Annotated in this window: 54 protein-coding genes, 6 tRNA genes and 1 riboswitch (2 of these 61 cut by a window edge); of the genes, 31 read left to right on the top strand and 29 right to left on the bottom strand. The window is 42.5% G+C overall.

Annotation, left to right across the window (positions count from 1 at the left end; translation table 11 throughout):
* From nusG to ACYIB7_RS02885, 13 genes are all read right to left on the bottom strand, one after another.
* Positions 1-449 carry the 5' portion of a transcription termination/antitermination protein NusG gene (gene nusG, locus ACYIB7_RS02945; protein WP_103984086.1) on the bottom strand. Its footprint begins 94 nt before the window's first position, so 449 of the gene's 543 nt are visible here — the first part of the coding sequence; it begins with the start codon at positions 447-449; the stop codon falls past the left edge of the window.
* 12 nt (positions 450-461) lie between these two features.
* On the bottom strand, positions 462-656 hold the full coding sequence (gene secE / locus ACYIB7_RS02940) for a preprotein translocase subunit SecE (RefSeq protein WP_007654183.1): 195 nt from the start codon (positions 654-656) through the stop codon (positions 462-464).
* 18 nt (positions 657-674) lie between these two features.
* Positions 675-747: transfer RNA gene (locus ACYIB7_RS02935), tRNA-Trp, on the bottom strand.
* Between the two features lie 50 nt (positions 748-797).
* Positions 798-1,985 carry an elongation factor Tu gene (gene tuf / locus ACYIB7_RS02930; RefSeq protein ID WP_099463486.1) on the bottom strand — a complete coding sequence of 396 codons (1,188 nt, stop codon included), beginning with the start codon at positions 1,983-1,985 and terminating at the stop codon, positions 798-800.
* Between the two features lie 52 nt (positions 1,986-2,037).
* Positions 2,038-2,109: transfer RNA gene (locus ACYIB7_RS02925), tRNA-Thr, on the bottom strand.
* Between the two features lie 6 nt (positions 2,110-2,115).
* Positions 2,116-2,188 (bottom strand) — tRNA-Gly (locus ACYIB7_RS02920).
* A gap of 56 nt (positions 2,189-2,244) precedes the next feature.
* Positions 2,245-2,327 (bottom strand) — tRNA-Tyr (locus ACYIB7_RS02915).
* An 81-nt stretch (positions 2,328-2,408) separates the two neighbouring features.
* Positions 2,409-2,482 (bottom strand) — tRNA-Thr (locus ACYIB7_RS02910).
* A gap of 97 nt (positions 2,483-2,579) precedes the next feature.
* Positions 2,580-2,879: a ribosome hibernation-promoting factor, HPF/YfiA family gene (gene hpf, locus ACYIB7_RS02905; protein WP_099464058.1), complete on the bottom strand. Its 300-nt coding sequence runs from the start codon at positions 2,877-2,879 to the stop codon at positions 2,580-2,582.
* Positions 2,869-3,783 (bottom strand): tyrosine-type recombinase/integrase, encoded by a 915-nt coding sequence (locus ACYIB7_RS02900; protein WP_103984087.1) that lies wholly within the window; start codon positions 3,781-3,783, stop codon positions 2,869-2,871. The genes hpf and ACYIB7_RS02900 overlap by 11 nt, the downstream gene beginning before the upstream one ends.
* 66 nt (positions 3,784-3,849) lie before the next feature.
* Positions 3,850-4,041, bottom strand: a complete 192-nt coding sequence (gene rpsU, locus ACYIB7_RS02895) for a 30S ribosomal protein S21 (RefSeq protein ID WP_103984088.1) — start codon at positions 4,039-4,041, stop codon at positions 3,850-3,852.
* 99 nt (positions 4,042-4,140) lie between these two features.
* Positions 4,141-5,163: an S-methyl-5-thioribose-1-phosphate isomerase gene (mtnA, locus tag ACYIB7_RS02890; RefSeq protein WP_103984089.1), complete on the bottom strand. Its 1,023-nt coding sequence runs from the start codon at positions 5,161-5,163 to the stop codon at positions 4,141-4,143.
* Positions 5,164-5,174: 11 nt separating this feature from the next.
* Positions 5,175-6,050, bottom strand: a complete 876-nt coding sequence (locus ACYIB7_RS02885) for a hypothetical protein (RefSeq protein ID WP_103984090.1) — start codon at positions 6,048-6,050, stop codon at positions 5,175-5,177.
* Positions 6,051-6,349: 299 nt separating this feature from the next.
* Between ACYIB7_RS02885 and ACYIB7_RS02880 the strand changes: the two genes are divergently transcribed.
* The 7 genes from ACYIB7_RS02880 (at position 6,350) to ACYIB7_RS02850 (ending at position 14,714) form a co-directional block, all read left to right on the top strand.
* On the top strand, positions 6,350-8,068 hold the full coding sequence (locus ACYIB7_RS02880) for an FAD-dependent oxidoreductase (RefSeq protein ID WP_103984091.1): 1,719 nt from the start codon (positions 6,350-6,352) through the stop codon (positions 8,066-8,068).
* A 126-nt stretch (positions 8,069-8,194) separates the two neighbouring features.
* Positions 8,195-8,935 carry a GDSL-type esterase/lipase family protein gene (locus ACYIB7_RS02875; protein WP_103984092.1) on the top strand — a complete coding sequence of 247 codons (741 nt, stop codon included), beginning with the start codon at positions 8,195-8,197 and terminating at the stop codon, positions 8,933-8,935.
* A 70-nt stretch (positions 8,936-9,005) separates the two neighbouring features.
* Positions 9,006-10,793 (top strand): aminopeptidase P family protein, encoded by a 1,788-nt coding sequence (locus ACYIB7_RS02870; RefSeq protein WP_103984093.1) that lies wholly within the window; start codon positions 9,006-9,008, stop codon positions 10,791-10,793.
* On the top strand, positions 10,794-11,321 hold the full coding sequence (locus ACYIB7_RS02865; protein ID WP_099463494.1) for a gamma carbonic anhydrase family protein: 528 nt from the start codon (positions 10,794-10,796) through the stop codon (positions 11,319-11,321).
* A complete protein-coding gene (locus ACYIB7_RS02860; protein ID WP_480338043.1) occupies positions 11,322-12,497 on the top strand; it encodes a serine hydrolase domain-containing protein in 1,176 nt (391 codons plus the stop codon). It abuts the gene before it with no gap.
* A complete protein-coding gene (locus ACYIB7_RS02855) occupies positions 12,494-13,600 on the top strand; it encodes a carbohydrate-binding family 9-like protein (protein WP_103984095.1) in 1,107 nt (368 codons plus the stop codon). The genes ACYIB7_RS02860 and ACYIB7_RS02855 overlap by 4 nt, the downstream gene beginning before the upstream one ends.
* 34 nt (positions 13,601-13,634) lie before the next feature.
* Positions 13,635-14,714, top strand: a complete 1,080-nt coding sequence (locus ACYIB7_RS02850; RefSeq protein ID WP_480338041.1) for a carbohydrate-binding family 9-like protein — start codon at positions 13,635-13,637, stop codon at positions 14,712-14,714.
* A gap of 172 nt (positions 14,715-14,886) precedes the next feature.
* On the opposite strand, the gene ACYIB7_RS02845 is transcribed toward ACYIB7_RS02850, so the two are convergent.
* Entirely contained in the window at positions 14,887-15,192 is a 306-nt protein-coding gene (locus ACYIB7_RS02845; protein ID WP_480338039.1) for a DUF3784 domain-containing protein, read from the bottom strand.
* A 230-nt stretch (positions 15,193-15,422) separates the two neighbouring features.
* On the opposite strand from ACYIB7_RS02845, the gene ACYIB7_RS02840 reads away from it, so the two are divergent.
* The gene (locus ACYIB7_RS02840) at positions 15,423-16,826 is read left to right on the top strand and encodes a C1 family peptidase (RefSeq protein WP_103984097.1); all 1,404 of its coding nucleotides are present in this window, start codon (positions 15,423-15,425) and stop codon (positions 16,824-16,826) included.
* Positions 16,827-16,973: 147 nt separating this feature from the next.
* On the opposite strand, the gene ACYIB7_RS02835 is transcribed toward ACYIB7_RS02840, so the two are convergent.
* Positions 16,974-18,221 carry a 3-deoxy-D-manno-octulosonic acid transferase gene (locus ACYIB7_RS02835; RefSeq protein WP_103984098.1) on the bottom strand — a complete coding sequence of 416 codons (1,248 nt, stop codon included), beginning with the start codon at positions 18,219-18,221 and terminating at the stop codon, positions 16,974-16,976.
* 25 nt (positions 18,222-18,246) lie between these two features.
* Positions 18,247-19,764: a glutamate--tRNA ligase gene (gltX, locus tag ACYIB7_RS02830; RefSeq protein WP_480338439.1), complete on the bottom strand. Its 1,518-nt coding sequence runs from the start codon at positions 19,762-19,764 to the stop codon at positions 18,247-18,249.
* Positions 19,765-19,859: 95 nt separating this feature from the next.
* Here gltX and ACYIB7_RS02825 point away from each other — a divergent pair, with 95 nt between their 5' ends.
* Positions 19,860-21,890, top strand: coding sequence for an HD family phosphohydrolase (locus ACYIB7_RS02825; RefSeq protein ID WP_103984099.1), 2,031 nt, complete (start codon positions 19,860-19,862; stop codon positions 21,888-21,890).
* Here the strand turns inward: ACYIB7_RS02825 and ACYIB7_RS02820 are convergent.
* From ACYIB7_RS02820 to mutA, 6 genes are all read right to left on the bottom strand, one after another.
* Positions 21,865-22,356: a low molecular weight protein-tyrosine-phosphatase gene (locus ACYIB7_RS02820; RefSeq protein WP_480338036.1), complete on the bottom strand. Its 492-nt coding sequence runs from the start codon at positions 22,354-22,356 to the stop codon at positions 21,865-21,867. The two genes, ACYIB7_RS02825 and ACYIB7_RS02820, sit on opposite strands and share 26 nt — an antisense overlap.
* Positions 22,357-22,381: 25 nt before the next feature.
* Positions 22,382-24,844, bottom strand: coding sequence for a replication restart helicase PriA (priA, locus tag ACYIB7_RS02815; RefSeq protein WP_480338034.1), 2,463 nt, complete (start codon positions 24,842-24,844; stop codon positions 22,382-22,384).
* Between the two features lie 200 nt (positions 24,845-25,044).
* Positions 25,045-25,641 (bottom strand): porin family protein, encoded by a 597-nt coding sequence (locus ACYIB7_RS02810; protein ID WP_099463505.1) that lies wholly within the window; start codon positions 25,639-25,641, stop codon positions 25,045-25,047.
* 284 nt (positions 25,642-25,925) lie between these two features.
* Positions 25,926-26,125: riboswitch (cobalamin riboswitch) on the bottom strand.
* A 14-nt stretch (positions 26,126-26,139) separates the two neighbouring features.
* Positions 26,140-26,982, bottom strand: coding sequence for a type II pantothenate kinase (gene coaW, locus ACYIB7_RS02805; protein WP_099463506.1), 843 nt, complete (start codon positions 26,980-26,982; stop codon positions 26,140-26,142).
* Between the two features lie 461 nt (positions 26,983-27,443).
* Entirely contained in the window at positions 27,444-29,591 is a 2,148-nt protein-coding gene (scpA, locus tag ACYIB7_RS02800; protein WP_103984102.1) for a methylmalonyl-CoA mutase, read from the bottom strand.
* Positions 29,592-29,603: 12 nt separating this feature from the next.
* On the bottom strand, positions 29,604-31,508 hold the full coding sequence (gene mutA / locus ACYIB7_RS02795; protein ID WP_103984103.1) for a methylmalonyl-CoA mutase small subunit: 1,905 nt from the start codon (positions 31,506-31,508) through the stop codon (positions 29,604-29,606).
* 275 nt (positions 31,509-31,783) lie between these two features.
* On the opposite strand from mutA, the gene ACYIB7_RS02790 reads away from it, so the two are divergent.
* A tRNA-Glu gene (locus tag ACYIB7_RS02790) sits at positions 31,784-31,856 on the top strand.
* 110 nt (positions 31,857-31,966) lie between these two features.
* On the opposite strand, the gene ACYIB7_RS02785 is transcribed toward ACYIB7_RS02790, so the two are convergent.
* The 3 genes from ACYIB7_RS02785 to ACYIB7_RS02775 form a co-directional block, all read right to left on the bottom strand.
* Positions 31,967-32,077 carry a GlsB/YeaQ/YmgE family stress response membrane protein gene (locus ACYIB7_RS02785; RefSeq protein WP_103984104.1) on the bottom strand — a complete coding sequence of 37 codons (111 nt, stop codon included), beginning with the start codon at positions 32,075-32,077 and terminating at the stop codon, positions 31,967-31,969.
* A 70-nt stretch (positions 32,078-32,147) separates the two neighbouring features.
* A complete protein-coding gene (locus ACYIB7_RS02780; protein ID WP_103984105.1) occupies positions 32,148-32,762 on the bottom strand; it encodes a response regulator in 615 nt (204 codons plus the stop codon).
* A 12-nt stretch (positions 32,763-32,774) separates the two neighbouring features.
* Positions 32,775-34,493 (bottom strand): tetratricopeptide repeat-containing sensor histidine kinase, encoded by a 1,719-nt coding sequence (locus ACYIB7_RS02775; RefSeq protein WP_103984106.1) that lies wholly within the window; start codon positions 34,491-34,493, stop codon positions 32,775-32,777.
* Between the two features lie 273 nt (positions 34,494-34,766).
* Here ACYIB7_RS02775 and ACYIB7_RS02770 point away from each other — a divergent pair, with 273 nt between their 5' ends.
* The 14 genes from ACYIB7_RS02770 to ACYIB7_RS02705 all read left to right on the top strand — a co-directional run bounded on the left by ACYIB7_RS02770 (position 34,767) and on the right by ACYIB7_RS02705 (position 44,250).
* Positions 34,767-35,183, top strand: coding sequence for a helix-turn-helix domain-containing protein (locus ACYIB7_RS02770; RefSeq protein WP_103984107.1), 417 nt, complete (start codon positions 34,767-34,769; stop codon positions 35,181-35,183).
* Positions 35,184-35,218: 35 nt separating this feature from the next.
* Positions 35,219-35,893, top strand: a complete 675-nt coding sequence (locus ACYIB7_RS02765; RefSeq protein ID WP_103984108.1) for a TapB family protein — start codon at positions 35,219-35,221, stop codon at positions 35,891-35,893.
* A gap of 1 nt (position 35,894) precedes the next feature.
* Positions 35,895-37,193: a hypothetical protein gene (locus tag ACYIB7_RS02760; RefSeq protein ID WP_480338029.1), complete on the top strand. Its 1,299-nt coding sequence runs from the start codon at positions 35,895-35,897 to the stop codon at positions 37,191-37,193.
* Positions 37,194-37,212: 19 nt separating this feature from the next.
* Positions 37,213-37,710 carry a hypothetical protein gene (locus ACYIB7_RS02755; protein WP_480338028.1) on the top strand — a complete coding sequence of 166 codons (498 nt, stop codon included), beginning with the start codon at positions 37,213-37,215 and terminating at the stop codon, positions 37,708-37,710.
* Between the two features lie 52 nt (positions 37,711-37,762).
* Complete coding sequence (locus ACYIB7_RS02750; RefSeq protein ID WP_480338026.1) at positions 37,763-39,079, top strand: OmpA family protein; 1,317 nt, start codon at positions 37,763-37,765, stop codon at positions 39,077-39,079.
* Positions 39,080-39,278: 199 nt separating this feature from the next.
* Entirely contained in the window at positions 39,279-39,506 is a 228-nt protein-coding gene (locus ACYIB7_RS02745) for a hypothetical protein (RefSeq protein WP_103984112.1), read from the top strand.
* Positions 39,490-39,798 carry a type II toxin-antitoxin system RelE/ParE family toxin gene (locus tag ACYIB7_RS02740; RefSeq protein WP_480338024.1) on the top strand — a complete coding sequence of 103 codons (309 nt, stop codon included), beginning with the start codon at positions 39,490-39,492 and terminating at the stop codon, positions 39,796-39,798. The genes ACYIB7_RS02745 and ACYIB7_RS02740 overlap by 17 nt, the downstream gene beginning before the upstream one ends.
* Positions 39,799-39,916: 118 nt before the next feature.
* The gene (locus ACYIB7_RS02735) at positions 39,917-40,303 is read left to right on the top strand and encodes a hypothetical protein (RefSeq protein WP_103984114.1); all 387 of its coding nucleotides are present in this window, start codon (positions 39,917-39,919) and stop codon (positions 40,301-40,303) included.
* A 116-nt stretch (positions 40,304-40,419) separates the two neighbouring features.
* The gene (locus ACYIB7_RS02730; RefSeq protein ID WP_103984115.1) at positions 40,420-40,860 is read left to right on the top strand and encodes a zinc-ribbon domain-containing protein; all 441 of its coding nucleotides are present in this window, start codon (positions 40,420-40,422) and stop codon (positions 40,858-40,860) included.
* A 28-nt stretch (positions 40,861-40,888) separates the two neighbouring features.
* On the top strand, positions 40,889-41,449 hold the full coding sequence (locus ACYIB7_RS02725) for a zinc-ribbon domain-containing protein (RefSeq protein WP_103984116.1): 561 nt from the start codon (positions 40,889-40,891) through the stop codon (positions 41,447-41,449).
* A gap of 2 nt (positions 41,450-41,451) precedes the next feature.
* Positions 41,452-41,799, top strand: coding sequence for a hypothetical protein (locus tag ACYIB7_RS02720; protein WP_480338021.1), 348 nt, complete (start codon positions 41,452-41,454; stop codon positions 41,797-41,799).
* 83 nt (positions 41,800-41,882) lie between these two features.
* Positions 41,883-42,275 carry a hypothetical protein gene (locus ACYIB7_RS02715; protein ID WP_480338020.1) on the top strand — a complete coding sequence of 131 codons (393 nt, stop codon included), beginning with the start codon at positions 41,883-41,885 and terminating at the stop codon, positions 42,273-42,275.
* Between the two features lie 60 nt (positions 42,276-42,335).
* Positions 42,336-43,826 carry an NAD-dependent epimerase/dehydratase family protein gene (locus ACYIB7_RS02710; RefSeq protein ID WP_103984117.1) on the top strand — a complete coding sequence of 497 codons (1,491 nt, stop codon included), beginning with the start codon at positions 42,336-42,338 and terminating at the stop codon, positions 43,824-43,826.
* A 208-nt stretch (positions 43,827-44,034) separates the two neighbouring features.
* Positions 44,035-44,250 (top strand): winged helix-turn-helix domain-containing protein, encoded by a 216-nt coding sequence (locus ACYIB7_RS02705; RefSeq protein WP_099463510.1) that lies wholly within the window; start codon positions 44,035-44,037, stop codon positions 44,248-44,250.
* Between the two features lie 59 nt (positions 44,251-44,309).
* Here the strand turns inward: ACYIB7_RS02705 and ACYIB7_RS02700 are convergent, their stop codons facing one another.
* Positions 44,310-45,512 carry an alkaline phosphatase family protein gene (locus ACYIB7_RS02700; RefSeq protein ID WP_480338018.1) on the bottom strand — a complete coding sequence of 401 codons (1,203 nt, stop codon included), beginning with the start codon at positions 45,510-45,512 and terminating at the stop codon, positions 44,310-44,312.
* Positions 45,513-45,744: 232 nt separating this feature from the next.
* Between ACYIB7_RS02700 and ACYIB7_RS02695 the strand changes: the two genes are divergently transcribed.
* Positions 45,745-49,080: a TonB-dependent receptor gene (locus ACYIB7_RS02695; RefSeq protein WP_103984120.1), complete on the top strand. Its 3,336-nt coding sequence runs from the start codon at positions 45,745-45,747 to the stop codon at positions 49,078-49,080.
* Between the two features lie 111 nt (positions 49,081-49,191).
* On the opposite strand, the gene ACYIB7_RS02690 is transcribed toward ACYIB7_RS02695, so the two are convergent.
* Positions 49,192-51,189, bottom strand: a complete 1,998-nt coding sequence (locus ACYIB7_RS02690; protein WP_480338017.1) for an AAA family ATPase — start codon at positions 51,187-51,189, stop codon at positions 49,192-49,194.
* Positions 51,190-51,322: 133 nt separating this feature from the next.
* On the opposite strand from ACYIB7_RS02690, the gene ACYIB7_RS02685 reads away from it, so the two are divergent.
* Both ACYIB7_RS02685 and ACYIB7_RS02680 read left to right on the top strand, forming a co-directional pair.
* On the top strand, positions 51,323-52,198 hold the full coding sequence (locus ACYIB7_RS02685) for an SPFH domain-containing protein (protein ID WP_480338015.1): 876 nt from the start codon (positions 51,323-51,325) through the stop codon (positions 52,196-52,198).
* A gap of 28 nt (positions 52,199-52,226) precedes the next feature.
* Positions 52,227-52,415, top strand: coding sequence for a type II toxin-antitoxin system antitoxin (locus ACYIB7_RS02680; protein ID WP_099463515.1), 189 nt, complete (start codon positions 52,227-52,229; stop codon positions 52,413-52,415).
* A gap of 288 nt (positions 52,416-52,703) precedes the next feature.
* Here the strand turns inward: ACYIB7_RS02680 and ACYIB7_RS02675 are convergent, their stop codons facing one another.
* Together ACYIB7_RS02675 and ACYIB7_RS02670 are read right to left on the bottom strand one after the other, a co-directional pair.
* Positions 52,704-53,741: an HU domain-containing protein gene (locus ACYIB7_RS02675; protein WP_480338014.1), complete on the bottom strand. Its 1,038-nt coding sequence runs from the start codon at positions 53,739-53,741 to the stop codon at positions 52,704-52,706.
* A 16-nt stretch (positions 53,742-53,757) separates the two neighbouring features.
* Positions 53,758-54,984: an alkaline phosphatase family protein gene (locus tag ACYIB7_RS02670; RefSeq protein WP_103984124.1), complete on the bottom strand. Its 1,227-nt coding sequence runs from the start codon at positions 54,982-54,984 to the stop codon at positions 53,758-53,760.
* Positions 54,985-55,114: 130 nt separating this feature from the next.
* Here ACYIB7_RS02670 and cbiB point away from each other — a divergent pair, with 130 nt between their 5' ends.
* The 4 genes in view from cbiB to ACYIB7_RS02650 are tightly spaced (at most 12 nt apart) and all read left to right on the top strand, a layout consistent with a single transcriptional unit that may run on beyond the window.
* Entirely contained in the window at positions 55,115-56,062 is a 948-nt protein-coding gene (gene cbiB, locus ACYIB7_RS02665) for an adenosylcobinamide-phosphate synthase CbiB (protein ID WP_480338011.1), read from the top strand.
* A 2-nt stretch (positions 56,063-56,064) separates the two neighbouring features.
* Entirely contained in the window at positions 56,065-56,583 is a 519-nt protein-coding gene (gene cobU, locus ACYIB7_RS02660) for a bifunctional adenosylcobinamide kinase/adenosylcobinamide-phosphate guanylyltransferase (RefSeq protein WP_200817978.1), read from the top strand.
* Between the two features lie 12 nt (positions 56,584-56,595).
* Positions 56,596-57,636: a nicotinate-nucleotide--dimethylbenzimidazole phosphoribosyltransferase gene (cobT, locus tag ACYIB7_RS02655; RefSeq protein WP_103984126.1), complete on the top strand. Its 1,041-nt coding sequence runs from the start codon at positions 56,596-56,598 to the stop codon at positions 57,634-57,636.
* Position 57,637: 1 nt separating this feature from the next.
* A protein-coding gene (locus tag ACYIB7_RS02650) for an adenosylcobinamide-GDP ribazoletransferase (protein ID WP_480338009.1) crosses the window boundary here: on the top strand, positions 57,638-57,671 show its beginning. Its footprint extends 713 nt past the window's final position; only the first 34 of its 747 coding nucleotides appear in the window; it begins with the start codon at positions 57,638-57,640; its stop codon lies off the right edge, out of view.

Genomic DNA, 57,671 nt, shown 5'->3' with positions numbered 1-57,671 from the left:
ACCTCTTCGATCACACCCGTAAAACCATTAAATGGTCCAAAGGTGATTTTCACATTCTCTCCAACAAAAAATTGAATATCCAGTTCTTCCTGCTGTTCCTGCAATTCATCAACCGTACCTAAAATACGATTTACTTCTGCCGGACGCAAAGGCACGGGATTATCCGAACCTCCTAAAAATCCAATCACATTGGGAATGTTTCGCAATCGATGAGCTACTTCACCCACCAAAGCTGCCTCTACAAGTACATAACCCGGCAAATAGGCTCTTTCTTTCATAACCTTTTTACCATTACGCACAGTAAACGTTTTTTCGGTAGGAATCAAAACTTGTGAAACATACTCTCCTAAGTCTGTATTCTTCAACTCAGCTTCTAGATATTCTCTAACCTTATTCTCTTTACCACTTATGGCGCGAAGAACATAAAATTTCTTTTGGATATCAGACATATCAAAAACCGATTAAAAAATTTTCTCGTAGAAGAAACGCATCACGCTTTCAAAACCTAAGTCTACAACAAAGATTACTGCTGCGATTATAAGGGAAGCAAACATAACAACCACAGCACTATTGGAAAGCTCTGTTCTAGTAGGCCAAGAAACTTTATAAACAAGTTCGTTATAAGATTCCTTAATATAAGTAATTATCTTTTTCATCGAATCTATAGATTTTAGCACGGAAGGAGAGGCTCGAACTCCCGACACCTGGTTTTGGAGACCAGTGCTCTACCAACTGAGCTACTTCCGTAAAATAGCCAACCTCTCAACAAGGCTGGCTACATATTTATGTATATTGAATTAGTTTTCTAATTCTGTGATCTGACCTGCACCTACTGTACGTCCACCTTCACGAATAGCGAAACGAAGACCTACATTACAAGCTACCGGGTAAATCAGTTCAACGTCAATTGTTACGTTATCACCAGGCATTACCATTTCTGTTCCTTCAGGAAGAGTGATTTCACCTGTTACGTCCAATGTACGGATATAGAACTGAGGACGGTATTTGTTGTGGAACGGAGTATGACGGCCACCTTCTTCTTTCTTCAAGATATAAACTTCAGCCTTGAATCTAGAATGTTCTTTAACCTTACCCGGATGGCAGATTACCATACCACGTTTGATTTCGTTTTTGTCAATACCACGAAGCAACAGACCTACATTGTCACCGGCTTCACCCTGATCCAACAACTTACGGAACATTTCAACACCTGTAACAACAGATTTCTTTCCGTCAGCACCCAGACCAATGATCTGAACTTCTTCACCAACTTTTACAATACCTGCTTCGATACGACCTGTTGCAACTGTACCACGACCAGTAATAGAGAACACGTCTTCAACCGGCATCAAGAAAGGTTTATCGACATCACGCGGAGGCAGAGGAATCCAAGTATCTACTGCATCCATCAATTCCATAACCTTGTCTTCCCATTTCGGTTCACCATTCAATGCACCAAGAGCAGAACCACGGATAAACGGAGTGTTGTCACCATCAAACTGGTAGAAAGAAAGTAATTCTCTCATTTCCATTTCAACCAATTCCAACATTTCTTCGTCGTCAACCATGTCGCATTTGTTCATAAACACAACCAATCTCGGTACGTTTACCTGACGAGCCAACAAGATGTGTTCACGAGTCTGAGGCATAGGACCATCAGTAGCAGCAACTACAATGATAGCACCGTCCATCTGAGCAGCACCAGTTACCATGTTCTTTACGTAGTCGGCGTGACCCGGACAGTCTACGTGAGCATAGTGACGGTTTGCAGTCTGATACTCTACGTGAGAAGTGTTGATAGTGATACCTCTTTCTTTTTCTTCAGGAGCGTTATCGATAGAATCGAATGAACGCAATTCTGAAAGACCTCTCTTTGCCAATACTGTTGTAATTGCAGCTGTCAAAGTTGTTTTACCGTGGTCAACGTGACCAATCGTACCAATGTTCACATGTGGTTTCGATCTGTCAAATTTCTCTTTTGCCATAACTTAATTGTTCTTTATTTGATTAATGATCATGTTCTAAAAAATACCAATGAGCCGGTGCCGAGACTTGAACTCGGGACCTCTTCCTTACCAAGGAAGTGCTCTACCGCTGAGCTACACAGGCAATAAGAGCGGAAGACGGGACTCAAACCCGCGACCCTCAGCTTGGAAGGCTAATGCTCTATCAACTGAGCTACTTCCGCAATTTACTCTCAACATTAAACCAACCGGCCTGACGGCATGTTCTATATCTCAAGTGTGGGCAGTGATGGATTCGAACCACCGAAGGCGAAAGCCAGCTGAGTTACAGTCAGCCCCATTTGGCCACTCTGGTAACTGCCCAAGCAGTTGACAGTTGACAGATAAAAAACAGGAAAGCGACATAAACTGCCAACTGTCAACTTTCCACCGTCAACCCTTTTGAGCCTCTTGTCGGATTCGAACCAACGACCCCGAGATTACAAATCACGTGCTCTGGCCAACTGAGCTAAAGAGGCGATAGAAACTTCTAAAAGAAGCCGTTCCGTCATGATGGCGAAACGGCTGCAAATTTAGATATTATTTCTTACATACCAAATTTATCTACCGTTTTTTTTATTTGGCTCTGATTTTTTCTTTGAATTTAATCAATTGCTTTTCTAATGCTTCAACACATTCATCAACAGATGCTTCAAAAGTATCTGTTACTTTTTCCGCAAAGCAATCTCCATTTTTGATTTTCAGCAAAATGCCTACCTGTTTATTATTGGCACTTTCAGGTTTCACAACCTTCAGAGTAACTTCAGCTAATATAATGCCGTCAAAATATTGTTCCAACTTAGACACTTTCTTCTGAATAAACGCCTCAAGCTGTACTGTTGCGTCAAAATGGATAGCATGAATTCTAATTTCCATAATTACCTCCTTCTTTTTTTGCTCTGGGATGAGCATGATACACTTTTTTTAATTCCTCAAAGGTTGTATGCGTATAAACACTGGTTGAAGCCAAACTGCTATGTCCGAGTAATTCTTTCACAGCATTCAACTCCGCTCCATTATTTAACATACTGGTTGCAAATGAATGTCTCAATACGTGCGGGCTACATTTTGCCAATGTCGGGATTTCCGACAGCATCTTCTTTACTATATTGTATACAATACCTGTAGAAAGCTGCGTTCCATTCTTTCTTACAAAGAACCATTCACATTGTATGCCAACTTCACGATTTCGAACTTCAGTGTATGCAAGCATTAAGTTTTTTAAACCTTCTGCAAAAGGGATCAACCGCTGTTTATTACGCTTACCGGTAACTTTTAATTGCATCGCATCGAAATCCACATCCGAATTTTTAATTCCGATCAATTCCGAGCGCCGTATTCCGGTATCATAAAATAATTCCAGCATCAAACGATTCCTTATACCTTCAAAATCCTCATCAAACCCATCACCATCCAACAGTATATCCATTTCTCCTTCCTTTACAAAATAGGGTAATGGTTTCTTTGTTTTAGGCCCGGTTACTAACCGAAGCGGATTTACAGAAACAATTCTCTGTTTCATGAGAAACTTAAAAAAAGATTTCAAAGAACTCAATTTGCGATTTACCGACACGGGAGAAATCTTTTCATCCAATAAATAGACTATCCAACTTCTCACTATATCCGAATCAATAAGACCGGGACTAAAAACACCTTCCAGACGATCCTTTACATACTCTTCAAATTGACTTAAATCTTTCGAGTAAGCATCAACCGTATAATCGGAATAATTCCTTTCATACCGCAGATAAGTTAAAAAATCATCTATCAGTTCGTCCACGTTGCATCAACTTTTATGCAACGAAAATAGGAATAAGAATTCAATAAAACAAGCCTGGCTCTATATTTATTCTTCTACTTGCTGCAAATGCTGAACGTATATTGCACGCATAGTTTGTTTTCTTTTTGCAACTGAAGGTTTTTCAAAAGCCTGACGACTTCTCAATTCTTTTACAATACCAGTCTTTTCAAACTTTCTTTTGAACTTTTTCAACGCTTTTTCAATGTTCTCGCCTTCTTTCAATGGAACTACGATCATAATTTTTAATGTATTATATTGTTTATTACTATATCCACAAATTGGGCAGCAAAATTACAGATAGTTTCGTTATTACCAAAACTTTCCGTAAAATATTTTCTACCATACCCCCTTTTCCGTAATAATAGCCGTTATCAGCTCACGAGGTGTGACATCAAATGCAGGATTATAAACTTTCACTTTTTCTGGCGCCATTCGTCTATTATACCACATATCGGTAACCTCTTCCGGATGCCGTTCTTCTATCACAATAGATTTTCCGTCGGGACACTGCATATCAATTGTTGATGTAGGCCCTAATACATAAAAAGGAATTCCATAATAACGAGCTAATACGGCAACACCAGAAGTTCCGATCTTATTTGCAACATCTCCGTTAGCCGCTATACGGTCGCATCCCACAAGCACTGCCTGCACCCACCCTTTTTGCATTACACTTGAAACCATATTATCGCAAATAAGAGTAACATCCACGCCTGCACGCTGCAGTTCATAAGTAGTTAACCGGGCTCCTTGTAACAGCGGACGTGTTTCATCTGCAAATACTTTAAAACCAAATCCTCTCTCCTGTCCTAAATAAACAGGGGCTAAAGCCGTTCCATACTCCGAAACTGCCAAATGCCCGGCATTACAATGCGTCAATACTCCCATACCCGGACGAAGTAAAGCCAAACCATTCTCTCCAATTTGACGACAAGCGGTTGCATCTTCTTCACGAATGGCAAGAGCTTCTTTCAACAACTCTTGTTTAATTTGCGGTACACTTTTCTCTTTATTCAGTAAAATTCGCCGTTCCATCCTATCCAAAGCCGCTACTAAATTTACGGCAGTTGGACGAGCACCTGACAAAAAAACTTTTATCCTGCAAAATTCATTATAAAATTGCTCAAAAGAAGATGTTTTTATTTTACTACTACATATATAAATACCGTACGCAGCAGCAATACCTATTGCGGGAGCCCCCCTTACTTTCAGTTTAAATATTGCATCCCAAATATCCTGTTCTGTAAACAACGAGACATATATTTCTTTTTCAGGCAACAAGGTTTGATCCAAAATTACAACGGCATCTTTTGTTTCATTCAGACATACGGTTTTTAAACCGGCAAGCTCTTTTATCATATATATCTTCCTTAAAATTCAATATTAAAACTTTCATCACCCGGTCCTAATGCTACTCCGACCACTACACTTGCAACTCCCAGAGCCACCGCCCCAACAGCTATTCCAACACCCGCCCCTTTTACTTTCCGGGCATAAGAAAAGTCTCCGGATAACTGCTGTTGCTCGCTAAAATCCGATGGAGGGACATTGCCTGCTTTTATTAATTTTGAAATATAAAAATTACGTTCAAAAAACATATACTTACGTTGTTTGCCATTATGATCATCAGTATATAACGTAAGATAACTTCTAAAACACAACGGAGAATCACTTTCCGTAAACTCTTTTGTACGAACCGAAACCACGCTTAAATCATTAGTCGTAATATTTTCTTTAACATACTCTTCCTTGAGTATTTTATCAAAAGGAATACCTGGCAGATTCAGAGGTATATTTTCAATTTTCGATTTTGGAGGAATAAAGTCTACACCTTTGGGTAAAAACACAGATCCCGCAAAAGAGCCTCGGGAAGTAGCTACATTTTCTGTTATCCTACTATTCCATCTATATGATTCGCCATGGGAGACCGACTCTGTCTCTCCTTCTACCAACACCTTTTTATCTTGATAAACCGTAGCTATATCATCTATAATCAAAGCCGAACGTGTCCAGTCGACAAACAAAGGTTCATCCAGTTTATTATAAATAATGATAGATACCGGTGCATTCTCTCCATTAAAAGAATAAGAAACAACTACCGTATCCGTTTCTTGCACAAAATCTCCCAGATCGCTTCTTATACCAACACGATCATTTGAACTCAATATCGAATAGTAATAAGAAGAACAACCGCTTAAACTCAACAACAATACGACTGCAACAAAAAAGAAAAGCTTATTCTTCATAATACTAAAACTTTATAGTGTACACAAAAATAAGTAATTATAAATAAATGACAAACAGAAAAAGACATTCATTATAATCATCGGGATCTTTTTACAAATTCATCCCGATGATTTTCTAAAAAGATCCCGATGATTTCAAAAACGGTCAAAATATAAAAAAAGCTCTCTGCTAATTTATCCGTTTAGTTATTAAATTATTTTCTCAAATTTTAGTTCATAAATAAAAAACATTATATTTGTCATTTCTGATACTATAAAATATCTCATATTCATAAAAATCATTTCTTAAATTAAACAACATGAAAAGACGTAATTTTTTGGCACTAGCAGCTATCGCCGGAGGCAGTAAATTTCTCTTTCCATATTCGGCTTTTGCCAACACAGGAAAAGGGCAGATTCCAGGCATAAAAGATAGTCTATCCAACCAATTAGAAGCCGATATCATCATTTTAGGTGGTGGTATGGGAGGATGTGCAACCGCTCTTGCAGCTTGCCGTAACGGATTGAATGTAATAATGACCGAAGAAACCGACTGGATCGGGGGGCAAGCTTCACAGCAAGGTGTTCCACCGGATGAACACCCGTGGATAGAAACGCACGGGGCACCTGCCACCTACCGGGAATATAGAACTAGGGTCATGGATTATTACAAGCGCAACTATCCATTGACAGATGAAGCCCGCAACCGGAAATTCTTAAATCCCGGAGACGGTTCCGTTTCCCGCATTTGCCATGAACCTAAAGTTACAGTTGCCGTTTTAACAGAAATGCTAGCTCCATACATGAGTAACGGCAAACTCATTATATTGACAGACTATAAAGTAAAAAAAGCAGATGTCAACGGCGACAATGTAAAAGCAGTACAAGTTTATAATAAAAAAGAAGGCCGTACTCTTACCCTGATTGCCCCTTATTTCGTAGATGCTACCGAATGTGGAGATTTGTTGCCCTTAACAGGAACCGAATATGTAACAGGAACCGAATCGAAAGCGCAGACAAATGAACTTCACGCTTCCGATAAAGCTCGTCCAGGAAATAATCAAGCATTTACAGTTTGTTTCGCAATGGATTATGTTCCGGGAGCAAATCTGGTAATTGATAGGCCAAAAAATTACGACCATTGGAGCAACTATGTCCCCAACTTGACTCCGGCATGGTCAGGGAAATTACTCAGCCTTGCTTATTCGGATCCACGTACCCTGAAACCCAAAACACTGGGATTCCAACCCGAAGGTGAGCCAACCGGCGATGTTTTGAATTTATGGAACTATCGTAAAATAATCAACCGCCATAACTTCACTCCTGGTACTTATCAGGGAGATATAACGATGGTAAACTGGCCTCAGCAAGACTACATGCAGGGCAACCTGATTGATGTATCGGAGGATGAATTTGAAAAACATGTCAACGCCGCAAAGGAAATGAACAGATGTTTCTTCTACTGGCTACAAACAGAAGCACCCCGTCCTGACGGAGGAACAGGATGGGCTGGTCTGCGTTTGAGAGGAGATGTTATGGGAACAGAGGATGGTATGGCCAAATATCCGTACATCCGCGAAGCCAGACGTATCAAATCGGAATTTACAATTCTTGAAGAACATGTAGGTGCAGAAAACCGGGTACTAGTTGCCGGGAAAACAGCAGGCAAGAAAGCGGCCGATTTCTACGATAGCGTAGGTTTAGGATATTATCACATAGACTTGCATCCAAGCAACGAAGGAGACAATTACATAGACTTTGCATCTCTTCCTTACCAGATTCCATTAGGAGCATTGTTGCCTCAACGAATGAACAATCTGTTACCGGCAAACAAAAATATAGGAACAACACATATCACAAACGGTTGTTATCGTGAACATCCAACGGAATGGGGTATCGGCGAAGCTGTAGGTATGCTTATTACATACGCAAAAGCAAAAAAAGTTCCACCTCGCGCAGTCAGAGAACGCAAAGAGTTATTGGAAGATTTCCAGAAATGGATACGTACGCAAGGGCTGGAAACTCATTGGCCTGCTTAAGTATTGCCCGAATAGAAATAAAACAATCATTCATAATTCCATGCTGTTGAAACCGGAATGTTTCACCGGCATGGAATATAATGGAATACTTTATAAATTATATAAATCACAAAACAATCGGAAACCATGCATTGTATTATAAACATACTATTTAGTCTGTTTCTGGTGATGCCATTCAATTATTTATACAGTCAGAGCTTTACCGAAATTATTAACCGGGGAATACCCGGCAATAGTTCCGGCCAATTGTTAGAGCGCATACACAAAGACGTTATTAACGAACAACCGGATATGGTAATTATCCTCGTCGGAACGAACGACCTGTTAAATACGCAAAAACTTGTATCCGTTGAAACATTTAAACAGAATATCAATCTATTAACAGATTCATGTATAGAACATCATATCCCTGTTGTATTAGTAAGTCCGCCTACGGTAGACCCTATTTATTTATACCAACGGCACGACTCGGTAAAGTTCGGTATTTCTCCGATCAAAAAACTGGAACAAGGAAGAGATGCCATGAAACAAGTCTGCAAGGAAAAAAACATTCCTTTTGTCGATCTGCTGAGTTTTCTTCAATATCTGAATATTCCCCGGCATAACTCGGACGACATTATTATAAACTTAAAAAACAGTAACGCCGTAGATGGCGTTCATTTCACAAAGAAAGGAAACGAACTACTGGCAAACTACATCTATTGTCATTTACTAGCCATCTTCGATCTATCCAAAATAAAAAAGATTGTCTGCTTTGGCGATTCCATTACAAACGGCGTTTACATGGAAGGTGCCGGGACAAGCGAAGGCGATACATACCCTGCCGTACTGAAACGTTTAATCAATTACCCGTATAACAGAGAATAAGTACTGTTTTCTTTTGATTATTATTTTGATTAACTTTGCGAATAGTAATGTTGACAAAATACACAATACGATGAAAACAAATATTCCCGAACGTATTGCCGCCCTGCGCGAAGCAATGAAGCAGCATAGGATGGATGCCTACATCATCCCCAGTTCAGACCCGCACCTCAGTGAATATCCGGCAAGCCACTGGAAATCACGCGAATGGATTTCCGGTTTTGATGGTTCGGCCGGTACAGTAGTAATTACCGCTGATAAAGCCGGTTTATGGACAGATTCGCGGTATTTCCTGCAAGCGGCCAAACAACTGGAAGGTTCCGGTATTGAACTTTATAAAATGGCTTTACCTGAAACCCCTTCTATCCCTGACTTTTTATTACATAAACTGCACGAAGGGCAAACTGTCGGATTGGACGGTAAAACCTATAGTGTCACCGATGCGCGCACACTCGAAAGTAAACTCAAACGGAAACAAATCAGATTGGATGTTTCGTCCGACCTGATAAACGAAATATGGAAAGACCGCCCGGCTATACCTGCTAATCCATTATTTGAAATGCCCGAAGAACTTAGTGGCAAATCAGTACACGAGAAACTAGATGAAATATGCGACTGTCTACACGCAAACGGAGCGGACGGTATCATCCTTGCTGCTCTTGACGAAATAGCCTGGACATTTAATATTCGTGGAACAGATGTAGAATACAACCCGGTTGTTGTGAGTTATGCATTCGTATCCGACAAAGAAAACGTACTGTTTATTGACCCACGAAAACTGACAACCGAAACAGTCGAACATCTTAAAAAAGAAGGTGTCATATTAGCTGACTATAACAAAATACAATCATACCTTATTCACCTGGCAAAAAACAGCCGTATATTCGTGGACACGAACAAGACTAATGTTGCCCTGTTCAACGCAATTCCTTCCGAATGTACCATTATAGAAGGCATATCGCCTGCCAATCATCTGAAAAGTGTCAAAAACGAAACGGAGTTAAAAGGATTCCGCAACGCAATGGAGAAAGACGGCGTAGCCTTAACCCGTTTCTTTATCTGGCTGGAGAAAGAAATGGAGGCGGGGCACAAAGTAACAGAGATGAGCGCTGCAAAAAAACTAACATCCCTTCGGTCGGAACAATCGCAATATATCATGGACAGTTTTGCTACCATCTGCGGATATGCCGCTCACGGTGCCATCGTACACTATGAAGCAACTCCGGATACAGATACAGAACTGAAGCCCGAAAACCTCTTGCTTATAGACTCCGGTGCCCAGTACCTGGACGGTACAACCGACATTACCCGTACGATTGCACTCGGAGAACTTTCGGAAGCCATGAAAAAAGATTACACCCGTGTGCTGAAAGGTACAATCAGCTTGGCTAAATCAAAATTTCCTGCTGGGACACGCGGTTCTCAATTGGACATACTTGCACGCAAAGCATTGTGGGACTCCGGTCTGAACTATCTGCATGGTACCGGACATGGCATCGGGCATTGCCTTAATGTACACGAAGGCCCGCAAAGCATCCGTATGGAAGAAAATCCTGTTCCACTCAAACCGGGCATGGTTATAAGTGATGAACCGGGGCTTTATCGTACCGATGAATATGGCATCCGAATCGAAAACCTGATTACCGTACGCGAAGACAGCGAAACAGAATTCGGCACATTCCTCGGCTTCGATACACTCACCCTCTGTCCTATCGATACCCGGCCGATCCTTATTCCAATGCTTTCCGTACGCGAACGCACCTGGTTGAATAAGTATCATCAGATGGTATATGACAAACTAAGCCCTTATCTGAACGAAACAGAAAAAGAATGGTTAAAGAATAAAACAACAGAAATCTAAATGGCATTAATTAAATCCGTACGTGGCTTTACCCCAAAAATCGGTAAAGACACATTTCTTGCAGACAACGCCACAATAGTTGGCGATGTAGAGATTGGCGAAGGTTGCAGTATATGGTTTGGAGCTATACTGCGTGGCGATGTAAATTCCATCCGTATCGGCAATGGAGTGAACATACAAGACGGTTCCGTATTGCATACTTTATACGAAAAATCGACCATCGAGATTGGTGATGATGTATCGGTAGGCCATAACGTAACAATTCATGGAGCAAAGATATGCAACGGCGCTCTTATCGGAATGGGTTCGGTTGTGCTAGACCATGCCGTAATAGGCGAAGGTGCTATAATAGCTGCCGGCTCGGTTGTACTTAGCAAAACGATTGTGGAGCCGGGCAGTATCTATGCCGGTGTTCCTGCCAAGTTCGTAAAAAAGGTCGATCCGGAACAAGCCAAAGAGATCAACCAGAAAATTGCAAAGAATTATCACATGTATTCATCCTGGTATAAAGAAGAGGGGGAAAAGTAAATGAAAAAGGCAGGATGGGCAATACTATTGGTTATCTGTTGTATCGGAGGCTATCTGGCATTGCCCTCCAACTACTACCTGCGGCGCGCAGCCGTTCACCTTTTTCCAAAAATCGACCAATATCCGATTTTCGAGAATCGCATCGTTAAGGCCGGAGCACCCGAACCATGGAAGGTTTCGGAAAATTACAACACACAATCCATACCGGAAAAATACCTCCAGGTCTTCAATGAATTGGGCACAGTAGCTTTTATCATTATTCAAAACGACTCTTTATTGTTTGAACAATACTGGGAGGATTATTCACCCGAATCACACAGCAATTCGTTTTCAATGGCAAAAAGCATTGTATCACTGGCGGTAGGATGTGCTATTGACGATGGTTTCATTCGGAATGTAGACCAGCCGGTAAGCGACTTTATTCCCCAATTCAAAGGGTTTAACGGTAAACAACTTACACTTCGCCATTTATTAACGATGAGTGCCGGAGTCGATTTTCGGGAAGCTTACACCTCTCCTTTTTCACCTACCACCCAGTTGTATTACGGCAATAATCTGGAAAAGATCGCTTTCGGAATGAAAGAAATTGAAGAACCCGGAAAGTATTTCAATTATCAGAGCGGGGTTACCCAACTTCTGGCATTCATTCTGGAGAAAGCAACGGGTGAAAAACTTTCTTCCTACGTTTCCCGCAAGCTATGGACCCCCATGCATGCCGAAGAAGATGCACTATGGAGCCTTGACAAAAAAGATGGTACGGAAAAAGCATATTGCTGCTTCAACAGTAACGCACGCGACTTTGCCCGCTTCGGACAACTGGTATTAAACAAAGGAAGTTGGGACGACGGGCAACAACTTGTATCACCAGCTTACCTGCAAGAAGCTATTACTCCCGATTCTACCTTATTACTCAATGAAACGGAAGAAACAAACAAGAACTATGGCTTCCAGTTCTGGAATCTTGACTACAACGGAATGCGCATTCCATATATGAGAGGAATCCTGGGGCAATACGTATTTGTGATCCCTGAAAAGAATGCCGTCATTGTACGTCTTGGCCATAAGCGGGATAAAAAATATACATTCCAACACTATCCGGCAGATATAGACACTTGGTTAGGTGCTGCTATGGATATGCTTGATAATAAAAACACAAATAAAAATAAGCACAAATGAAACGAACAATTCTAATTGCGGCTCCTATGGCCGCTCTTATCCTGCTCTCGTGTACGAAGCCGGCATCCAAGACTAAAGAGATTACTTATACACCTCAACCCTCTTTCAATCCGCCAACTTATGTGTGTTATAAAACGCCAACACCTATTAAAGTAGACGGAAAGCTTTCTGCCCAAGAATGGGACGCCGTACCCTGGACTACAGATTTTGTAGATATCGAAGGTGACAAACAACCTAAACCACTCTTTCTAACACGCGCTAAAATGGCATACGATGACAATGGTATGTATTTTGCCGTATTGATGGAAGAGCCTCACGTTTGGGCAAACATAACGGAGCACGATGCCGTAATTTTTAACGATAACGACTTTGAGATTTTCCTCAACCCATCCAACGATACGCATAACTATCTGGAATATGAAGTAAATGCTCTCGGTACCGAATGGGATCTATACCTCACCAAACCTTACCGTGACAATCCGCAAGTATTAAACAACTGGGAACTTGCCGGAATGAAATCGGCAGTTTATGTTGACGGAACATTGAATAATCCGAATGATACCGACAAATCATGGAGTGCAGAAATATTCATTCCCTGGAGCACTATCTATCAGGTAATGCGCGGCAAGGAAAAACCCGAAGCCGGTGAGCAAATACGCGTTAACTTTTCCCGTGTGGAATGGACAACGGACGTACAAAACGGCAAATACGTAAAAGTACCGATCAAAGGTGAAGACAAAATACGCGAATACAACTGGGTATGGGCTCCTACCGGTGTAATCAACATCCATCTTCCCGAATACTGGGGCTATGTACAACTGTCCGACAAAGTTGCCGGTACAGGAGAAACTCCATTTGTAAAGGACCCGGCGGAAGAAACCAAATGGCTTCTGCGTAATTTATATTATCGTCAGAATGAATATGCAGCCACTTTCGGCAATTATGCATCTTCCATTGCTGACCTGAAGCCCGAAGAACTATGTTCTCCCAAACAGGCCAAGCAACTGACATTGCATACAACACCATCTATGTACGAAATATCAGCGCCTGCTCCTGATGGTACAGTATGGCATATCCGCCAGGATGGTTTGGTTTGGAAATAAAAAAAATAATTGTTAACTATTAAATTAGGATATCATGATAAAACACAACTTACTGGCCGGCTTTTTATTGCTGGTTTCATGTAATCAACCTGCTTCTAAAGACAAAGAGATTGAATACAAAGCTATGCCTGCGTATAATCCGCCGGAATATGTATGTTACAAAACATCTGCCCCCATTCAGATCGACGGGAAACTGACTGCCGGAGAATGGGGTTCTATTCCGGCTATTTCCGAATTTGTGGACATAGAAGGAAACACCCGTTCAGCTCCGAAATTGAAAACAGAGGTAAAGGTTGCTTATGATGAACAGGGTATGTACATCGGGGCATTTCTGGAAGAACCCCACGTATGGGCTACTATTACAAAACACGACTCTATCATCTATCTGGACAATGCCTTCGAACTGTTTATCGAACCAGGAAACAACACACACAACTATTTGGAGTATGAAGTCAACGCACTCGGTACCGAATGGGATCTGTTCCTCACCAAACCCTATCGCGACGGAGCACAAACGCTGAGCAACTGGGAAACAGCAGGCATGAAATCGGCCATACATGTAGATGGTACGCTAAACAATCCGAAAGATATTGATAAATCGTGGAGCCTGGAAATATTCTTCCCATGGAGTTCCATATACCAAATGACACGGGGTAAGGAGAAACCGGAAGCGGGAGATTTGTTACGCATGAACTTCATGCGTGTACAATGGCCGGCTGTAATAAAAGACAATAAATACATAAAGACAGGAAAAGGTGAAAGCTATTGGATTTGGGCTCCGATGGGAATTGTCAGTATCCACCTACCCGAATACTGGGGCTATATACAACTGTCCGATAAAGTTGCCGGAACGGGAGAAACTCCATTTGTAAAGGACCCGGCAGAAGGAACCAAATGGCTTCTGCGTAATTTATATTACCGTCAGAATGAATATGCTACTGCATTTGGAAACTATGCTTCAAATATTGCCGATCTGAAACCGGAAGAATTCTGTACGACAGAACAAACAAGGCAGATTACCTTAAGCACCACCCCGTCCATGTACGAAATCTCAATGCCTGCTCCTGATGGTACAGTATGGCATATCCGTCAGGATGGGTTTATCTGGAAATAAACATTATATATCATGAAAACTACAAAACTATATTTGGCTACTGTAGCCGTAATGCTTTAAAGTAGAATTTATTCCTTCCGTACAATAACGGTAATATAACAAACAAGAATCCGTAGCCCCCGGTTTCACCGGCAAGCTACGGATTCTTTTATTTTAGACAAAAAGATACTCTCTATAAATTATATTTCCGGGATTTGGCTATAAATAGAATCACCACCGTCATTACAATAAGTACATCCAGGACAATCACCGCTTCCTTCAACCCCAATTTAACAAACGTAACTGTTCCTGCTAGCTGACATAATCCTCCTATCGCCATATACTTGCGAGCCAGTTTTCCAGCACCAGCCCAGTCTACATCATCTTCTTTTCTTTTCGGAAAAGAATTATAACGCATAAGTAATTCGGGAAATCTCCCGGCCAGAAAACCTGCAGCTATAAGAATGAAACCCACCAGAAACAAAGGCAAATCTTCCATATATCGTCTCAATAAAGTATTTTTTCAGATATTGGCACAGCATACACTGCCAAATACCACCACACAATAAGTATGTCTCGCCAATAGCTTCTCAAGTTACACAAAACTTTAAACGACTCACATATTACAAATATACTCAGTTATTTTACATCACAAAATGACAAAATCAAGATTTCCAAAGTTTTTCATGTACATTTGTAATCTACTTAATTATATAATCTACAGCAGACATGAAAAATACAAGTTTATGGGTGGCTGCACTGGCGGTAGGCCTTACGCTTACAGCCAACGGACAACAGGCTCCGGGCAGTATTACGCCGCAGATGCTACAGCAGATCAAGCAGGCTTATCAAAACACACCGGCCGATAAGGCTATACGCAATGCGATTGGCAACAACGACATCAACAAGCTGGCAGTAAACGGGGAGAACCGTAACAACTTCGACACATACTTTTCCCATAAGGTGAATAGCAAAGGCATTACCAATCAGAAATCATCGGGTCGTTGCTGGCTTTTCACCGGGCTAAACGTACTACGTGCCGAAGCGATCGACAAGTATGAAATGGGAGATTTCCAGTTTTCACAAAATTATTCCTTCTTTTGGGATCAACTGGAGAAAGCCAACCTCTTTCTGCAAGGCATCATAGACACACGATTGAAACCGATGGACGACAAAATGGTGGAATGGTTGTTCAAGAATCCGATTGGCGATGGTGGACAGTTTACCGGCGTTTCGGATATTCTTACTAAATACGGTGTAGTCCCTGCCGAAGTGATGGCCGAAACTTACAGTAGCGAAAACACCTCGAAAATAAGCAACCTGATCGGATTGAAATTAAAAGAATTTGGCCTTCAATTGCGCGAACTCGCCACAGTGAAAGGCACGACAACGGAAGTTTTGGAAAAAGAGAAAACCAAAATGCTCGGAACTGTCTACCGCATGCTTGTTATCAGCCTGGGCGAACCGCCTGCCACTTTCATCTGGACACGCAAGGATGCGACCGGCAATCCGGTTGAAACAAAAGAGTACACACCTCTCTCGTTCTATAATGAATATATCGGACACGACCTGAAAAACGACTACGTTATGCTGATGAACGACCCAAGCCGCGAATATTATAAACTATATGAGATAGATTATGACCGACATGCCTACGATGGAAAGAACTGGACGTACGTAAATTTGCCCATCGAAGATATCAAACAGATGGCAATAGCTTCTATCAAAGACAGTACAATGATGTACTTTTCTTGCGACGTAGGTAAGTTCTTTGACCGCGAACGTGGTTTGCTCGATGTAAATTATTATGATTATGGTTCGTTGATGGGAACAACATTCGGCATGGATAAGAAACAACGCATACAGACCTTCTCTAGCGGATCATCGCACGCCATGACGCTGATGGCTGTGGATCTGGACATAAACGGCCAACCGAAAAAGTGGATGGTGGAAAATAGCTGGGGACCTGGCGCCAACGCCGGCCACCTGATCATGACAGACAAATGGTTCGACGAATATATGTTCCGTTTAGTGATAGACAAAAAATACATTACAGACAAGGTAAAAGAGGTAATGAAACAGCAACCTGTACGTCTCCCGGCATGGGATCCGATGTTTGCCGAAGAAAATTAAAACGAAGGGGCTGCCTCAAAAACGCATCATTAAATGCGGATAGCGCAGCCCCCTCTCTTTCAAACATATAGTATATCTAAAAAAAGACATGTCAATCAATTGCGAAAGACATGTCTTTTTTTAGACCAAACGGCTTTTATAACCGGATTAAAATACCTTTTTATCTTTACTTAATTCTTTCAGTATTTTATCCGTAGCTCCGATATTATTCTTTACAAAATCTCCTGCTGCCCGACCGGAAGCATCCAGCACTTCGTGGTAAGTCAAAAGTTCATCCATCTTACCCCTGAAAGCCTTTCCATCCTGAACAGCAAAACCCCCGTTCACAGCAATCAGGTCTCTGGCTTCTTTGAATTTATGATACCGTGGGCCAAACAGTACGGGAACCCCGTATACAGCAGCCTCAAGCGTATTATGAATGCCAGCACCAAACCCGCCGCCTATATAAGCGACATCGCCATACCGATAAATAGACGAAAGAAGCCCGAAGCTATCCACGATAAGACAACATTTATCAGTCAAGTCGTCATCATGTGCTTCTGACAAACGGATAGACGGGCGCTTCAAGAGCGACTCGATATACATCAAATGCTCACGATGAATCTCATGCGGAGCGATGATTAATTTCATTTCAGGGTGTTCGTTAAAGTAAGGTATCAGTATTTCTTCGTCCTGAGGCCACGAGCTGCCTGCGATAAGGGTTATCTGTTTTCCGCCTGTTTTATTTGTTACAAATTTCTCAACCAAAGGGATTTCACGTGCCTGATTACGAACACCCAGCACACGGTCGAAACGCGTATCACCCGCTACTGTAACGTTGGTTATACCGTACCCCTCAAGCAATTTTTGGGAACGCTCGTCTTGTACAAACAGATGGTTAAAGCAACTCAACATCTTACGGTACGGAGAACCATACCATTGAAAAAACAATTGATCCTGACGAAAGATAGCAGAAATAATATAGACTGGTATATTACGACGCTTTAGCTCGTTAAGGTAGTTTCCCCAAAATTCATATTTTATGAATACGGCAACAGCCGGATTTGCCAGATTAATAAATTTCTTCACCCTGTATGGCGTATCAAACGGCAAGTAGCATATAACATCTGCTCCATTATAATTCTTGCGTACTTCATAACCCGAGGGTGAGAAAAAGGTAAGCAGTATTTTATAATCAGGATGTTCTGCCTTAATCTTTTCCATCATAGGCCGACCTTGCTCAAACTCCCCCAGTGAAGAGGCGTGAAACCAGATATACTTGGCATTCCGGTCTATTTTGCTCCTTAATATAGAGTTGGTTTTCCATTGCCCCAAACGCATCATCCTTGCCTTCTTATGAAAAGGAGAAATCAGCGCTACAATGAAAGCATAGAAGTGTATTAATAAACTGTACATAGCATGTCCGGTTCTCAATCTGCAGTTATTTAAGTATTTCTATTGCACGTTGAATACGGCGAATAGATTCTTCTTTGCCCAATGCTTCGGTAATATCAAAGATATGAGGTCCTTTGCCTTCGCCTACCAAAGCCAAGCGGGTTGCATTCATTATATTTCCCAGATGATAGCCTTTGCTTTCAATCCAGGCTTTCACTTCTGCTTCAGTACCTTCTATATCGAATGGTTCACGTGTGCGTAATACTTCTATCAGTTCGGCTAGTTGGGCAGCCGATTCGTCTTTCCAACGTTTCTTCGTAGTCTTTGCGTCGTACTGCGTTGGAGCAACGAAGAAGAAGGAACAAACGTCCCATAATTCTTTCACGAAGTTTACGCGGTCTTTCATCATGGCTACCACTTTTTCTACGTATGCAAATTCTGCTTTTATGCCGTGCTCTTCAAGAAAAGGCAAAAACATTTCAGCAATTTCTTCATTGCTTTTTTGCTGAATATACTGGTGATTGAACCATTTTCCTTTCTCATAATCAAACTTGGCTCCGCTACGGCTGCAATGAGACAGATTAAAATATTGTATCAGTTCATCCATACTCATCACTTCCTGGTCATTGCCTGGATTCCAACCCAAGAGAGCGAGAAAGTTCACAACAGCTTCGGGTAAGTAACCGCTTTCGCGATATCCTGACGAGATGTCTCCGGTTTTTGGATCATGCCATTCCAACGGAAATACAGGGAAACCCAGACGGTCACCGTCACGTTTACTCAACTTGCCATTGCCTTCAGGCTTCAGGAGCAAAGAGAGATGTGCAAACTGAGGCATTGTTTCAGTCCAACCAAAGAAACGGTAGAGCAATACGTGCAACGGAGCACTTGGCAACCATTCTTCACCACGGATAACATGGGTTACTTCCATCAGATGGTCGTCTACAATATTTGCCAAATGATATGTGGGAAGCTCGTCTGCCGACTTATAAAGTACCTTGTCGTCCAGAATAGAAGAGTTGATAATAACTTCGCCACGGATAAGGTCGTTTACATGAATATCTTCGTTGGGTTCTATCTTGGCACGCACCACGTATTGGTTTCCTGCTTCGATTAATGCATTTACCTCATCTGCCGGAAGTGTAAGCGAATTGCGCATTTGCAAACGGGTGGAAGCATCATACTGGAAGTTGGATACTTCAGCGCGTTTAGCCTCCAGTTCCTGAGGGGTATCAAATGCGATGTAGGCATGACCGGCGTCCAGAAGCTGGTCTACATATTTCTTATAAATATTTCTACGTTCGCTCTGGCGGTACGGGCCGTAGTTTCCGCCAAACCCTACTCCTTCGTCAAACTTAATGCCTAACCAGGTAAGAGCTTCGATTATGTAATCTTCTGCTCCGGGAACGAAACGTTGTGAATCTGTATCTTCTATACGGAGAATCAAATCTCCACCTTGTTGTTTTGCAAATAGATAGTTGTATAAAGCAGTACGAACACCACCAATATGCAACGCCCCCGTAGGACTGGGTGCAAAACGTACTCTTACTTTTCTTTGAGTCATAGTGCTTACCTTTAATAATGCGGCAAAAGTACATCTTTTATTTCTCATAGTAAACTTTTTTATGTACATTTCGCCCCGACAAAGAAACATCAATTATGAAATTAAAGAGTTACAGCATACCTTCCGTTATCTACTTTATCGTATCAGCTTTGCTGATCGCTTATTTTTTTCCGCGCGAAGGAAAGTTCCGGTATCAGTTTTACGAAGGTAAACCGTGGCGTTACGGATTGCTAACTGCTCCAAGTGACTTCCCTATTTATAAGACAGACGAAGAAGTAAAAGCAGAAAAAGACAGCGTCCTGAAGAATTTCGAACCTTATTACAGATTAGATACAAAAACAGAAAACAACGAAATAGCCAAGCTCCGTACCAACTATAACGCGACACTGCACAGCAAAGCCACCCCGGCTTATATGCAATACATCGAAAAAAGCCTGATATACCTTTACAACAAGGGTGTCATCTCTCCGCAAGCATTGGAAGATTTAAAAAAGGAAGATATCTTTAAAGTGAATCTACTCGAGAACAACATTGCCAGGCCTTGCTATATAAGCGATTTTTTCACCGTAAAAACAGCTTACGAATACATCATCAATAATTGTCCGTCACATCTGGACAAAGCCGTTCTGCAATCGTGCGACATAAATAACTATCTGGAAGAAAATATCACTTACGACCAGGGCACCTCCGAAAAAGTACGGACAGACATACTTCAAAGCGTCTCCATCTCCAACGGCATGGTACAAGCAGGAGAACGCATTGTAGACCGCGGAGAAATCATAGACAACCATACATACAACGTACTCCGTTCCCTCAAAACCGTACACGAATCAAAAACCGGAGGGACGCAACGGCAAAGCATCATTCTTGCCGGACAGTTTGTACTTGTCTTTGGTATCATGTTTTGTTTTTGGTTATACCTGTGGTCTTTCAGGCCAAGAATATTTCACAATAAAAAAAATACGTTTTTCTTGTTGAGCTGCATATTCACCGGTTGTATCCTGACAGAATTATGCGTCACTTACGGACTGTTTAACATTTACATCCTGCCGTACGCCATTGTGCCAATTGTGATCCGTACGTTTTTCGACTCAAGAACAGCTCTGTTCACACATCTGGTTACAATTCTGATCTGTTCGCTGATGGCACCTTTCCCTCACGAATTCCTGATCCTGCAAATTATCGCAGGTATGGTAGTAACATTCAGCTTGAAAGAATTGTCGCAACGCTCGCAATTAATCCGCTGTGCATTCTTCATCTTTATGTCATACACTATTGTATATATCAGCCTCACGATTTACCAGGAAGCTGACTTTAAAAAGATAAACTGGATGATGATGCTCTATTTCGGTATTAATTTCATCCTCCTGATGTTTACCTACGTATTGGTTTATATGTTGGAAAAGACTTTTGGCTACGTATCAAGTATCACATTAGTAGAATTATCCAACATCAACACGCCGATATTAAAGAAGCTCAGTGAAACCTGCCCCGGTACATTCCAGCACTCTCTGCAGGTATCTATTCTTGCTTCTGAGGCAGCAGCCAAAATCGGAGCAGATTCGCAGTTAGTCCGTACCGGAGCTATGTACCACGATATAGGAAAAATGAGCAACCCGGTTTTCTTTACCGAAAATCAAAGCAGCGTGAATCCCCATGACAAGCTGGCCTTTGACGAAAGCGCACAAATCATCATTAGCCATATCACCGAAGGTGTTAAAATTGCAGAGAAAGCAGGATTGCCAAAAGCCGTAATCAACTTTATCCGTACCCACCACGGACGCGGCAAAGCAAAATACTTCTATAACTCTTTCAAGAATCAATATCCCGACAAGGAGATAGACGAAGAAGCATTTACATACCCTGGTCCGAATCCGTTCTCGAAAGAAACCGCCGTCTTAATGATGGCCGACTCTGTAGAAGCCGCCTCGCGAAGCCTCAAAGAGCATACGGAAGAAGGCATACAACAGTTGGTAAACAAAATTATAGATAGCCAGATTGCCGATGGATTATTAAGAAACACACCTCTTACATATAAAGATGTAGAGACGATAAAAAACGTCTTTGTTGAAAAACTAAAAATCATGTACCATACCCGAATCAGCTACCCGGATTTGAAGAAGTGATGTGCTCCAACAAACCCGCACACGCATCTTCCAGCAAATCGAGGACGAGTTCGAAACCTTCTTCTCCGCTATAATACGGGTCGGGGATATAATCATATAATTTGTTACGTGAATACTCGGTCATCTGATGTATCTTCCGTACGGATTCCAGGTCGGGTGCTTTCTGTTTCAAACGGTCTGTATTTTGATCGTCCATACCAATAATCAGATCAAAGTCAAAGAAGTCCGATGTACAGACCGGACGGGAAATGGATTCCAACACATATCCGCGACGCGCAGCATGAGCACGCATCCGGGGATCAGCTTTTTCGCCTTGATGGTAGCCTATCAAACCCGCCGAATCAATCTCAAAGCGGTCTGCCATCCCAGCATCTTTCACCATTTTTTTCATCACTGCTTCTGCTGACGGAGAGCGGCAAATATTACCGAAACACACAAATAGTAACTTTGTTTTCTTCTTTTCCATAATTATCTATATTTTCAATTATTTTTCAGGCCGGATCCACATCATAATGCACCAGCAATTGCTTAAACGCAGGATATTGCATCATCTCCGCATAAACTGTCTCCAGTATTTCCCGTACCGGAGCTATAGCTGCTGCTATTTCAATCTTCAATATAATTTTCTTTATATGCAATGTTTGCACACGGGTAACAGGTGGAGTAACCGGTCCCAAGACACGTTCTCCCAAATGTAAACGCAGCTTGCCGGCATACATCGAAGACATTTCCGACAATACGGATTCATTACGGCTACGAAGCACCAGCACTATCAACCGATAATAAGGCGGATACCGGAACATACTACGCTCACTCAACTGCAAACCTACCATCTCTTTGTAGGCAAAATGTTGTACCATCCGGATAATCGGATGTTCCGGTTGTGAAGTCTGAAGAATAACAGTTCCTCGTTTATCCCGTCTGCCTGCACGTCCACTGACCTGTACCATCAACTGAAAGGCCCGTTCGTGAGCACGGAAATCCGGGAAGTTCATCAAACTATCAGCATTCAGAATCCCGACAACCGAGACATTTCCAAAATCCAATCCTTTCGAAAGCATCTGCGTACCAATCAGTATTTGCGTTTTACCTTGTTCAAAATCCGAAATAATACGCTCATAAGCGGTGCGGGTACGAGCCGTATCAAAATCCAATCTCTCCACCTTAGCCACAGGGAAAAGTGCAGCTATCTCTTCTTCCACCTTCTCCGTACCGAAACCCATCATCCGCAAATCAGCTTCTTTACATTCCGGGCAAGCAGGTGGCAACTGGATCGCATAACCACAATAGTGACAAACTAGCCGGTTATGTATCTTATGATACGTCAGGCTTACATCACAGTTTACGCAATGGGGCACCCAACCGCAACTCTTACATTCTATCATAGGGGCAAAACCACGACGGTTCTGAAACAAAATAACTTGTTCGCCAACGGCTAATGCATCGTTTATCTTTGTCACCAGCAAAGGCGAAAAAAGTGTATCTTTCATTATCTTCTTCCGTTTCAACTCCTTTATGTCTACAGGTATTATTTCCGGCATCAAGACGTCTCCATAACGGGTGGAAAGTTCCACCAAACCATACTTTCCGGTAGTTGCATTGAAATAAGAATCTATAGATGGAGTAGCCGAGCCCAAAAGCGTTTTAGCTCCATGCATACCGGCAAGCACAATGGCCGCATTACGTGCATGATAGCGGGGAGCCGGGTCTTGCTGTTTATAAGTATTCTCGTGTTCTTCATCAACAATAATCAGCCCTAAATCTTTAAACGGCAAGAATAAAGACGAACGGACTCCCAGAACCAGCATCGGTTCATTGCCATGCAAAAGTTTATTCCAGACCTCCACCCTTTCATTATCCGAGAATTTAGAATGATAAACCAATAAGCGATTGCCAAACAATTTAGCCAGCCGCTCTGTTATTTGTGTAGTAATAGCTATCTCGGGCAACAAGTACAAAACTTGGCGTCCTAATTTCAGAACCTCATCAATCAAATGAATATACACCTCCGTCTTGCCACTGGAAGTAACGCCATGCAACAAGCAAACCTCTTTGGTTTTAAATACATCATGGATATCACCGTAAGCCTTTTCTTGAGCAGCGCTAAGTGGCAGCAACGGAAGCAAACGGCAAACGGATATTTGTAAACGCCCTACTTCCTTTTCATAACATTCCAAAACACCTCGTTTCAGCAGACCATCCAACACATTAGACGTGAATCCGCTACGTTCCAGCAATTCTTTTTTAGAAAGCTCCTTGCGAAGTACCGGGTTCAATGTATGACTGAGGTCAAGAAAGCTAACAAGCAACAATTCCTGTTTCTTTGCCCTTTTCAATTCATTAAAGACCTCCTGAAGCTTTTCCTCATCATAAAAAGTCTCTACCAAGCGGATAAATGTCCGAGTCTTCGGCACAAAGCCTCGTTTTAACTCTTCACTAACCTCTACGGCTCCACGTGACATCAAAGAAGCCACAACAGGAACAACATTACGCAATCCGGTTTTTTTTTCGAGTTCGGACACAGTCAGCTTCAACGCGCCGCCAAAAGCATCCAGAACGCTCTGCTCGTTAGGACGTAATGGAGTATCAGCTTCGTAGTCTTCATTGTAAATCACAGATGTTTCGCTCTCCAGTTTCAATCCCGAGGGCAAAGCTGCTTTATAAACATCTCCCAGCTTACAGAGATAATATGACGAAATCCATTTCCAAAAACGCAACTGTGGACGGCGAAGTACAGGCGAAGCATCCAGTAAAGCATAAATATCTTTCGTTTCAAATGAAGACAGTGGTTCCTTATCATGTACTGCCATTACGATAGCCGTATAATATCGTTTCTTTCCGAAGTGTACAATAACACGGCAACCGGGCGTCACCGCTTTTTCCATATCCTCAGGAATACGGTAAGTGTAACTATTCTCCAGAGGCAATGGGAGTATCACGTCTGCAAACTTCATCTTCTGTTCTTCGTTTTATCGCTTGTTTGAACCATCTTATTCTCGGGCTGCTCTGCCGGACGTTTGTATTGATGCGTTATACTTACCGGTAGAAACGTTCAATACTTGTAAACAGAAATTTCGCCCTGCGAAAGCCAAGCCAAAAGTAACAAAAAAAGACCGGACTTGTTAGTCCGGCCTTCCTTTATCTATAAATATTGTCAGAACAAAATGGCCGCTGTAACAGACCAACCGCGGTTCTTTGCTTTCAGGTCTACCTTGGAAGCGCTAAAATCATCAGTCAAGCCCAGTCCGTAATTGAAGCCTACCTGCAAATGTTTGATCAGTTCCACGCCTGCACCAAAATTCAACCCGGCATTAAAGTTTTTTGCTTTTAATTCTCCGTCAATCTGTCCCGGGATATCCCAGATTTTATCTCCTCCTACGCGGAAGCCGATATAAGGGCCTGCTGCCAGATAAACCTTAACGATAGGCAATCCGAATTTCCATTTCAAATTAACGGGAATATCAAGATAATCGGTCTTCAGGCTCTTCGAATTAATCGAGTTGGAAGCATCCACCCCTTTCTGGGAATACAAGACTGCCGCATCAATTCCCATACCAAACATCGGCATCATGGCTTCGATCATCGGCCCTACCTGGAACCCTGTCACATTACTGGAGTTAAGAATATCTTTATTAAAGTGTACGGATGAGATATTCACACCACCTTTAATACCGAATTTAACCTGAGCTTTCGCCGGAACAACGGTCAAAGCGAATAAAGCTATTAAAAGGAGTCCTGCTATTTTCTTCATATTTTTCTCTTATTAATTGTATTCCTGGCTGCAAATAAACAGACTTTTCACCTAATAAACAAATATTCCCCAACAAGTGTTCAAACATCCGTAAAAAGGAAAGCACGGGCCGAAACGGAGCTCATCCCGTCTGTAGACCGTGCTTCTTTTCCTAATTATTATGGCAAAATAATTAAAGACAACGTTATACAACGTGCCTCTTTGACAAACGAATGGATAAAAGAATAAGAGGAAACCGCGGACGGTTCTTTTTGTTCTCTCTTCCGGTCTTTCCTCGAGGCCGTCTGAAATTTACCGGCTTTGCAGGTCTTCTGACTTACTTCCGGTCTGGACGCCTTCCCATTCTTACGAAGAACAGTGGCAATGGTGTTGTCCAATCCGTTTACGAAGTTTACAGCAGCGGGACTGTCCGGGATTTACACCCGATTCCCTTTTAATTCCTTCTTGCGATTGCAATACGGAAACAAAGCTTGTGACAAAGATACATAAAGTTTTATATCAACCAACCTCCCGGCATATCTTTTTATTTATATATGCAAGAGCAGCGCCTATGGCTGTACAATATTCGGCATGTGCCGGTATCAGGAAACGCACGTTACACATTTCTTCCAGACGCGGAAAGATGTCGGCACATTGTGGCAAACGCGTCAAATTACCTATCAGTACAAAATCTTTGATCGTACTGTTCAAAGAAGCGAAGATCGTACATTGGCCAATGGTTTGCAGAACCATGTGTACAATACCCAATGCCACATCTTCGGCCGGCGCATTAGCATCGGCTTTTCCGAAAACCGAAGCCGTAACATCGAGCGGCAAGCCTGGCAACGGATAGCGGGTAATGTCCTTTATCTGCAAATCGATATTGTCAAGAGAACCGTGTTCGGCCAGTGAAACAATATGGTGAAAATCTTGTGTCTTCAACAACAATTTGGACAGTCCCAGGATAGTTCCGCCGCCAACCCCCAGACCTCCGATATGTTCAACCTTATCATTCATCACCTTGACAATCGAAGTTCCCGTACCCATACTGACAACAAGCAGGTCTTTCAGGTCTGTCATATACTGAGCTCCTAAACCATTAGCCAAAAACTCGTCAGCTTTCGCCGTTGGCAAACCATAAAGCGGCTGGTCTATATATGCACTACCCACACCGGTTAGAATGACTTTCTCTATTGTAGACAACGAAATATCATTATCATAAATATATTTACCCAAAGCCCCGAAAAGCGAAGTCACAGGATCTGTTGCTTTTACAAACATCGGATTCTTTATTTTCCCATCAGCAACACCAACGATTTTCGTCGTGCTGCCCCCCACATCGATACCTATAACAATACCCATAGTAGTCTAAGTTATTAATGTTACCGCCGCGAATTTACACATTATTTATATACCCTCGGCCGCCACTAGAAAAAGAGGTTGCGTCAAAGACTATCCCAAGCCCGTATATACCGCCTGCACGCCCTCTTTGTCTTAGCCTCCTGCCTCGCGTTCGGCGTCCCGCTCTCCCCCCGTTAGACCAATCTCCCTAGGTAGGGAGAAAAAACATCCCCAGGTAGGGGGGAAGGAATCTCCCTAGATAGGGGGAAGGAATCTCCCTAGATAGGGAGTAATAGTCTCCCCAGGTAGGGAGATAGTCCTGCAAGGAGAGTGTCTAAGCCTCACCCTATAGTTTTACACCACGCATGGATCTAAGCGGCAAAGGCAAAAGACAATATAGCAGGACTGTGAACCATATAAAAAAGGTTGTGCCAGCGTTCTGACACAACCTCTATTATAGAAAAGCCTTATGCTCTGATTGCTTATTCGCCAAGCAAGATTTCCAGTATCTGGCAAGCGGCCTTAGCTACAGAAGTACCAGGACCAAAAATAGCGGCAACTCCTGCCTTATATAAGAAATCGTAATCCTGTGCAGGAATAACACCTCCGGCAATAACGATGATGTCTTCACGACCCAGCTTCTTCAGCTCTTCAATTACTTGAGGAATTAAAGTCTTATGGCCTGCAGCCAAAGAAGAAACACCCATTACATGGACGTCGTTTTCTACAGCCTGGCGGGCAGCTTCTGCCGGAGTCTGGAACAAGGGTCCCATATCTACGTCGAATCCACAGTCTGCATAACCTGTAGCAACAACCTTTGCACCACGGTCGTGTCCGTCCTGACCCATCTTAGCGATCATAATACGGGGCTGGCGACCTTCTTTCTTAGCAAACTCAGCCGTAAGTTCACAAGCCTTTTCGAAGTCTGCATCTTTCTTTGATTCTGATGAATACACGCCTGATATAGTTCTAATGATTGCTTTATAACGACCTACTACTACTTCGCAGGCATCCGAGATTTCGCCCAGGGATGCACGCAAACCGGCAGCTTTAACTGCCAATTCAAGCAAGTTGCCTTTTTTTGTCTTCACACATTCGGTAATATCGGCCAATGCTTTCTGAACAGCAGCTTCGTCACGGTTTTCACGCAGCACCTTCAAAGCAGCTATCTGTTCGTTACGTACGGCTGTATTATCGATCTCAAGGATATCAATAGGATCTTCCTTCGGTAAACGATATTTATTAACACCTACGATTGTCTGGATACCAGAGTCTATACGAGCCTGTGTACGTGCAGCAGCTTCTTCAATACGCATCTTTGGCAGACCGGTTTCGATAGCTTTCGCCATACCGCCCATGCTTTCGATTTCCTGAATCAAAGCCCAGCCTTTATGTACCAGTTCGTTGGTCAATGTCTCGATGTAATAAGAACCGGCCCAAGGGTCGATTTCCTTACATATCTGAGTTTCTTCCTGGATATAAATCTGCGTATTACGTGCGATACGGGCAGAGAAGTCTGTCGGTAATGCAATAGCTTCATCCAAAGCGTTGGTATGCAAAGACTGAGTATGTCCCAGAGCTGCAGCCATTGCTTCGATACAAGTACGGCCTACGTTGTTGAACGGATCTTGCTCTGTCAATGACCAACCAGAAGTCTGGCAGTGTGTACGCAAAGCCAATGATTTCGGATTTTTGGCGCCGAAGCTGTTCACAATCTTAGACCACAACATACGTGCAGCACGCATCTTGGCAATTTCCATGAAGTGGTTCACGCCGATAGCCCAGAAGAATGACAAACGCGGAGCGAATGCATCCACATCGATACCTGCATTTACGCCGGCACGGAGGTATTCCATACCGTCGCACAATGTATAAGCCATTTCTATATCTGCGGTAGCACCGGCTTCCTGCATGTGGTAACCGGAAATAGAGATAGAGTTGAATTTCGGCATCTTCTGTGATGTATATTCAAAGATATCAGCAATAATCTTCATTGAAAATTCCGGGGGGTAAATATAAGTATTACGCACCATGAATTCTTTCAGGATATCGTTTTGGATTGTACCTGCCATTTCTTCCAGTTTAGCACCCTGTTCCAAGCCGGCATTGATATAAAATGCCAGAACAGGAAGTACGCCACCGTTCATTGTCATAGATACAGACATCTTGTTCAATGGAATGCCAGCAAACAAAACTTTCATGTTTTCCAGTGAGCAGATAGATACACCGGCCTTACCAACGTCGCCTACTACACGTTCGTTGTCGGCATCATAACCACGGTGAGTCGGAAGGTCGAATGCTACAGACAGACCTTTCTGGCCTGAAGCCAGGTTACGACGGTAAAAAGCATTTGACTCTTCTGCTGTAGAGAAACCTGCGTACTGGCGGATTGTCCAGGGACGCATAGCGTACATGCCACTATACGGGCCACGCAGATAAGGAGCCAGACCGGAAGCATAGTTCAAGTGTTCCATGCCTTCGAGGTCTTCTTTTGTATATACGGGTTTCACCTCGATGTGTTCGGGTGTTTTCCAATTGGCTTCAATGCCATTGGCTTTTGCCCATTCGGCAACATTGGTTGCTGCGAATCCGGCATTCTTTATATCTATATTTTTAAAATTCGGTCTCATAATTGTTTCTACTTAAGCGATTCCTAATTTAGCGTTGAAAGCCTGCAATGTTTCAAGCACATTACTCTTAACATGAATAAACTGATCGATACCCTGAGCTTTCAGGTCTTCCATGCAAGCAGGAGCACCAGCTACAACAAACTGAGCACGTCCGGCCAACGCCTTCAATGCCGCAGGAGCATATTCTGCATATTCATCATCGCTGGAACAAAGAACTACAATAGAAGCACCTGCCTTAACAGCTGCATCTACACCGGCTTCAACTGTATCGAAACCTAAGTTGTCAATTATCTTATATCCGGCACAACCAAAGAAGTTACTAGAGAACTGAGAACGAGCCAGACGCATAGCCAGATTACCGATAGTAAGCATAAATACCTTCGGTTCTTTTCCGCTCTTTTCAGTAGCCAGACGCAAAGCTTCAAACTGTGACGCGCCGCGAGAGAAGTCCAATGCAGTAACTGTAGCCTCGCCACAATGACCGCCACCACAGCAACAAGAAGCTTCTTCTTTTATCTTTCCGGCAGCTACTTCGTTGAAGTTAGGGAACTGGTTAGATCCCAACAGGATTTCACGACGGGTAGCAACATTCTTCTTACGGGCATCATTAGAAGCATTTACTGCTTTCTGGATTTCACCGGCTTTGGCAGCAACACCGAAACCGCCCTTTTCTTCTGTTTCCAGGAACAACTTCCAAGCTACATCAGCCATAGAGTTTGTAAGAACTTCTACATAATATGAGCCTGCAGACGGATCAACTACCTTGTCAAAATGGCATTCTTCTTTCAACAGTAATTGTTGATTGCGGGCAATACGTTCGGAGAAATCGTCCGGAGTCTGATAAGTTTTATCAAACGGACGGACAGTGATTGAATCAACACCTGCAATAGCAGCAGACATAGCCTCTGTCTGAGAACGCAACAAGTTTACGTGAGCATCGTAAATTGTCATATTCCATTCTGAAGTCTGCGCATGGGCAACCATCTTACAAGCGCAGCGGCACATTCCGTTTTCTGCCTTATTAGGACATTCCGACGGACAGTGGCAAACAGGATTGTAGGCAGCCACGATTTCAGCCCACAACCAACGTGCTGCACGGAACTTAGCAATTTCCATGAAGTAGTTAGAGCTGATACCCATATTGAATTTGATCTTCTTCGCAACTTCGTCAGCTTCGAATCCGGCTTCTGTCAATTTAGCCATCAATTCGTTACCCCAAGCTAAAGCGAAACCTAATTCCTGAGCAATATAAGCTCCTGCATTCGTGAAATAGAATGAATTTACAGCCAATACACGGTAGCGAGGCAGAGCCTTACCAGCCTTGAGCACGGCGGCGGCGGCTTCTACCCAGTTTTCGTTGTCTTTGCCTTTTACTAAAGGTTTCTTGAATGCATCATAATTAACAGAACCAAAACACTTACTCAGATCTGCGCCCTTACCCTTGAAGTAATCCGCCAGAATACCGATCAGCTTCTCAGCTTTGCAGTTGCAAGTGTTGAAATTAAGTTCCACACATTCCGGGCAAATACCATCCAGCAATGCAGCAATATTTTCAGCATTTACTTCATCGCCCTTGATAATAAATCCAAGAGAGTTAACACCTTTGTTCAGTAAATCGAGGGCCTTTTCGTTTGCACCTTTAAAACATTTTACTTCAATGTTCTGGCGTACTTTCCAGTCGTTGTCTTTTTTCGTACCCCGAACATACGGAAATTCACCGGGAAGAGACTCGGTAGTTTTCAGACCTTCGATGTCTTCTGCACGATAGAAAGGATTTACATTAAACCCTTCGCCTGTTTTCCATACAAGCTTTTTCTCAAACGGTACCCCTTTCAGGTCGGCCGTAATCTTCGCCATCCATTCTTCAGTAGATATGGGAGCGAATTCTGAGAAAAGTTTTTCTTTTAGTTCTGCCATAATATTAGTTGTTTATAAAACTTGGTATTAGTAATATTGAATATTTCGTTCAATTACAGCAGGCAAAGGTAGAATAAATAAACAGGACGAACAACGAAAAATAAACGAAATCATGCCCAATTTTAACGCCTTTTAGAGATGATGTGCCATCTTTAGTTTACATAATGACAGAAAGTATAAAAATAATCTTCAAAAAAAATAGAGTAATAATTTGACGGTTTAAAATTATCACTAATTTTGCATCGTCGTACAGCAACAAGCTAAACGATACAAATGGTGCATTCGTCTAGTGGTCCAGGACGCCGCCCTCTCACGGCGGAAACTCGGGTTCGACCCCCGGACGCACTACCCTTCAAAAAAACAAAACATCCCGATCATTTTTGAAAATCATCGGGATGTTTTTCAAAAATGATCGGGATGTTTTTTACAGACAAAAAAGATCTATAATCCAAGACCTGCTAATCTCCCCGCGGCCTGCTAAACACTGAGACAAGCCATAAGACAATAACTGCACCAATTGTAGCAGTGATCAGACTACCTATCAAACCAATTGCAGATATACCGAACATACTGGACAGGATATATTTACCTGTTTTACCATATCTAAAACCTTTGCAGAATTTATATTCAGCAAAAGCCTCATATAAGTTTCTCTGTAATAGCCAGCTTTACCATAGCTGCTGTATTTTTCACCCCCAGTTTCAATAATAGGTTTTTACGGTAACTATTCACTGTTTCTACTCCAAGAAACAGCTTTTCTGCTATTTCTTTATTTGTATACCCCTCTACTATGAGGCTCAGTAACTCTGTCTCACGGATGGTAAGAAAAAGTTTTCCTTTTTCTTTCCGTGCAGAGATTACAGAGCCGGCCTCCTCACTGAAATAACGTTCTCCCTTATAAACACTGCGTATTCCTTCCAGTATCTCTTCCGGCAAAGCATTTTTCAGCAAATAACCGCTAGCACCATTTTGCAACATTTTCTGCATATAGAAATATTCCTTAAAACCGGTTAGGGCAATAATACGGATAAACGGATAGCGATTATGTACATATGCGCAAAGATCCATGCCATTCATATCCGGCAGATTAATATCAAGCAGGATAATATCCGGTGTTGTGTTTTGCAATAATTCTTTGCAATCTTTACCACACATGGCAGTTCCCACAACATCCATTCCCGCCTCTTCTGAAATCAGCTGCCGGATTCCGTCAGCAACAATGGGATGATCGTCTACTATTACTACTTTAATCATAACCTATAGTTTTTAGCAGTTTAATTCTACAGTGATTTCTGTTCCCCGTTCTTTGCCGGAAACAATATTAAGAGTTGCACCAAGCAGTTCGATACGCGAACGGACAGTTGACAACCCCTGCCCTTCTGTTGATCCGCCCATTCCCCTGCCGTCATCCTGGACAGTCAAAGAAAGACTATCATCGGCTTGTATCAACTGTACGTTGATCTGGGAGGCCTCGGCATGCTTTAATGCATTATTGATTAGTTCACAGGCTATACGGTAAATATTTATTTCTATATCCCTGTCCAGACGCCGTTCTTTTCCGTAGAAATAGAAATCAACGCTTGACGAACCGGCACAAAATTCTTCCAACACAGGATATAGCCCAAAACGTGCCAACGATTCGGGCATCAGGTTATGTGCCAGCCGGCGCATTTCTGTAATAGATCGATCCATCAGGCTGATGACATGTTCCAATCTCTCTTTTTCCGTTTCTTTCTCCTGTCGGAATTTGTCAAGGTCTAGTTTTGCCATAGTAAGTAATCCGCCTAGTCCATCATGCAACTCACGGGAAAGTCGTCCCCGTTCCTGATTCTCTCCATCCAGCAAAGATTTGGCTGCAACCAGTTCCTTTTCTTGTTCCAGCTGTTCCACACGCTTCTCTGCCAATTCTTTTTTCTGGTTAATAAACCGTTGACGGAAAACCAACAGAACAAGAAAAAGGGCCAGTAAAGCAATACAGGAAAGCGTCAACCAAAGGATCAAACGTTTTTCTTCTTCAACAGAGACAATCTGCATTTCTTTCTTCTCCGTTTCGTAGGCAATCTTCAAATTCTGGATTATCCGGGCACTTTCGAGCGTATGCATTGAATCTCGATCGGCCTGATATCGTACACGATACCGTAAGGCGGATTTCAGATCGCCATTCCTCTCACTTATTTCGCTAGCATCGTTCAGTACGGCCAGATAAAATTCACGATTATTCACTTTCCTCGCCAGAATTGATTGATAAAGAGAAATAGCTTTATCATACTGCTTCTGTTTATTATAAATAGTTGCCAACGCATAATCGGCATAATAATCCCAGCCATCTATCGCCTTCACTTCATCAAGCAATTGAAGGGCTTTCTCCAGATTACCTTTTCCGATGCAAATGTCAGCCATCGTGATACGAATAGTTTGCCGGCCTTCCCAATAACCTATCCGGTCGGCTATAGCAAGCCCCGTTTCAAAATAAGAAAGTGCTCCATCTAAATCTTTTTTGATCGTAGCACAAGCATTCCCCATATTATTCAAGGCCCGTACCATACTTATCGAATCACCCCGGACAGCAGCTATTTCATAAAATTTATGATAATGCCCTATGGCTTGGTCTGCATCACGCTGATTAAAATACAAAATACCAATATTGTTATGAGCCTTACCCTGCAACACAGGATCGTCTATTGCCTCTGCTGCACGGAGGGCACAATATAAATTATAACCTGCCTGGTCATACTTACCGGTAATATCCAGAGCCACTCCTTTTGACGAATAAGCATTATACGCCCACACAGAAAGAGTATCGGGAGTTACCGCCTTCAACAGACGGTCTGCTACAATATAAATAGAATCATATTCTTTCCGCGCCAATAATTCCTGCATATAAGCACATTCCTCCTCATACCCCGGATCGTGGTCGAAAGAAACCGGATGGCAACCTAATACAAAAGTTATTATTCCGAGTAATATTCCAGCCAGTTTTTTCATATTGTATATCTTTCAAAAATATGTATTTATGCACCAACAAATATAATGAATATCGAGCATAGCAACACCCCTAAAAAGGGGTATTTACCCACCTATGGCACAAGAACCCCTTTTTGGGGATAAAAGGTAAACTCTCAATCTTCTAATTTTGACACCAGAGCAAAGGGAAAGATGCAAAAATTTGTCCGTATAAATTTGAGCGGACACGGAGGTAGCATAGATAGCCTTTTGTTAAACAAGAAATACTTTCTTTTGTAAATAAAAGATAAAAGCATGAATATGCGCTATGCAAGATCAAGATTGAGCGAAAAAGAAATGGAGCAAAATTGTGAGAAAATACAATCTTTCCTCCGTCACTCGGATGATTATAAAAATCCGAACCTTTGCATTTGGGATATCTCCCTGGCAACGGAAATTGCTCCGGCTGCCATTTCTCAATCTTTAAACCGTTTCCTGAACCTGAATTTTTTTGATGTGGTAAACAGAAAACGGCTAGAAGAAGTAAAGCGCATCCTACTATCAGACAATACCAACAGCTACACAATAGAAAGTGTTGCCTATGACTGTGGATTCCGGTCACGTTCTACCTTCTATGCCGCCTTTAATAAACTGGAAGGAACCTCACCTGCCAAATGGCTGAAAACAGCTTTGGAAACAGACAAGGCAAATGAGAAGACCCCTCCGGGGTGATGATGAAATATTAACCATCAAATACATTAAATATCATGAGAGCTTTATTCAGATTTATCACAGCAATTATCTTAACTACGTTACTGGTACCGACAACCATTTATGCACAGAACCCATTTTTTCCCAACAAGGAAGGAATTATATTGACATATGCCAATTACGATAAAAAAGGCAAAACGACCGATTACGTCCGCTATACCATTTCAAAAGTAAATGGGACAGACGCACAAAATTTTGAAGTCACTTACGACACAGAAGCATTAGACAAGAAGAAAGAAGTATTATTCAAAATGCCTGTTGAAATACAAATCAAAAATGGAGCAGTCTATTTTGATCCCTCTTCCAGTGCAGGCAAGTTAATGGAAGGGGTGACCATTACAGGCGAAGGAACCGTTGTTCCTGCCACCCTGGAAGAAGGCATGACGCTGGAGGACTCCAATGTTACCGTAAAAATGGGTTCACTTACCGTCGCTTCTTCAAAAATCACCGAGACGAAAGTCGTAGCCAAGGAAGATATCACCACGCCTGCGGGAACCTTTGAATGCTATAAAGTGCAAAGCAAAGTCAGCGGGAAAGCCATGGGGTTCAAATCAGAAAATACCCTCTGTGTATGGTACGCCCGCAACATCGGAACCATCCGGACTGAAACGTACGACAAGAAAAACAAACTGATAAGTTCAGGTGAACTGATATTGATGGAGGGCAACTAATATGAAACGATTCTATACCTTATTCATAATAGCACTGTTTGCCTCTCCCCCGATCTACGGACAAGGGTTCCTGAAAAAGCTCGGCAAGAAAGCGCAGGAGATCAGCAAAACCGTACTTGGTGAGGACGAGAAGCAAAAAGAAAAGGAAGCAGAAGAGATCGACTACGACTTCCCGCCGGCGGAAGATATCTACCCGGAAGAGATGTATGCGGAAGAAGAAGCCGAAGCTCCCACGCTGGGATCCACCGATCCGAATGCCCCACGTATCCTCACCTTCTCCATCGGAAAAGAAAAAGGTAAGATAGACCATAAAAAAGGGATAATTGAAATCACAGTCGATCCGGATACAGATTTCGAGAACATCATACCTGTTTATACCACCGGAAGCAACGTCACCAGTTCACCGGCATCCGGCAAACGGATCGGTGGAGAGGATAGCTACTTTACGGTAAAAGATAAAGCAGGCCGCAAATGCGTGTACGAAGTCGTTCTGCATATCCGGGGCATGGAAAAGAAAGACCTCAAAGCCGGAACAAAAAGCGGAACGCTGCGGATGGTCAACACGATGCAAGGCTTCCCCCAAATAAACAGTACCTACTATTTCGATAACTACGGGAAGCTGTTTGCCATGATGAACGATATGGGGACAGGCACGATCTACGATTATGCTGCCGGAAAAGTAACCATTCTTACCGCCGTCGCCTCTATCGAAAAAGTAAGGCGGATAACCGACCAGGCAGCCAGCCTTCAGATACCCGACATCAAAGAGCCAACGATGAAAGATCTGGAAAACGCTTTGAATAACGGGCTGAAAGATGTGGAATTCGTCTACTTCTCCTACGAAATACCCGGCCTGGACAAGAAGCTCGAATGTCCGATCATCAGCAATTATGAGGTGATGCCCCCCTCCTTTCTGGCCCGGATGAATGCCCGCAAGGTAGCGAGCACCACCATAGCCGGCAAATCCTGCTTCACATTAGAGATCACCGAACCGGAAAGCGGCATGAAGATGCTATACTACAGCTGGAAGAACATCAACTTCGGCGGCGGAATAAAAGGAATGGCGTGGAGCCAGGTGGAAAGTTTCAAGGAAAGCACTCCGGCGGGTATCTTCTCGCCCCCCAAAGGCTACCGTCCTTATGCGGAATATCAGGCAGAGGTGGATGCCATCACCGAAGCAGCAGGCAAAAAGCTTCAAAAGAAAGCAGAGCCGCTGATGAACGCGCCGGAAATCCAGGCCATCAAACAGTTTCTCGACGAATACGAGAAAGAGCTGAAAGCAACCGATATTAATAAATAAACTTTTAAAACTTACAGATATGAAAACAATCATAAACATACTGCTCTGCCTGGCGATAGCAGCCGGCATGACCTCCTGCGGAAATAGTGGAAAGAAATCGGATGAAAGCGATGACAAACTTTCCCGCAGTGAAAAGAAAGAACTGACAGAAATGATGAAAGATCTGTCCGACAAGGTTGAGATCAAGGGGGACAAGGTCATCAGAACGACAAAAGCATTTGGTGGCATAGTCACCAAAACGACTTACCATTTCACCGGCGACAAATGTACCCGCCTGGTGGTCGAGGCCAAATACCCGGACAAAAAAATGGCGGAAAAAATTCACACCGGATACAAAGAAGTAAGCCACCTCTTCGATGATATAAAGATGGAAGGAAACATCGTCATTTACGAGCAAAGCGGCGAGATAGTCGAGCTCGGATACGGCGAATACACGAAGAAAAGCCTTCGCAACAAACTCCAGAAAGATATCGACGATTCCAAAGAAATAATGGATGCTCTCAAAGATGAACTTTAGAGTCGGGAAGCCGTAACGGAAAATGAATCGTAAACCATTAAAACGAAAGCATATGAAACGCATTATCACATTAATAATAATAGGCATAATCGCCCTCTTTGCCGCCCCGCAAGCCGAAGCGCAATGGATCAAGGATCTGGGCAAAAAAGCAGTCAAACGAGCCAAAGACCGCTCGAAACAAAAAGTGGAGGACAAGGTGAACGAGAAAGTGGATAAAACTGTCGATAAGGTTTTTGAAACCGGAGAGGATATTGTAACCGGCAACGAAAAAGAAGAAGAAAATACAGAAGAGGAAGCTGTAGAAAAAAAAGCCACTCCTGCCGCTGATCCCAAAGCAAAAAAAGACGAACAACCCCAGGTTGAGAAAAACGCCGAAATGTCATGGAACAAGTTCGACTTCGTGCCCGGCGACGAAGTCATCTTCGAAGATAATCTCACAGGAGAGCAACTCGGCGAATTCCCCAGCCAATGGGATCTGATTGATGGCAATGCCGAGATCGCCAAACTCAACGGCGAAACCGTGATCCAACTGATGGAGCATACAACGATCACTCCTCTGATGAAAGATACTAAAAACTATCTGGGGGAGATATACACCATCGAGTTCGATTACTGGAGCCAGTATCATTCAAATGAAGACGACCATTACGCGAATTACGGTCTGATCGATTTCTATATTAAAGAAAGTAGTTACGATCAGACGACTTTCAGGTTGAATTTTCTCACTCAGGTGTTTGAATCGGAGCCGTTAAATAATTTCGAATACGAATGGAAACCGACTTCGGGAAATGAAATGCGGCGTGGCGAGGATCAAGCGAAACTCGAAGCCAGGAAATGGCAACATGTCTCTCTCTCATTCAATAAGCGTGCCATGAAAATATACATCAACCAAACCCGAGTGGCCAATATTCCGAACATGGTCAATACGGGAAGTTACATGACTATCGGAAGCTCCTTCGAGAACGAAGTCTTTATCAAAAACATCCGTATCGCCAAAGGTGCCGTTCCGCTCTACGACCGGATGATGTCCGACGGGAAGTTCATCACCTACGGCATCACCTTCGACGTGGGCAAGAGTACGATCAAGCCGGAGTCGATGGGCGAGATCAACCGCATCGTGCAGTTGATAACCGAAAACCCCGACCTGAAATTCTCCGTCGAAGGCCATACCGACAGCACCGGCAACGCCACTTCGAACCAGACACTCAGCGAAGCCCGCTCGAAATCCATCGTCGACAAGCTGGTGGAAATGGGCATTGCCGCCGATCGTCTCACCTCCTCAGGCAAAGGACAAACATCCCCTATCGCCGATAACGGAACAGACGAAGGACGCGCCAAGAACCGGCGGGTGGAATTCGTCAAGCTGTGAGGGCAGAGCCAAGCTTGCTTGGACTATGCCGAGCAGCGCAGACAAATCGACGAAGTCAATTCGTGAAGCAGTAATAAACAAAATATGTGAACATCGCTCTTTGACATGCTGAAATGATTTTTAGGAAAAGGGAAATGAGTTATCTCCTTCAAATGATTATCTTTGCAACTAACGTATAAGAAGAAAGGAGATTATTCCTATGACAACAATTTTAATAGATGACAACAGCTACGAAGGTAAAGCCTTTATCGAACTGCTCAAAAAAATGAGTTTCGCCCGTGTATTGGGGGAAGAGCAGGAGAACGAATGGTGGAACACCATTTCTGAAAAAGAGCGACAGGCTATCGATAAAGGATTAGCCGACATTGAAGCAGGAAAGACCATTCCCCATAACGAAATGAGAAAACGTTATGAACAATGGCTATAATATAGAATGGTCTGATCAGGCCACTCTTGATTTTGAAGAAATTGTTCAGTTCCTGTTCAATATCTGGGGAGAAACTATTGTACGGAAATTTGTTCGGTCTGTTGACAACGAACTCATACGTATCAATACATTCCCCTATGCATTCCCGGCATCTTCTCTGAAAACTGGTATTAGACGATGTGTTTTATCCAAATTCAATACAATCTACTATCAGGTAAAAGATCAAACGATATACATTGTAACGATCCATGATAATAGAAGTAATCCGGAGCTTTTGAAGAAAAAACTATAGCCAATAGATCCTCTTCTCTGAAAATCCCGACATCTCTCCGCAAAGAGTTGCCGGGATTTTTGTTTCCTGAATGTTCTTTCGGCAACATTATGGTATTAACATTTAAACAAACGTCATCATGAGAACATATATATTCTATCTTATAGCCATCCTTCTCACGGGGTTTTCCGCTTTCGCCGACGGTAAACATCCGCCTTCCGAAAGTGCGCAACAAAGTTCACAAACGGACAGGCTCGACTTTACAATGCCCGAAGATTTCACTTTCGAGTATGATTTTTATGAAACGGTAAAGGTCGTGGGGTGCAAAATGACAAAAGACGGCAACAATATCCTGCTGGATATGGATTGGACAGAGAACGAAGAGATACAAGCTCGAAGGATCCTGTTCAAATATACCGACAGTCTGGGAAATCTGGTTGAATCACGATCCCAACAAGTCGGAAAGTCTGACAAAAACAAACGCGACCTTCAAAGACTTGTACACAGCACCCAGCATCCAGGCTAAAACCCAATACGTCGCCATGCTCGTAGCAAATTCACGCGAAAGCAAAATATACAATGAATAAAAGACAAGTATATACAGTAAAAAATAACCTTAAATAATAATAGGAGGAACAGACTATGGTATTTTGCTCTTTTTGCGGGGTACAAGTCCCCGACAATGTTAAGTTCTGCACTTCGTGCGGAAAACCGGTGCCGCCACAAACCCAACAGGCCCCATCGCAACCAGCAGTTTCGCCACAGCCTCAGGCACAACCTTATCCACCGCTGCCGGGTAGCAAATATGAACCAGTTTCAATAGGCGGGTATATCGGTATGATGCTATTGATGCTAATCCCTATCGTCAACATTATCCTGCTACTCATATGGGCATGCGGAGGATGCAGGAAAGTAAGTCAGGCAAATTTTGCACGCGCCATGTTACTGATGCTGCTAATCGGTACGATTCTCGTCATTCTGTTCAGTCTTCTCTTCAAACTCTTTTTAGGAGATACGCTGAAAAGCCTCTGGCAAGAAGTAGAAGAAATTAAAAGTATAATCCCGGCTACGGGAATAGAATAAACAAATTAATTATAGGAGGAAACAAATTATGGCATTTTGTGGAACATGTGGACAACAAATAAGTGATGGTGTAAAATTCTGTCCGGCTTGTGGAACTCAGATATCGGAAAGCAATACACCACAAACAGAATCTCAGCCAGTATCCCAATCCGCCGCCCAATCGGACGAAATGCAGCTAGGCGATAAATTCGCCCAACTCAACAACACGACAGACAACACATCCGAATTCGCTCCGAAAGACATCGAGCAAAACAAGGTAATGGCAATCTTTGCTTACTTCGGGATTCTGGTACTCGTACCTATCCTGGCCGCCAAAGATTCAAAATTCGCCCGTTTCCATGCTAACCAGGGAATCATGCTTTGTCTGGTATGGGTTGCATGGGTGATTATAGACAGTATACTGACAGCCGTGCTAAGAGCTATCCTTTGGCGGGGACTTAAGCTATGGGAAGTCTATTCCATCTGCGGAACAATTCTCAATCTGGTATATCTCGTTATCACCGTACTGGCGATCATTGGGATTATCAATGCAGCCAACGGACGGGCAAAAGAGTTGCCTCTTATCGGCAAATATAAAATACTGAAATAGATATGACAGCAAAAGAAATTTTCTTCAAAACCCTGCAGTTCGGATGGATCAAACGGGGATTGGGGCTATTAAACATTTTGATAGCCGTTATCCTGTTTGCCATCCTGATGGGTATCTCCACCCTGTTCAATAACGAGGGAGTCGGAGTAGCTATGTTTATTGTCTGGTTATGCGTCATCGGCATTGTTAATTTCATACTGAATCATTATATCGGTTATATGGTGAAAGCCGGACATGTGGCAGTAATTACGATGGCTTTTAAAACAGGAACCGTGCCGGAAAATCCGGTCGGCACAGGCAAAGCGATGGTAAAGAACGCTTCGGGACATCCAATGTTTACTTCGCGTTAGACAAACTGGTATCTGGTTCCGTACATCAGTTACAGAAGGCATTTGAACGTCTGAACGATAGTTTGTTGGGCAGCATACCCGGTATGGGTGACGTGATGAGCCTAATGAAGATGTTCCTCGATATTTCACTGGGTTATATCGATGAGTGTTGCTTGGGCTATACGTTCTACCATCCGAATCAGAATGCCTTCAAAAGCGCAGCCGACGGTGTAGTGATCTACGCCCAGAACTGGAAAACGCTGCTGAAAGGTGCAGCAAAGATAACGGTAGTTGTAATTCTATCGTTCGTTGTGGTATTACTGGTTTCATTCATTCTGTTCGGAGGATTATTCAGCCTGTTTGGATGGAGTAGCTTTATTGCCTTGGTGGTCTCTGTGCTATTAGCTTATACGGTAAAATATGCCTTTATAGACAGTTGGATTCTTGTAAAGATAATCAGTTACTATAGCTCTTGTATATGCCATATTTCTATTTAATAAATAGGCTAAATAAAAAAGAATCATCATATTTGTAAAAACAATATACTATAAGCTATTATGAAAACTAAAAAGACAATTTTTCTTACCGGAGCAACGGGTACCATGGGAAAGGCAGGACTGGAAGAACTATCGGGAAGATTAGATCGTTTTAATATCACATTACTGGCACGTCCGAGCCAAACCAACAAAAAAAAACTAGCGGCATACGAACATAAGAAAGGCATTCGGATCGTCTGGGGAGACCTTACCAATTACAACGACATACTGAACGGAGTAACCGGAGCAGACTATGTATTGCATGTAGGAGGAATGGTTTCTCCTGCAGCCGATTACTATCCGAAGAAAACCCGGAAAGTAAATACCGCAGCAGCCGAATATATTGTAAAAGCGGTAAAAGCCCAACCGAACGCAGATCAGATAAAAGTGGTTTACATTGGTTCTGTTGCACAAACCGGACACCGCAACGCTCCAATCCATTGGGGACGAACCGGCGACCCGATTTGTGCCAGTATCTACGACCACTATGCCATATCCAAAACAATAGCCGAACGCATATTTGTAGAATCCGGAATAAAACACTGGGCTTGTCTTCGCCAAACAGGCATTCTTTGCCCTGAGCTGTTATACAAAGGGTCCGATCCGATCACATTTCATGTCCCGATAGATGGCGTACTGGAATGGGCAACAGCCGAAGATTCGGGGCGCTTGCTTGCAAATGTTTGCGAAGACAATGTACCGGACGAGTTCTGGAACCGTTTTTATAATATCAGTAGTGGTCCGTCTTACCGGCTAACTAACTATGAATTCGAATGCAAACTACTGAAGGCAATCTCCTGCCCTCCTCCGGAAAAGATATTTGAACCGAACTGGTTTGCCTTACGAAACTTCCATGGGCAATGGTATACTGACTCTGATATTTTGGAAAATTATCTACATTTCCGTAGCAACCAATCCTGCGATGATTATTTCCGGTGGATGGCAAAGCAAGTTCCCTGGTACTTCCACCTATCCAAAATCACACCGGCATTCATTATCAAAAAAATGATGAAGGCCATTGCATCCCAAAAGGGTCTGGGCACACTTAATTGGATAAAGACAAAAAACCAGCATCGCATCTCGGCCTATTTCGGCTCTTATGAAGCATGGGAAGCTATTCCAGACTGGAATAAAATAAATAAAGAACATCCTTCCGAAATTCCTGTTATATTAAAACATGGGTACGATGAAACAAAGCCCAAAGAAGAATTAGACATTGAAGACATGCAACAAGCCGCCCTGTTTCGAGGTGGCAAATGCCTGTCCGGTACAATGGTTAAAGGAGATTTGGCTTCGCCACTGGAATGGGAGTGCCAATTCGGTCATCGGTTCAAAGCATCTCCAAACTTAATTTTACTGGGAGGCCACTGGTGTACGGAATGCCAGCCCTTGCCCTGGAATTACGATGAAATAGCCAAAGGCAATCCCTTCTTTGCCCAAGTATGGCATGCCTCCCATGATAAGGATGAACATAACATATACGACGAATCAATTTTCGAAGGAATGGAATAAAAAAGGCATAAACAACAACCGGAATTTATAACGGACAAAAGATTAATTCTCAAAAAATCTTATGTTCCAGCCCTCTAATGGCAATAAGGGTTAACAATTGGGATAGTTCTTTTAAAACACACTAAAAATACGCCCGGATTATATCAATTCACGGTCTATTTATGTTGTATAGATAACACATACCATAAACATAAAACATAATATTATCATGACAAAAGGATCTATCGGTTTGAATGCTGGAGCCGTCTGGAATTTACTATCGGATGGTGAGCGCTGGAGTTTTGAGACGTTGAAGAAAATGACATTCCTATCGGATGCCGAATTATGGTCTGCTATAGGTTGGTTGGCCAGAGAAAATAAAATCGAAATCGACACATCCAGCAGTAAGTTAATTTTCTGCCCCGGTACTAACTTTTATTTCTAAAAAAGGATGTGCAGTCCATAGCAAAGGGATATACCTGGTTTTCCCTTTGCTATGGATTTCTACTTAACCAGCAATTGTTCTACCACAGCACTATCGCCATCATTAGGGGCAGGTTGTATTCCCAGTAAACGAGTAATCAACAAATATAAATTGACATTCGCCATAGTAGGTACCTCTACGTGTTTCTTAAACGAAGGACCGGCTGCATAAAAAATTGCCTCCATCTCAGGTTCAAAATTATCATACCCGTGAGTGGCTCCTTTATACGGGGTTATCTTCTTTTCTCTGAAATGCACATAACTTCCTATATCCGGAAGTACTACCAAATCTCCAATACGCGGATTTGATCCGTAAATATATTTAGACGGAATTTCATCTTTTTTCCAAACCGTTATATGTGGAACTTGCTTCAAAATGGCATACGCGCTATCTAAATAAGTTTTCTTAGGATAAAGGAGAGTCGGAACGCCGTCAAATACATATTCGAAACTATCCAAAGGCAAATAATCTATCAGGTTAACATAATTTTCAGGATAATAGGTAGCCATTCCATGATCGGAAAGAACAACAAAGTCTATTTTATCAAAAATATCAAGTTTGCGGGCTTCCGCAAAGAAATGATTTAATACACCATCCAATTCTTCAACTTTCTCTAACGTGGCAGAAGAATCGGGTGTACTATAATGTCCTATAGCGTCCGGTTCTTCCATATACCACATAATTAAATGGGGCCGGTCGGCTTCGGGCAACCTCAACCATGAAATAACAGAATCCGCACGGTCGGAGAACGATACGGATTTATCAAACTTTTTCCAGATAGAGGGTTGCATTCCATGAACCGGAACTTCGCTGCCCACCCAATAAAAAGAAGCAGCACGCACACCTTGTTTTTCTGCCGTATTCCAAATAGGTTCCCCACCATAAAAGAATGAAGTCAGATCTCCCATCCGGTATATGCTATCCACATCGGGAGCGTAAAAGAAATTATTTATTAAACCATTATGATCGGGATGCAAACCCGTAGCCATAGCATAATGGTTCGGAAAAGTAACACTTGGAAAACAGGGGCGAAATGTAGAACGGACACCAACATTAGCTAAAGAATCTAATGTAGGGGTATTAGCGCGTAAAGGATAATCGGATCGAAATCCATCCATAGAAAGCACTACAACATAGCGATCGGAAGGCGGAACCGTTGGCTTACAACTACACAAAAAACATATCAACAAACAAGTAATGCTATAAAAATAAAATTGTCTCATATATATACATTAATTATTACGGTGGCAAAGGTATGATTAAAAAAGACTTGAGATATTTCAAACGGAAGAAAAACAATATATGTACAAAAATCAACGACTTTTGACAATTGATAAAAAATAACTAAAAACAAAAATTAAAAGATTTGTAATAATAAAGGATTCATTATATGTCTGCTATTCGAAAAACAAAACTTAACTTTGTAACGTTTTTATTAATTAAACAAAATCTATTATGCGTAAACATTTACAGACTCTTTTCCTTTTTTCGGTATTGAGTTTCTTGTTCACCGTCTCTTCTGTGGCACAGGTTACTACTGCCAGCATCAGTGGAAAAGTTGTGTATGAGGATGAACCAGTTATTGGTGCAACAGTCGTTGCAATACATGAACCTTCAGGTACGCGTTACGGAACCGTCACGAATATTGACGGACGTTACACCCTCCCTAATATGCGTGCCGGCGGACCTTACAAAGTTGATATTTCTTATGTCGGATATCAGCCCATCGCTTTTACAAATATTTCGTTGAACCTGGGTGATAACTACGCTTTGAATGCTTCATTAAAAGAATCTTCGGAGCTTTTGGAAGAAGTTGTTGTTATTGGTTCCAGCAACAGTAATATGAAAAGCGACCGTGCAGGCGCTATCACAAGCATTACAAGAGAAGGCATTGAAGCCATTCCAACCATCAGCCGTAGCATGAACGACATCATGCGTATGTCTCCACAATCATCAACAACAACCAACGGTTTCGCCGTAGGTGGCGGAAACTACCGTCAGTCATACGTAACAGTCGATGGTGCTGCATTTAATAATGCTTTCGGTATCGGCCAGAATCTTCCGGCAAACGGCTCTCCTATCTCTCTTGATGCTTTGGAACAGATCACCGTATCTGTTACTCCTTACGATGTCCGTCAGAGCGGATTTACTGGTGGTTCTATCAATGCTGTAACACGCTCGGGAGATAATAAATTCAAAGCAACAGCTTATACATATCTGAATAACCAAAGTCTGAAAGGTGTACACGTAGACGACTATACTTTGAAGCGCAGTAAAGCCCAATATTATACGTATGGAGCCAGTATTGGCGGCGCAATAATAAAAGATAAATTATTCTATTTCGTGAACGGAGAATACGAAGATAACGTAACAGCCGGCCCTATCACTCGTCCGCGTACCAGCGATAGTGAACAATGGGGTGATAATAACGTAAACCGCCCGACCGTAAGCGACATGGATATGATGAGCAAATACATGTCTGAAAAATACGGATATAACACAGGACGTTATTCCGGATATGATATTAAAACACCAGCCTACCGTATTATGGCACGTTTAGACTGGAATATTAATGATAACAATAAGATCAACTTCCGTTTTTCTAAGACTCATACAAAAGATTCAAACTCACCATCTTCTTCTACCAGTCCGATGAATGCAGCCAATATTTATCCGGGACATGGCAACAACGGCGGCAGAAGTTCCAAATATGCTATGACTTATGAAAATTCACGTTACTACCAGTTACGCGACTTCATGAGTTTGGCTACCGAGTTGAACTCTCGCTTCATGGATGGAAAAATGAACAATATGGTACGTCTGACCTATTCTTACCAGAACGAGCCTCGTGAAACAGATGGAGGATTCTTCCCGACGGTAGATATCTTAAAGGATGGTGACGTATATGCATCATTCGGCCCGGACCCATTCACATACGGTAACCTTCGCAGAGTAAAAACATTTGTTGCAACAGATGAACTGAGTTACTCCACAGGAATCCACAGCATGCTGGGTGGTGTACAGTTTGAATTTAACCATTCAGAAAACGGCTTCATGCCTGCCGGTTCCGGTTATTATGTATTTTCTTCATGGGATGATTTCGTTAACAATCAAAAGCCTTCGGCTTTCGCTATCACGCATCCTAACAACAATGGCCTGAAGCAAGAAAATGCAGCGTTCAACTACGAGCAAGTTTCTCTTTATTATCAAGACGAAATGGCTTTCACCGAAAACTTTAAGCTTACTGCCGGTTTGCGTTTGGAAGTACCTATTTATCCGGCTCTGAAAAATAATTATAACGAAGAATTTGCAGGTTTGTTATTCCATGGCAAACATTATTCAACGGATCAGATGCCTAAGACAACAGTAAATCTTTCTCCGCGTGTAGGTTTCAACTGGGACTTAACCGGAGAACGTAAATACGTTCTCCGCGGCGGTATGGGACTCTATACCGGTCGCATTCCGTTTGTCTGGATCGTTTCTGCTGTTGGGAACTCTAATGTAGGACAGTATCAGATGTTTACTTACAAATCCGATGAAGCTCCCAATTTCTCTCCTGATTTGAATGGTATACTGAACAACATGTATGGCGGCAAATATGAAGCGAAAGCATTACCGGCTCCGCAGTCTCCTACTATCATGACTGAAGACCTGAAAATGCCTTCTACATTCAAAACTTCATTAGCTTTCGACGCTAAATTGCCTGGTGATATAGGTTTCACAGTAGAAGGTATTTATAACCGTGACATCAACCCTATCGTAGTTACAAATGCAGGATTAAACGATCCTTCCGAAGTGAAGCTTTCTGCTAACGACACACGTTTGTACTATAATAACGGCTATTGTGCAACTAACAGTGAAGGCCGCGGCGTTACTCCTTATGTTATCGAAAACGGAGGAGACCAGGCTTACTATTACTCCATCACTTCCCAGTTGAGTAAACGTTTCAATTTCGGTCTTGATTTATCATTTGCATACACATATTCTTATGCAAAATCATACGGAGACGGTATCGGAGATCAGGTTACTTCCGCTTGGAAAACCAACACGAACTGCATTAACGGTTCCAACGCCCACGAAATTGGTTATGCCAGCTATGTTGCGCCAAACCGTATCATCGCATCTGCCGGTTATCGTAAAGAATACGGAAAGAACTTTGCTTCTGCTATAACCTTAATTTATGAAGGAAGCCAGCTAGGATACGCAGGCAATTATTCATATTCCCGTTTTGGTTATACATACAGCAATAACCCGTTAAATGATGGTGGTGCAACTCCGTTAATGTATATCCCGGCTTCTAAAGACGAATTAAACTTTGCAGACATTGTTGACAAATCAGGTAAAGTAACCTATTCTAAAGAAGATCAGGCAAACGATTTCTGGGCTTATGTAAACCAGGACAAATATTTAAGCAAGCACAAAGGCGAATATGCAGACCGCAACGGTGCTGTTATGCCTTGGTGTCATCAATTCGATCTGAAGTTTATGCAAGATTTCTATGTAAAAGTTGGCAACAGCCGTAACACAATTCAGTTCGGCATTGACATCAAGAACTTAGGAAACTTATTAAACAACAAATGGGGCATATACAAACAAGTTTCTACAAATGGAAACTCTCCTTTGAAGTTTGCTACAAATGAAAAAGGAGCTATCATCCGCGACGAAAACGGAGACTTTATGTACAACATGAATAAGAACGGCAGTCAGAAACTAACTGAAACATTTATGAATTATCAGGGCTTCGCTTCCACATCTTCCGTACAGTTCAGCATACGATATATTTTCAATTAATAAATATATTTATAAGAACAAATATCAAGGGGTTGTATCTTCAATAGAGATGCAGCCCCTTTCTTTTTTATGGATTATGCTGATTATAAGAAAGAATGTATTTTCAGATACTTACAGTGTATTTCTTAATTCATCGGCTATATCCCGATGGTTCTGGGCTTGTCCCTCATCTCCCAAAGCCGAATAAGCTTCTGCCAGGTAATCGTGTACATAGGCATGCTTGGGCTTCAATCCGGCAGCTTTCAGCAAGTCTGCTATTGCCTCATCATAGTATTTTAAATGCAAAAGACATTTACCCCGGTTATAACGGGCCTTAAAGGAATTGGTATCCAGCTTCACTGCTTTATTAAGGCAAACCTGTGCATCATAGTTTTCTCCTAAATCCATCAATGTCACCCCCTTGCGCACCCAAGCATCTACATAATAAGGATCTAATTTAAGTGCTTTATCAAAACAGCGGATAGCGGCATTGCCGTCTTTAGCTTTGGTTATACATTCGTTTCCCATCAGATAGTATTCGCGGGCATATTCTTTTTGTGTCTCACGCATGGCATGTATCTCTGCTTTCAAAGCTTTGATCTGCTCTTGCTGGGAATTTACTGTCTGTAATTTCAGGCGCATCAAACGTTGAACGGAAAGATTTTCCAACTCATTCCGCTTCTTTACAGCAACACAAAAAGATTCGACAGACTCTTTCATATTGCCTGCATTAAAACTGTGGACAGCCTGTGCATACAACAATTCGGCTTCACTCTCGCGCAAACTCTTTTCAATCAAACGTTGGTCATTAAATATCTGGCTAAATTCAACGATCTCTTTTTTAACAAAAATATCACGAGGCGAGATTTTACTTCTCAACACCAAACCTTCCAGCGATGTGCAACGGCTTAAAGCAACATACGTTTGCCCCCCTGCAAAAACGCCTCCTGTTAAATCTACAACAACCCTCGAAAAGGTAAGCCCCTGGCTTTTGTGTACCGTAATTGCCCATGCCAGGCGAATCGGTAATTGCTCGAAAGTTCCTACAATCTCTTCTTCAATGCGTTTTTCTTTTTCATTATACTGATACTTATAATTGCGCCAGGTAGTAGGTTCCACAAGATATTCCACACCACTTTCTAACATGACGTACACATTACCGTTTTCGTCCAGGCCTGAAATAATACCGATAGTTCCATTTACCCAACGACGCTCATGATCATTATCGATAAAGATGATCTGCGCCTGTTCTTTCAACGACAAATTCAATTGCGTTGGCAATGACGACTCAGGAAAGTCTCCATCGATCTTCCCTTCGGAGATAAACTCTTCTCCGGGAAGTTCCGCCAACTTCTTCTCATTGATATAATCTACCTGATCCCGGCGTGTGGCAAGTGTAATATACATATCTTCGTCTTTTGGTATAAAAGACGGAAAGCAACGGGCATTTAAGGTATCAAGTTCTTCCTTCCGGGCTATATTATTACGGATACGGTCAAGCACATTAATAAAAACCGGGTCTGTTTGTCTGTATACTTTCTGCAGTTCGATAGGAACCAGATTGATTGAGTTAAAAACACGTGCTGAAAAGAAATAAGGAGTAGCATAAAACAGACTCAGAATTTCTTTTTGGTCGGACGGCACTACCGGTTCCAGTTGAAAAACATCTCCTACGAACAACAGTTGTTTTCCTCCGAACGGCAAACGCATATTGCCGGAAAAAACACGCAATATGCGGTCTACACAATCTATAATATCCGCCCTCACCATCGAGATTTCATCGATAATTATCAACTCCACTTCCGAAATAATTTTACGATGCTCTTTCCTGTATTTAAAGAACTCGAAAATACGCCCATCCTTCAAGCTCAAATCCGGATCATCCGGTAACATCGGCCTGAAAGGTAACTTAAAGAAAGAGTGCATAGTTACTCCGCCGGCATTGATTGCAGCTATACCTGTAGGAGCTAATACAACAAACTTCTTTTTCGTATGTGCACAGATATGTTTCAGAAATGTAGATTTGCCAGTCCCGGCTTTTCCCGTAAGAAAAACGGATTGGCGTGTATGAGTTATCAACTGCAATGCATCCTGAAACTCCTTATTGTTAGTGTCTAACTGAAATTCCAATCGAATTAATTTTTAAGTAGACAAAGCTAAAGAATATTTTAAATATCCCTCTAAAAAGAATACATTTTATTTGGTAATACGCAAAGGATTGCATTTATTTGTGATATCAAAACAATATCAAATACAAATTATTATGAAGACACAAGAAAAAGCTTTTAACGGCATTAAACTTTCCGGTTTCGTAGCGATATTATTCATCCTTATCATACTGGGAGTTTCTATTCTCATGTTTGCCTTAAACAAACCATGGAGCCTGATCCCTGCCATTATTGGTATTTTCTGCGCAATTTTCATGTGCTATGGTTTCATGATTATTCAACCGAATAACTCCCGGGTTATGACTTTTTTTGGGAAATACACCGGCACTATAATCGAAAATGGTTTTTTCTGGGTGAATCCGCTTTTACTAAAAACAAAAGTAACTTTACGTATTTTCAACTTGAACCTTGAGCCGATCAAGGTAAACGACAAAGTAGGAAATCCGGTGATGATTGGCGCTGTTGTTGTCTGGAGAATAAAAGATACTTACAAAGCAACTTTTGATATTTCGGGAGATGTAAAGATGTTTGTACAAATTCAAAGTGATGCAGCTTTGCGGCAAGTTGCAGGCATGTATGCCTACGACACGAACGAAACAAGCGATAAAGTAACTTTGCGATCAGATAACGAAGGCGAAGTAACCCGGCGGCTTGAGGACGAACTAAACAGCAGGCTGACTCTTGCTGGAATAGAGATCGTAGAAGCACGCATTAACTATTTGGCTTATGCCTCAGAAATTGCAGGCGTAATGCTCCGCCGTCAGCAGGCAGAAGCAATTATCGCTGCCCGTGAACGCATTGTGGAAGGTGCAGTCAGTATGGTTCATTTAGCATTAGACAAACTTGAAAAAGATAGCGTTGTCGAACTGGACGAAGAAAAGAAAGCAAGTATGGTCAGCAATCTGCTTGTAGTACTTTGTGCCGACGAATCCGCCCAACCAATTATCAACACGGGTACATTATATCAATAATTTAATTTTTTAATATTAATAAGAAGTGATGGCCAAAAAAGAGAATGCAACCAAAAACTTTGTTCTGCGCATTGATGCAGAAATGATGGATGCTATCGAAGCCTGGGCTGCGGATGAATTCCGCAGTACCAATGGCCAGATTCAGTATATTCTGGATCAGGCATTACGAAAATCAGGTCGGTTAAAAAAGAGAAAGGAGTCCAAGCAAGAAAAATAGCACACTCCTTAATTCTATCAACAATCTATATTTTTTTAGTTGCCTACCTAAAAAGTACCAGACCATAGTCTCAACAAAGAGGCGTTTAAAAGTTCACTTTGTCACCTTCTGTCAGCATCTTCGGGACTTATCCCCAATTTGTCAAACAATCGGATATTGGCTATATATCATTGACACATATATTGTTGTTTTATTATTACTGAGATTGTGCCTGCAACACTTTAGTGCTTCCGGCAGACGTTTTTTACTACTTTTATGTCAAGAGGAAAGTAATAGAGATAATCTTATTCACCGGCTGATGAACAACCAGGCATCTTTAAACTTATCGTTTTTACGAAGATCAGCCATATAATTCTCGGCCTGTTCGCGGTTATCATACTTATCGGCATAAATACGGTATTTGCCATCACGTACGACTTTACTTACGTTCTTGCATTCGCTTTGTACACTGGCTATATACTCATTAGCTTGGCTCTCGGAAGGAAAACTGGCTATCACGATGTGATACATTTTCTTTGACCCGGCTACAGCAACAGGTTTTGAAACCTCTTTCACTTTAGGTGCAACAGAAGCAGCCGTTCTTGTCTTTGCCTCTTTAGCAACCGAAGACTGACGTGGTGAAGCAATCAAAGCAACATCAGCCTCTTTCTTGTCTGCTTCAGCTATTGTTGATGAAGACAAATTAAGTTCGGGCGCTTTATAAGATACAATTTCGGTCGGTACAAAACTAGCTGTATAAGCCGACTGGTTTACATCCTTCACCGGAGTAGACACTAAAAAGAATAACGCCACCGCAGCAGCCGATGCCACCACCACACGCACCCACTTGCGACTAACAGGGATATACAATGTATCTTTCTTATGTTTCTGACCTACCTCAAGAAGTCTCTTCTCTGCCAGATAAGATTCCAGCGTAGGAAAACTAAACGAAGACAAACCGTACGATGTCAGGTTAAAAAGTGCCGTATCTGCCGGAAGAAACACCGTTTGGCCTTCTTCTCCCAAAGAAAAAGAACCGATATTTCCAAAAGACAAACTTTTATGCTGTTGCAAAGTTTCTTTCAGGCTTTTCACATCTTCTTCAAGCATCAAAACAGCTTTCCGATAGTCCACACCATATATTTGCATATACGACTCTGACAATAAGCCATCGTTATGCTGTAAAGTCGTATTAAAAACGATCTCTTTACGGGAAGGATTGAACGAATGGCTCTCTGCCTGATACTTAGCAGGTATCGTCTGAAGCACAAAACCTCCGAACTTCGGCACAATGACACAATCATGTACCAGCAGCGTGCGTTCTATATGTGTTACTATTCTTAACATAGTACAAAGATATAAATTAATTCACAGGTTTTACCCAACGATTCAAAATATTATTTGGGGTAGCCAATACAAATTTATAGAACTGCGAATCCGGCAGTTTAGTCAAATCTACCGTATACTGCTTCTGTCCGGCAGGAACGGTTGTAATCTCAACCCACTGGTCTTCTTTGCCTTCCTTATAGTTGTTGGTTGCAGTTCCATAAATCGTAACAGGTGCTTTCTCCGAATAGCAATTCCATGTCAACGATACCGAATTATCATAGGGTAGCGAGCGTAAATCATAAATATCCACATCACCGATAAAAGGCATACCGTCTTGTTCCCATTTCACATGCCGAGGGATGTCAAACCCCATAAAACGGCAGATGGAAGGAGCAATATCTGTTATAGAAAGATAAGGAGCTTTGAAATGTGCATTGACGGGCACATTGGTAGAAATCCAGGTAGTCCGTTCGCGCCAGGATTGGCCTCCGTGACCATGCCCGTTTTCCTCCCGCCCATGATCTGTAGTAACCACTACCATCCATTCTTCATCAAAATTGGCTTCGCGATATTTCACAGCTTCCCACACACGGGCAATCTGTTCATCCGCTTTACGAACATATTCATCAAAGAACGGACCATTTCCCATAATATGGCCGGCATCATCCGTATACCACAGATAAACCCAGCTCAAATCCGGTGCATTCTCACGTATTCCTTTGGCCGCTTCACGAGAAACAACTTCATCAATGTCGAATATATGCATATCCTTCGGAGCTTTCGGAAAACGGGCAGTATCCAGTTCGTAGCCGTCGGCCACATAATCAATCTTCAGGTAATTGGTTTCCGGCTTCCCTTCACCTATCAAAACAGTACGGTTGTCTGTCCAACTGGAATAGATTGCCGTTTTATAGTCTTTCGGTTGCTCTTTGGCAATACGGAAAATTGTCCAATAGTTATAGTTTGGTTTCAAATTATCGTTTCCTCCCACATTATGCTTGTTAAACCAGGTTCCCGTCAACAGGTTAGTATAACCTATAGCAGAAATGGTTGCTGTTTCGGAATATCCGCCCACTTCGCCACCTGTATAGGCACGGCTATAAGCCCCACGGGAAGCAATATCAAACACGGCTGGTGTATGAAGGCGTTCGATCTGGTCGGCAGGAATACCGTCAACTATTATATATACAGCCTTCCGTACTTTTGCATTTACACACAAACAACAAAACACTAAAAACAAAAAGGAGTAGAGATATTTCATAATGTCATCCGGATTTAAAGATTTCCTTTACAAAAGTAGAAAAGACCCGGATAAAAACAAAATTAGATGTAGCGTTAATTGGAGATCGGATATGTTTATGTAAGTTTGTAATCTGTTAATAACATACAATATGTACCTGACATCTCAAACCCTGCATGCAATAAAAGTAATGCCTTTCCTCGGAGGCTGGCTGGCAGACCGTATATTGGGCGATCCGGAAGGCTGGTTTCATCCGGTTGTGTTTTTCGGCAAACTGATTTCCACCGGAGAGAAAAAGTTAAACAATGGAAATAACCGCGAGTTGAAAGGTTCATTAATGGCGATAGGTTTTATTCTGGGCGTTTACTTTATTTGTTATGGAATACTAGACCTGGCAAACCGTATAAATCCGTCGATTCAGTCTATACTTATAGCCATTGGCGTATTCTATTGTCTGGCAGGCAAGACATTGATAAAAGAGGTAAAAGCCGTATTTGAGGCAACCGACCGGAGCACAGAAGAAGGACGCCGGCAGGTAAGCCGCATCGTAGGACGGGACACAAGCCGCCTTTCCCCGCAGGAAATACGGGCGGCTGCGCTGGAAACGTTGGCGGAGAACCTGAGCGACGGAGTGGTTGCTCCCATGTTTTGGTTTGCCCTCCTTGGTCTGCCGGGTATGATGGCATATAAGATGGTCAACACGCTCGACTCTATGATAGGATATAAAAACGAACGCTATCTGGCATTCGGCAAATCGGCGGCTCATTTGGATGATGTGGCAAACTATCTGCCGGCACGGCTAACAGCTTACCTGATGCTAGCAGCCTCCGGCAACTGGAATAAACGCAGCTTTGTAAAACAATACGGACCGATGCATGCCAGCCCCAACTCCGGTTACCCCGAAGCTGCTTTGGCTGCGATATTGGATTGTCGTTTCGGAGGAACACACGACTACTTCGGACAGCCAGTAGAAAAACCGTATATCGGTACAAACGAACGTGCGTTTACCACAGACGATATGCTGCAGGCTATAAAAGTAAACAGCAACACAGAACTGGTAATGGGACTTATTGTTATAACCATTTTATTATTCATCTGATAATGAAATATATTACATTAGTTACAGGAGGACAACGTTCCGGAAAAAGCGGATATGCACAACGGTTGGCATTGTCATTGTCCGAAAACCCTGTTTATCTGGCTACTTCACGTGTCTGGGATGAAGAATTCAGGCAGCGTGTATTGCGCCATCAGAAAGACCGCGGACCGGAATGGACCAATATAGAAGAAGAAAAGCATTTGAGCCGGCACTCTCTGGCAGGTCGTGTCGTCGTTATAGACTGTGTTACTTTATGGGGTACCAACTTCTTCTTCGACAATAACAGTAATGTAGAACTTTCGCTTTCCGAACTGAAAGAAGAATTTAACAAATTCACAAACCAGGAAGCCCGTTTCATCTTTGTAACAAACGAATTAGGCATGGGCGGGGTAGCGGCGGACGAAGTTCAACGGAAATTCACAGACATGCAAGGCTGGTTAAATCAATATATTGCATCCAGAGCAGATGAAGTTATATTAATGGTTAGCGGTATTCCGGTAAAGATAAAAGAAAACAAATAAACATATACAACAATGATTACATTCCATATTGAAAAGCCTGATGAAAAGTTAGTTCCGGAACTGGAAGATAAAATAAACAACCTGGCAAAGCCCAAAGGTTCTTTAGGACGTCTGGAAGAGATCGCTTTACAGATCGGACTTATCCAGCAAACATTAAGTCCGGTTCTGTCCAACCCGGTTAACGTTATATATGCAGCCGATCATGGCATTGCCGATGAAGGTGTGAGCCAGTCTCCCAAAGAGATTACCCACCAGGTAGTATACAATTTCCTGAACGACGGCGCAGGCGTATGCTTCCTTGCACGCCAGCATGGTTTCAATATTAAGATTATAGATGCGGGAGTAGACCACGAGTTTAGCCCCAATCCCAAACTTACCAATAAGAAAATCAGAGCAAACGGTACGCGCAACTTCCTGCACGAGGCAGCCATGACAACAGAAGAAATGGAACTGGCACTGCAATACGGAGCTGACGTTGTGACCGATTGTTACAAGGAAGGATGCAACGTAATAAGTTTCGGAGAAATGGGCATTGGCAACACTTCCGCTTCAAGTATGTGGATGACTTGCCTGACCCGGATTCCTTTGATAGATTGCGTAGGTGCCGGAAGCGGGCTTAATACAGAAGGGATAAAACATAAATATAATGTACTGAAAGAAGCCCTCGACAATTACAAGGGAGATGGAAGTACATCAGACATCATGCGCCACTTCGGCGGTTACGAGATGGTAATGGCCGTAGGCGGCATGTTGCGTGCTGCCGAACTGAAAATGGTAATACTGATAGATGGTTTCATTATGACCAACTGCGTACTGGCAGCTTCCCGCCTCCATCCGGAAGTACTTCCTTACTGCATCTTCGGACACTGCGGCGACGAAACCGGCCATAAGCGGGTATTGAATTTCTTGAAAGCAAAGCCTTTACTGGATTTAGGCCTGCGCTTAGGAGAGGGATCAGGGGCCGTATGTGCCTACCCTATTGTGCAGTCGGCAGTGAGGATGATCAATGAGATGCACTCTTTCCAACAGGAATCTATTACAAAATACTTCTGATATGTTACGTATACTGGCGGCACTTATCTTCTTCA

The organism is Parabacteroides sp. KHUB-03 (assembly GCF_056640975.1).
Note: the sequence above shows the minus strand (reverse complement) of the source record. Positions and strands in the feature narration are given on the sequence as shown.

Bases quoted from the DNA above. Each gene is read 5' to 3' on its own strand.
- secE (WP_007654183.1), bottom strand. From the start codon at position 656: ATGAAAAAGATAATTACTTATATTAAGGAATCTTATAACGAACTTGTT.
- tuf (WP_099463486.1), bottom strand. From the start codon at position 1,985: ATGGCAAAAGAGAAATTTGACAGATCGAAACCACATGTGAACATTGGT.
- hpf (WP_099464058.1), bottom strand. From the start codon at position 2,879: ATGGAAATTAGAATTCATGCTATCCATTTTGACGCAACAGTACAGCTT.
- rpsU (WP_103984088.1), bottom strand. From the start codon at position 4,041: ATGATCGTAGTTCCATTGAAAGAAGGCGAGAACATTGAAAAAGCGTTG.
- mtnA (WP_103984089.1), bottom strand. From the start codon at position 5,163: ATGATAAAAGAGCTTGCCGGTTTAAAAACCGTATGTCTGAATGAAACA.
- ACYIB7_RS02885 (WP_103984090.1), bottom strand. From the start codon at position 6,050: ATGAAGAATAAGCTTTTCTTTTTTGTTGCAGTCGTATTGTTGTTGAGT.
- ACYIB7_RS02880 (WP_103984091.1), top strand. From the start codon at position 6,350: ATGAAAAGACGTAATTTTTTGGCACTAGCAGCTATCGCCGGAGGCAGT.
- ACYIB7_RS02875 (WP_103984092.1), top strand. From the start codon at position 8,195: ATGCATTGTATTATAAACATACTATTTAGTCTGTTTCTGGTGATGCCA.
- ACYIB7_RS02870 (WP_103984093.1), top strand. From the start codon at position 9,006: ATGAAAACAAATATTCCCGAACGTATTGCCGCCCTGCGCGAAGCAATG.
- ACYIB7_RS02865 (WP_099463494.1), top strand. From the start codon at position 10,794: ATGGCATTAATTAAATCCGTACGTGGCTTTACCCCAAAAATCGGTAAA.
- ACYIB7_RS02860 (WP_480338043.1), top strand. From the start codon at position 11,322: ATGAAAAAGGCAGGATGGGCAATACTATTGGTTATCTGTTGTATCGGA.
- ACYIB7_RS02855 (WP_103984095.1), top strand. From the start codon at position 12,494: ATGAAACGAACAATTCTAATTGCGGCTCCTATGGCCGCTCTTATCCTG.
- ACYIB7_RS02850 (WP_480338041.1), top strand. From the start codon at position 13,635: ATGATAAAACACAACTTACTGGCCGGCTTTTTATTGCTGGTTTCATGT.
- ACYIB7_RS02845 (WP_480338039.1), bottom strand. From the start codon at position 15,192: ATGGAAGATTTGCCTTTGTTTCTGGTGGGTTTCATTCTTATAGCTGCA.
- ACYIB7_RS02840 (WP_103984097.1), top strand. From the start codon at position 15,423: ATGAAAAATACAAGTTTATGGGTGGCTGCACTGGCGGTAGGCCTTACG.
- ACYIB7_RS02835 (WP_103984098.1), bottom strand. From the start codon at position 18,221: ATGTACAGTTTATTAATACACTTCTATGCTTTCATTGTAGCGCTGATT.
- gltX (WP_480338439.1), bottom strand. From the start codon at position 19,764: ATGACTCAAAGAAAAGTAAGAGTACGTTTTGCACCCAGTCCTACGGGG.
- ACYIB7_RS02825 (WP_103984099.1), top strand. From the start codon at position 19,860: ATGAAATTAAAGAGTTACAGCATACCTTCCGTTATCTACTTTATCGTA.
- ACYIB7_RS02820 (WP_480338036.1), bottom strand. From the start codon at position 22,356: ATGGAAAAGAAGAAAACAAAGTTACTATTTGTGTGTTTCGGTAATATT.
- priA (WP_480338034.1), bottom strand. From the start codon at position 24,844: ATGAAGTTTGCAGACGTGATACTCCCATTGCCTCTGGAGAATAGTTAC.
- ACYIB7_RS02810 (WP_099463505.1), bottom strand. From the start codon at position 25,641: ATGAAGAAAATAGCAGGACTCCTTTTAATAGCTTTATTCGCTTTGACC.
- coaW (WP_099463506.1), bottom strand. From the start codon at position 26,982: ATGGGTATTGTTATAGGTATCGATGTGGGGGGCAGCACGACGAAAATC.
- scpA (WP_103984102.1), bottom strand. From the start codon at position 29,591: ATGAGACCGAATTTTAAAAATATAGATATAAAGAATGCCGGATTCGCA.
- mutA (WP_103984103.1), bottom strand. From the start codon at position 31,508: ATGGCAGAACTAAAAGAAAAACTTTTCTCAGAATTCGCTCCCATATCT.
- ACYIB7_RS02785 (WP_103984104.1), bottom strand. From the start codon at position 32,077: ATGTTCGGTATATCTGCAATTGGTTTGATAGGTAGTCTGATCACTGCT.
- ACYIB7_RS02780 (WP_103984105.1), bottom strand. From the start codon at position 32,762: ATGATTAAAGTAGTAATAGTAGACGATCATCCCATTGTTGCTGACGGA.
- ACYIB7_RS02775 (WP_103984106.1), bottom strand. From the start codon at position 34,493: ATGAAAAAACTGGCTGGAATATTACTCGGAATAATAACTTTTGTATTA.
- ACYIB7_RS02770 (WP_103984107.1), top strand. From the start codon at position 34,767: ATGAATATGCGCTATGCAAGATCAAGATTGAGCGAAAAAGAAATGGAG.
- ACYIB7_RS02765 (WP_103984108.1), top strand. From the start codon at position 35,219: ATGAGAGCTTTATTCAGATTTATCACAGCAATTATCTTAACTACGTTA.
- ACYIB7_RS02760 (WP_480338029.1), top strand. From the start codon at position 35,895: ATGAAACGATTCTATACCTTATTCATAATAGCACTGTTTGCCTCTCCC.
- ACYIB7_RS02755 (WP_480338028.1), top strand. From the start codon at position 37,213: ATGAAAACAATCATAAACATACTGCTCTGCCTGGCGATAGCAGCCGGC.
- ACYIB7_RS02750 (WP_480338026.1), top strand. From the start codon at position 37,763: ATGAAACGCATTATCACATTAATAATAATAGGCATAATCGCCCTCTTT.
- ACYIB7_RS02745 (WP_103984112.1), top strand. From the start codon at position 39,279: ATGACAACAATTTTAATAGATGACAACAGCTACGAAGGTAAAGCCTTT.
- ACYIB7_RS02740 (WP_480338024.1), top strand. From the start codon at position 39,490: ATGAACAATGGCTATAATATAGAATGGTCTGATCAGGCCACTCTTGAT.
- ACYIB7_RS02735 (WP_103984114.1), top strand. From the start codon at position 39,917: ATGAGAACATATATATTCTATCTTATAGCCATCCTTCTCACGGGGTTT.
- ACYIB7_RS02730 (WP_103984115.1), top strand. From the start codon at position 40,420: ATGGTATTTTGCTCTTTTTGCGGGGTACAAGTCCCCGACAATGTTAAG.
- ACYIB7_RS02725 (WP_103984116.1), top strand. From the start codon at position 40,889: ATGGCATTTTGTGGAACATGTGGACAACAAATAAGTGATGGTGTAAAA.
- ACYIB7_RS02720 (WP_480338021.1), top strand. From the start codon at position 41,452: ATGACAGCAAAAGAAATTTTCTTCAAAACCCTGCAGTTCGGATGGATC.
- ACYIB7_RS02715 (WP_480338020.1), top strand. From the start codon at position 41,883: ATGGGTGACGTGATGAGCCTAATGAAGATGTTCCTCGATATTTCACTG.
- ACYIB7_RS02710 (WP_103984117.1), top strand. From the start codon at position 42,336: ATGAAAACTAAAAAGACAATTTTTCTTACCGGAGCAACGGGTACCATG.
- ACYIB7_RS02705 (WP_099463510.1), top strand. From the start codon at position 44,035: ATGACAAAAGGATCTATCGGTTTGAATGCTGGAGCCGTCTGGAATTTA.
- ACYIB7_RS02700 (WP_480338018.1), bottom strand. From the start codon at position 45,512: ATGAGACAATTTTATTTTTATAGCATTACTTGTTTGTTGATATGTTTT.
- ACYIB7_RS02695 (WP_103984120.1), top strand. From the start codon at position 45,745: ATGCGTAAACATTTACAGACTCTTTTCCTTTTTTCGGTATTGAGTTTC.
- ACYIB7_RS02685 (WP_480338015.1), top strand. From the start codon at position 51,323: ATGAAGACACAAGAAAAAGCTTTTAACGGCATTAAACTTTCCGGTTTC.
- ACYIB7_RS02680 (WP_099463515.1), top strand. From the start codon at position 52,227: ATGGCCAAAAAAGAGAATGCAACCAAAAACTTTGTTCTGCGCATTGAT.
- ACYIB7_RS02675 (WP_480338014.1), bottom strand. From the start codon at position 53,741: ATGTTAAGAATAGTAACACATATAGAACGCACGCTGCTGGTACATGAT.
- ACYIB7_RS02670 (WP_103984124.1), bottom strand. From the start codon at position 54,984: ATGAAATATCTCTACTCCTTTTTGTTTTTAGTGTTTTGTTGTTTGTGT.
- cbiB (WP_480338011.1), top strand. From the start codon at position 55,115: ATGTACCTGACATCTCAAACCCTGCATGCAATAAAAGTAATGCCTTTC.
- cobU (WP_200817978.1), top strand. From the start codon at position 56,065: ATGAAATATATTACATTAGTTACAGGAGGACAACGTTCCGGAAAAAGC.
- cobT (WP_103984126.1), top strand. From the start codon at position 56,596: ATGATTACATTCCATATTGAAAAGCCTGATGAAAAGTTAGTTCCGGAA.